The sequence below is a fragment of the Herbaspirillum sp. SJZ099 genome, from assembly GCF_007828355.1.
In the GTDB taxonomy this organism is placed as follows: Bacteria; Pseudomonadota; Gammaproteobacteria; order Burkholderiales; family Burkholderiaceae_D; genus Herbaspirillum.
Genome location: NZ_VIUO01000003.1, coordinates 457,933 through 515,603 on the forward strand (window position 1 = coordinate 457,933; position 57,671 = coordinate 515,603).

The 57,671-nt window shown below is 64.1% G+C and carries 45 protein-coding genes (2 of these 45 only partly in view); 17 read left to right on the plus strand and 28 right to left on the minus strand.

The features are described 5' to 3' along the window. The 3 genes from FB597_RS09970 to FB597_RS09980 all read right to left on the minus strand — a co-directional run. Window positions 1-944, minus strand: the 5' portion of a protein-coding gene (locus tag FB597_RS09970) for an AraC family transcriptional regulator (protein WP_144769444.1). Its footprint begins 61 nt before the window's first position; 944 of the gene's 1,005 nt are visible here — the first part of the coding sequence; the start codon lies at window positions 942-944; its stop codon lies beyond the left edge, outside the window. Between the two features lie 308 nt (window positions 945-1,252). Further along, on the minus strand, window positions 1,253-1,549 hold the full coding sequence (locus FB597_RS09975) for a hypothetical protein (RefSeq protein WP_144769445.1): 297 nt from the start codon (window positions 1,547-1,549) through the stop codon (window positions 1,253-1,255). 27 nt (window positions 1,550-1,576) lie between these two features. Beyond that, window positions 1,577-2,596 carry a LysR family transcriptional regulator gene (locus tag FB597_RS09980; RefSeq protein WP_141914690.1) on the minus strand — a complete coding sequence of 340 codons (1,020 nt, stop codon included), beginning with the start codon at window positions 2,594-2,596 and terminating at the stop codon, window positions 1,577-1,579. A 306-nt stretch (window positions 2,597-2,902) separates the two neighbouring features. Between FB597_RS09980 and FB597_RS09985 the strand changes: the two genes are divergently transcribed. From FB597_RS09985 to FB597_RS10005, 5 genes are all read left to right on the plus strand, one after another. After that, window positions 2,903-3,775 (plus strand): alpha/beta hydrolase fold domain-containing protein, encoded by an 873-nt coding sequence (locus FB597_RS09985; protein ID WP_255464009.1) that lies wholly within the window; start codon window positions 2,903-2,905, stop codon window positions 3,773-3,775. 10 nt (window positions 3,776-3,785) lie between these two features. Continuing rightward, window positions 3,786-4,997, plus strand: coding sequence for an efflux RND transporter periplasmic adaptor subunit (locus FB597_RS09990; RefSeq protein ID WP_144769446.1), 1,212 nt, complete (start codon window positions 3,786-3,788; stop codon window positions 4,995-4,997). An 80-nt stretch (window positions 4,998-5,077) separates the two neighbouring features. Next, entirely contained in the window at window positions 5,078-8,302 is a 3,225-nt protein-coding gene (locus FB597_RS09995) for an efflux RND transporter permease subunit (RefSeq protein ID WP_141914693.1), read from the plus strand. Window positions 8,303-8,320: 18 nt separating this feature from the next. Further along, a complete protein-coding gene (locus tag FB597_RS10000; protein ID WP_370454669.1) occupies window positions 8,321-9,850 on the plus strand; it encodes an efflux transporter outer membrane subunit in 1,530 nt (509 codons plus the stop codon). A gap of 52 nt (window positions 9,851-9,902) precedes the next feature. Continuing rightward, window positions 9,903-10,406, plus strand: a complete 504-nt coding sequence (locus tag FB597_RS10005; protein WP_141914694.1) for a DUF1993 family protein — start codon at window positions 9,903-9,905, stop codon at window positions 10,404-10,406. A gap of 189 nt (window positions 10,407-10,595) precedes the next feature. On the opposite strand, the gene FB597_RS10010 is transcribed toward FB597_RS10005, so the two are convergent. From FB597_RS10010 to FB597_RS10040, 6 genes are all read right to left on the minus strand, one after another. After that, window positions 10,596-11,258, minus strand: a complete 663-nt coding sequence (locus FB597_RS10010; protein WP_144769447.1) for a DUF1120 domain-containing protein — start codon at window positions 11,256-11,258, stop codon at window positions 10,596-10,598. 278 nt (window positions 11,259-11,536) lie between these two features. Continuing rightward, window positions 11,537-12,598 (minus strand): fimbrial protein, encoded by a 1,062-nt coding sequence (locus FB597_RS10015; protein WP_186442762.1) that lies wholly within the window; start codon window positions 12,596-12,598, stop codon window positions 11,537-11,539. A gap of 170 nt (window positions 12,599-12,768) precedes the next feature. Further along, complete coding sequence (locus tag FB597_RS10020) at window positions 12,769-13,749, minus strand: fimbrial protein (RefSeq protein WP_144769449.1); 981 nt, start codon at window positions 13,747-13,749, stop codon at window positions 12,769-12,771. 162 nt (window positions 13,750-13,911) lie between these two features. Beyond that, a complete protein-coding gene (locus tag FB597_RS10025; RefSeq protein WP_141914698.1) occupies window positions 13,912-15,399 on the minus strand; it encodes a SulP family inorganic anion transporter in 1,488 nt (495 codons plus the stop codon). Between the two features lie 931 nt (window positions 15,400-16,330). After that, entirely contained in the window at window positions 16,331-17,911 is a 1,581-nt protein-coding gene (locus tag FB597_RS10035; protein ID WP_144769450.1) for a hypothetical protein, read from the minus strand. A 264-nt stretch (window positions 17,912-18,175) separates the two neighbouring features. After that, window positions 18,176-19,813, minus strand: a complete 1,638-nt coding sequence (locus tag FB597_RS10040) for an HD family phosphohydrolase (RefSeq protein ID WP_144769451.1) — start codon at window positions 19,811-19,813, stop codon at window positions 18,176-18,178. A gap of 428 nt (window positions 19,814-20,241) precedes the next feature. Between FB597_RS10040 and FB597_RS10045 the strand changes: the two genes are divergently transcribed. After that, a complete protein-coding gene (locus FB597_RS10045) occupies window positions 20,242-21,015 on the plus strand; it encodes an MBL fold metallo-hydrolase (RefSeq protein ID WP_144769452.1) in 774 nt (257 codons plus the stop codon). Window positions 21,016-21,017: 2 nt separating this feature from the next. Here FB597_RS10045 and FB597_RS20495 read toward each other — a convergent pair whose 3' ends face one another. From FB597_RS20495 to FB597_RS10065, 4 genes are all read right to left on the minus strand, one after another. Then, on the minus strand, window positions 21,018-21,953 hold the full coding sequence (locus FB597_RS20495; protein ID WP_255517133.1) for a FecR domain-containing protein: 936 nt from the start codon (window positions 21,951-21,953) through the stop codon (window positions 21,018-21,020). A 61-nt stretch (window positions 21,954-22,014) separates the two neighbouring features. Next, the gene (locus FB597_RS10055) at window positions 22,015-25,680 is read right to left on the minus strand and encodes a filamentous hemagglutinin N-terminal domain-containing protein (RefSeq protein ID WP_144769453.1); all 3,666 of its coding nucleotides are present in this window, start codon (window positions 25,678-25,680) and stop codon (window positions 22,015-22,017) included. A 1-nt stretch (window position 25,681) separates the two neighbouring features. After that, on the minus strand, window positions 25,682-27,307 hold the full coding sequence (locus FB597_RS10060; protein ID WP_144769454.1) for a ShlB/FhaC/HecB family hemolysin secretion/activation protein: 1,626 nt from the start codon (window positions 27,305-27,307) through the stop codon (window positions 25,682-25,684). Between the two features lie 482 nt (window positions 27,308-27,789). After that, entirely contained in the window at window positions 27,790-30,063 is a 2,274-nt protein-coding gene (locus FB597_RS10065) for a CHASE2 domain-containing protein (RefSeq protein ID WP_144769455.1), read from the minus strand. A gap of 229 nt (window positions 30,064-30,292) precedes the next feature. Here FB597_RS10065 and FB597_RS10070 point away from each other — a divergent pair, with 229 nt between their 5' ends. Then, window positions 30,293-31,135 carry an aldo/keto reductase gene (locus FB597_RS10070; RefSeq protein ID WP_144769456.1) on the plus strand — a complete coding sequence of 281 codons (843 nt, stop codon included), beginning with the start codon at window positions 30,293-30,295 and terminating at the stop codon, window positions 31,133-31,135. 28 nt (window positions 31,136-31,163) lie between these two features. Here FB597_RS10070 and FB597_RS10075 read toward each other — a convergent pair whose 3' ends face one another. From FB597_RS10075 to FB597_RS10100, 5 genes are all read right to left on the minus strand, one after another. Then, window positions 31,164-31,835: an aspartate/glutamate racemase family protein gene (locus FB597_RS10075; RefSeq protein WP_144769457.1), complete on the minus strand. Its 672-nt coding sequence runs from the start codon at window positions 31,833-31,835 to the stop codon at window positions 31,164-31,166. A 36-nt stretch (window positions 31,836-31,871) separates the two neighbouring features. Then, on the minus strand, window positions 31,872-33,317 hold the full coding sequence (locus tag FB597_RS10080; RefSeq protein WP_144769485.1) for an MFS transporter: 1,446 nt from the start codon (window positions 33,315-33,317) through the stop codon (window positions 31,872-31,874). A 481-nt stretch (window positions 33,318-33,798) separates the two neighbouring features. After that, window positions 33,799-34,644 (minus strand): MurR/RpiR family transcriptional regulator, encoded by an 846-nt coding sequence (locus FB597_RS10085; RefSeq protein WP_141918317.1) that lies wholly within the window; start codon window positions 34,642-34,644, stop codon window positions 33,799-33,801. A 901-nt stretch (window positions 34,645-35,545) separates the two neighbouring features. Next, window positions 35,546-36,802, minus strand: coding sequence for an Hsp70 family protein (locus FB597_RS10095; RefSeq protein ID WP_144769459.1), 1,257 nt, complete (start codon window positions 36,800-36,802; stop codon window positions 35,546-35,548). Between the two features lie 361 nt (window positions 36,803-37,163). Further along, entirely contained in the window at window positions 37,164-37,526 is a 363-nt protein-coding gene (locus FB597_RS10100) for a winged helix-turn-helix domain-containing protein (protein WP_141918308.1), read from the minus strand. 201 nt (window positions 37,527-37,727) lie between these two features. On the opposite strand from FB597_RS10100, the gene FB597_RS10105 reads away from it, so the two are divergent. The 9 genes from FB597_RS10105 (at window position 37,728) to FB597_RS10145 (ending at window position 46,297) form a co-directional block, all read left to right on the plus strand. Further along, window positions 37,728-38,324 carry a hypothetical protein gene (locus FB597_RS10105; protein WP_255517134.1) on the plus strand — a complete coding sequence of 199 codons (597 nt, stop codon included), beginning with the start codon at window positions 37,728-37,730 and terminating at the stop codon, window positions 38,322-38,324. A 141-nt stretch (window positions 38,325-38,465) separates the two neighbouring features. Further along, window positions 38,466-38,870, plus strand: a complete 405-nt coding sequence (locus FB597_RS10110) for a biopolymer transporter ExbD (protein WP_141918306.1) — start codon at window positions 38,466-38,468, stop codon at window positions 38,868-38,870. A 2-nt stretch (window positions 38,871-38,872) separates the two neighbouring features. Further along, window positions 38,873-39,604, plus strand: coding sequence for a TonB family protein (locus tag FB597_RS10115; RefSeq protein WP_144769460.1), 732 nt, complete (start codon window positions 38,873-38,875; stop codon window positions 39,602-39,604). Between the two features lie 69 nt (window positions 39,605-39,673). Beyond that, window positions 39,674-42,076, plus strand: coding sequence for a TonB-dependent receptor (locus tag FB597_RS10120; protein ID WP_144769461.1), 2,403 nt, complete (start codon window positions 39,674-39,676; stop codon window positions 42,074-42,076). Window positions 42,077-42,144: 68 nt separating this feature from the next. Continuing rightward, window positions 42,145-42,789, plus strand: a complete 645-nt coding sequence (locus tag FB597_RS10125) for a MotA/TolQ/ExbB proton channel family protein (protein ID WP_141918298.1) — start codon at window positions 42,145-42,147, stop codon at window positions 42,787-42,789. A gap of 32 nt (window positions 42,790-42,821) precedes the next feature. Then, the gene (locus tag FB597_RS10130; protein ID WP_144769462.1) at window positions 42,822-44,060 is read left to right on the plus strand and encodes a phospholipase D-like domain-containing protein; all 1,239 of its coding nucleotides are present in this window, start codon (window positions 42,822-42,824) and stop codon (window positions 44,058-44,060) included. 137 nt (window positions 44,061-44,197) lie between these two features. Then, a complete protein-coding gene (locus tag FB597_RS10135) occupies window positions 44,198-44,860 on the plus strand; it encodes a transcriptional regulator (RefSeq protein WP_141918294.1) in 663 nt (220 codons plus the stop codon). Between the two features lie 52 nt (window positions 44,861-44,912). Then, a complete protein-coding gene (locus FB597_RS10140; RefSeq protein ID WP_144769463.1) occupies window positions 44,913-45,893 on the plus strand; it encodes a threo-3-hydroxy-L-aspartate ammonia-lyase in 981 nt (326 codons plus the stop codon). A 47-nt stretch (window positions 45,894-45,940) separates the two neighbouring features. Next, window positions 45,941-46,297 carry a 5-carboxymethyl-2-hydroxymuconate Delta-isomerase gene (locus tag FB597_RS10145; protein ID WP_141918289.1) on the plus strand — a complete coding sequence of 119 codons (357 nt, stop codon included), beginning with the start codon at window positions 45,941-45,943 and terminating at the stop codon, window positions 46,295-46,297. 130 nt (window positions 46,298-46,427) lie between these two features. Here the strand turns inward: FB597_RS10145 and FB597_RS10150 are convergent, their stop codons facing one another. Continuing rightward, a complete protein-coding gene (locus FB597_RS10150; RefSeq protein WP_144769464.1) occupies window positions 46,428-46,823 on the minus strand; it encodes a hypothetical protein in 396 nt (131 codons plus the stop codon). 564 nt (window positions 46,824-47,387) lie between these two features. On the opposite strand from FB597_RS10150, the gene FB597_RS10155 reads away from it, so the two are divergent. After that, window positions 47,388-48,461, plus strand: a complete 1,074-nt coding sequence (locus FB597_RS10155) for a sensor domain-containing diguanylate cyclase (protein ID WP_255517135.1) — start codon at window positions 47,388-47,390, stop codon at window positions 48,459-48,461. Window positions 48,462-48,554: 93 nt separating this feature from the next. On the opposite strand, the gene FB597_RS10160 is transcribed toward FB597_RS10155, so the two are convergent. The 9 genes from FB597_RS10160 to FB597_RS10200 form a co-directional block, all read right to left on the minus strand. Continuing rightward, window positions 48,555-49,319: an enoyl-CoA hydratase gene (locus FB597_RS10160; RefSeq protein ID WP_141918284.1), complete on the minus strand. Its 765-nt coding sequence runs from the start codon at window positions 49,317-49,319 to the stop codon at window positions 48,555-48,557. A gap of 96 nt (window positions 49,320-49,415) precedes the next feature. Then, entirely contained in the window at window positions 49,416-50,612 is a 1,197-nt protein-coding gene (locus tag FB597_RS10165) for an acetyl-CoA C-acyltransferase (RefSeq protein WP_141918281.1), read from the minus strand. 27 nt (window positions 50,613-50,639) lie between these two features. Further along, a complete protein-coding gene (locus tag FB597_RS10170) occupies window positions 50,640-51,005 on the minus strand; it encodes an endonuclease domain-containing protein (protein ID WP_141918279.1) in 366 nt (121 codons plus the stop codon). Window positions 51,006-51,156: 151 nt separating this feature from the next. Beyond that, window positions 51,157-53,544 (minus strand): 3-hydroxyacyl-CoA dehydrogenase/enoyl-CoA hydratase family protein, encoded by a 2,388-nt coding sequence (locus tag FB597_RS10175; protein WP_144769465.1) that lies wholly within the window; start codon window positions 53,542-53,544, stop codon window positions 51,157-51,159. Window positions 53,545-53,769: 225 nt separating this feature from the next. Further along, entirely contained in the window at window positions 53,770-55,560 is a 1,791-nt protein-coding gene (locus tag FB597_RS10180) for an acyl-CoA dehydrogenase C-terminal domain-containing protein (protein ID WP_144769466.1), read from the minus strand. A gap of 18 nt (window positions 55,561-55,578) precedes the next feature. After that, the gene (locus FB597_RS10185) at window positions 55,579-56,292 is read right to left on the minus strand and encodes a TetR/AcrR family transcriptional regulator (protein ID WP_144769467.1); all 714 of its coding nucleotides are present in this window, start codon (window positions 56,290-56,292) and stop codon (window positions 55,579-55,581) included. Between the two features lie 199 nt (window positions 56,293-56,491). Next, complete coding sequence (locus tag FB597_RS10190; RefSeq protein WP_141918270.1) at window positions 56,492-56,941, minus strand: hypothetical protein; 450 nt, start codon at window positions 56,939-56,941, stop codon at window positions 56,492-56,494. A 75-nt stretch (window positions 56,942-57,016) separates the two neighbouring features. After that, window positions 57,017-57,391, minus strand: coding sequence for an RNA-binding S4 domain-containing protein (locus FB597_RS10195; protein ID WP_141918268.1), 375 nt, complete (start codon window positions 57,389-57,391; stop codon window positions 57,017-57,019). Between the two features lie 151 nt (window positions 57,392-57,542). Continuing rightward, window positions 57,543-57,671 carry the 3' end of an acetyl-CoA C-acetyltransferase gene (locus FB597_RS10200; RefSeq protein WP_144769468.1) on the minus strand. Its footprint extends 1,047 nt past the window's final position, so 129 of the gene's 1,176 nt are visible here — the last part of the coding sequence; its start codon lies off the right edge, out of view; its stop codon occupies window positions 57,543-57,545.

Sequence of the window (57,671 nt, forward strand, 5' to 3'; positions counted from 1 at the left end):
CCGAACAGGCGGCTGTATTCGCGGCTGAACTGCGAGGAACTCTCGTAACCCACCGTATGCGCGGCCAGCGCCACGCTCATGTCGGCGGTCAGGATCAGCCTGCGCGCCTCCTGCAGCCGCAGGTTCTTCTGGTACTGCAGCGGGCTCATCGCCGTCACCAGCTTGAAGTGGTGGTGCAACGAAGACACGCTCATGTGCACGTCGCGCGCGATGTCTTCCACCCGCAACGGCTGCGCGTAGCCATCCCTCATCAGGCGGATGGCCTTGGCGATGCGGTTCATCTGGCTGTCCTGCAGCACGGTCTGGCGCAGCAGCGCGCCCTGGCCGTTCATCAGCAGGCGGTACAGGATCTCGCGCCGTATCATCGGCGCCAGGATGGGAATGTCGCGCGGGGTCTCATGCAGGCGCAGCAAGCGCAGCACCGCGTCCAGCAGCGCGGCGTCGAGGCGGTTGACGTACATGCCGCGCGCGGCGGTATCGGCAACCACGGCCTGGGGCAGGTCCTCATCGCCGATCAGGGCGCCGATCTCGCGCGTATCCAGCTCCAGCCGCAGGCCGAGATAAGGCGCGTCGGGACTGGCGATCATCACCTTGCCCACCACCGGCAGGTCGACCGAGGCCACCAGGTAATGCATGGGGTCGTATTCATAGACCTCGTCACCGATGAGCACACGCTTGGAGCCCTGCGCGATGACCGCGAACACCGGCTTTTGCACCGCATGCTTGGGGCCGGTCGGACAGGTGATGCGGTGCACGCCCAGGCCCTCGATGGCGGTTTCCAGGGTGCCTTCGATGCCTTCGGTGTAGCGCCCGATCAGTTGCAGCAGTTCGTGCCGCATAGCGTCGAAGCGCGCGCCATCGTCCGGCTGCGCCGGCGCAGCGGCATGCTCCGCCCCCGCCACGCCGGCGGCGGGTTCGAAAACGGCGTGTTCATTCAGGTCCATGGCGGCTCCGGTATCAGATGGGAACCAGCTTAGCGCAATTCGCCGATTTGCCTGATTCTCCGCCACACAGATTGCAGGAATAGGCAAAAAATCAGCAGGATTAGGTATGCTCGCGATCTGCGGCAAGGGAAAACATGCTTGCCCAAGCCTTTATTTGATACAGGGGACATGAGCAGGCTCATTATGCGGTTTTTCCGCAAAACTGCCCAATCATCGCTGACTTTGTAGAATCGGGCAGGAAATCGGCAGCTTTCGGCACGAAAGATTTGCTGCGATCCAGCATAATCCTCCCCAAGCCAAGAACACCTTTATTCACGATGCAGACCGTGCCGGCCCGCCACCGAGGCGAGCACCGCAGCCACGCGATAGCCCGGCCCCAAGGCCGCCAGCAGCACCCGCAAACCCGGCGCAGACCAGCGTGCCGCTTCTTCACCAATCCCGTTTTCCAGAATCCTCACCGACATCGCGCCGGCGGGGATGACGCTTTCCGATCCATGCAGACCGCCTCGCGCAGCCTGCGGGAGCAGTGCCGGCGCGAGCAACCCGCAGGACAGAAAAACAAAGAAAGGCCAGCGATGAACAATCCCAGCCCCAGCGAGATCCACCGCACGCCGCTGGCGTGCGCGCGTGCGTCAGAACACGCTTTCGGCGATGTTGTGCTGCGCGACCACGTTGCGCACGGTGGTCGCCTCGTCCTTGCTGACGAAGCGGCATTCGCCCTCGACCTTTTCCATGCCCATGGTGCAGGCGCGATGCAGCGGGCAGGTGGAGAACAGCTCGGCGACCCAGTCGACGAAGGCGCGCACCTTGGGCGAGAGATGGCGGTTGTGCAGGTAGACCACCGAGATCGGCAGCGGCGCGGGCTTCCATTGCGACAGCACCTCGACCAGGCGGCCTTCCTCGATGTGCGGCATCACCATGTACAGCGGCGCCTGCACCATGCCGAAGCCCTGCAGCGCGCAAGCGACATAGGCGTCGCCGTCATTGACGGACAGCTTGCCGTCCATCTTGACCTCGCGCGTGACGCCGTCGACCACGAAATCCCAGTCGATGGTGCGGCCGGTGCGGCTGGAGAAGTAATGCACCGACTTGTGCTGCTGCAAATCCTCGAGGGTGTGCGGCACGCCATGGCGCTCGAGGTAGTCCGGTGCGGCGCAGGTCACGGTCTGGAAGGTGCCGATGCGGCGCGCCACCATCGACGAATCCTGCAGCTCGCCGATGCGGATGACGCAGTCGACCGCCTCCTGCACCATGTCCACCGGGCGGTCGCCCATGCCCATGACCAGTTCGATGTCCGGGTACTTGGTATAGAAGTCGCACAGGTTGGGCAGCAGCAACAGGCGGCCGACCGAGGCCGGCACGTCGATGCGCAACCGGCCCTGCGGCCCGCGCGTGACGTTGCGGAAGGATTGTTCGGTTTCCTCGACATCGCCCAGGATGCGCACGCAGCGCTCGTAGTAAGCGGCGCCGTCGGGCGTGAGGCTGATGCGGCGCGTGGTGCGGTTCAGCAGGCGCACCTGCAGCAGGCTTTCCAAGCCCTGGATGATGGTGGTGACGGTGGTGCGCGGCAGGTTCAGGTTATCGGCTGCTCGCGTGAAACTGTTGGCATCCACCACGGCGGTAAACACCTGCATGGCCTGGAAACGGTCCATTGCTCTCTCCTTTCGGTCATGCAGCCAAATCGCCGCGGAAACCGACTCAAAAACCAGAAAATTCACCAGAAAACAGATAAGGCGGCAGTCGCCTCCCAAGGCTGGAAGCGGCTTTCACGCCCGCTTGGCAAGCAGCTCGACCTGGCCGCCAGCCTCATCCTGGGCCGAATTATGACGAATATCGACCCCACGATTGTTCGAACTTGGCGAACAGTGTTGTTGGATTATATGAGTTTATTTGAGACCGTGCTGTGGCGCACAATCCGCCTCACTCTCCGACAAAGGGCTTCGGCCCAGGCGCACATCATGGACGGCTCGCATTCCCTCGATATCCGCAATTTTTTCGTTCCCGGTCCGCTCGGGCGCATTCCGGTGCGCCTGTACCAGCCGGTGCAGAAAGCTGGCGCCGGCCAGCGCCCCCCGTTGCCGCTGGTGATGTACTTCCACGGCGGCGGCTTCGTCAGCGGTTCGCTCGACGACGCCGATGCGCCGGCCAGCTTCATCGCCCGCTACAGCGACAGCGTGGTGCTGTCGGTGGGTTATTCGCTGGCGCCGGCCAAGCCGTTCCCGGCCGCGCCGGAAGATGCCTATGCCGCCGCGGTATGGGCTTGCAAGCATGCCGATGAACTCAATGCCGACGTCGACCGCATGGTCGTGGCCGGCGATGACGCCGGCGGCAGCCTGGCGGTCAGCCTGACGCTGATGGTGCGCGACCGCTGCGCCAAGCCGCTGGCCGCACAGGTGCTGATCAGCCCGATGCTCGACCCCAGCATGCGCCTGGTCGGCGACGCCGCGCGGCTGCAGTCGGACCTGACCGTCGAGCGCTGCGCCGCCTCCTATCGCCAGTACCTGCCGCAGACCATGCAGCGCCTGCACCCGTATGCGGCGCCGCTGGAAGTGAGCCGGCTGGCCGGCCTGCCGGCAGCCTTCATCGCCACCGCCGAGCGCGACGTGCTGTGCCCGGAAGCCGAGAAATACGCCTCCGGCCTGATCCGCGCCGGCGTGCATACGCAGGTGTCGCGCTTTTGCGGCATCACGCATGGCGCGCTGCGCACCCATATCCCGCTGCTCAAGGAAATCGTGAATTTCCTGCGCTGCCGCTTTGCCCGCGCGCATCGCGACGATAGCAATGACACCGACTATACGCCGTTCAACCTTCAACCATCTCCCACTCTCTGAGGACAAGAACATGAACACTTCTACTACACTACGCCGCCGTTACGCCCTCACCGCCACCGTGCTGGCCGTCATCGCCCTGACGGTCGGCGGCGCCATTTCCGCCGTCGGCATCTCGGCCAACGCCAGCACCGCCCCGGCCGCGCCGCCGGCTGCCCCGGTCGATGTGGCCGAGGTGGTCAGCAAGCAGATCATCGACTGGCAAGCCTACTCCGGCCGCATCGAGGCGGTCGACCGGGTCGAGGTGCGCCCATTGGTCGGCGGCACGCTGACCCAGGTGCACTTCAAGGATGGCGCCCTGGTCAAGAAGGGCGATGTGCTGTTTACCATCGACCCGCGCCCCTATGCCGCCGAAGTAGCCCGTACCGAAGCGCAGCTGGCCGGCGCCGAGGCGCGCGCCGGCTATACCTCGGCGGACCTGGCGCGCGGCCAGCGCCTGCTGGGCGACAACGCCATCGCCAAGCGCGACTTTGAAGAAAAGCAGAACGCCGCGCGCGAAGCCGCCGCCAGCGTGCAGGCCGCCAAGGCCGCCGTGCGCGCCGCCCGCCTGAACCTGGAATACACGCAGATCACCGCGCCGGTCTCCGGCCGCATCTCGCGCGCCGAGGTCACGGTCGGCAACGTGGTCAACCCCGGTTCGGCCAACGCGCCGCTGACCACGCTGGTCTCGGTGGCCAAGGTCTACGCCTCGTTCGACGTCGATGAGCAAAGCTTCCTCAAGTACGTCAACCCGGCGCGCGCCGCCGGCACCGCGGTGCCGGTCTACCTCGGCCTGGCCAATGAGGACGGCTACTCGCGCCAGGGCAAGGTCGGCTCGGTGGACAACCGCCTCGATCCCGCCTCCGGCACCATCCGCGTGCGCGCCGTGTTCGATAACGGCGACGGCCAACTGATCCCCGGCCTGTACGCCCGCGTGCGCCTGGGCGGCGGCGCCCCGCACGAGGCCGTGCTGATCGATGAAAAGGCGCTCGGCACCGACCAGGACAAGCGTTTCGTCATGGTGGCCGACAAGGACAACCACGCCATCTACCGCCAGGTGCGCGTCGGCGCCAGCCTGGATGGCCTGGTGGTGGTGGAGAACGGCCTCAAGAGCGGCGAGCGCATCGTGGTCAACGGCCTGCAGCGCATCCGCCCGGGCGACGCCATCGCGCCGACCGTGGTGCCGATGCAGCCGCAAGCCAAGACCGCCGACGCGCAGGCCCAGCCGGCCGGCGGCAAGGCCTGAGGCCGCCCCGGATCAACCGTGCCATCGCTTTCAAGAAAAACAACAGCTTTGACATCCAGAAAAGCTGAAGGAACCTGAACATGAATATCTCAAAATTCTTTATCGACCGCCCGATCTTCGCGGGCGTGCTGTCGGTACTGCTATTGCTGGGCGGCGTGCTGGCCATGTTCCAGCTGCCCATTTCGGAATATCCCGAAGTGGTGCCGCCCTCGGTGGTGGTGCGCGCGCAGTACCCCGGCGCCAACCCCAAGGTGATCGCCGAAACCGTGGCCTCGCCGCTGGAAGAGCAGATCAACGGCGTGGAAAACATGCTGTACATGCAGTCGCAGGCCAACAGCGACGGCAACCTGACCATCACCGTCAACTTCCGCCTGGGCGTCGATCCCGACAAGGCCCAGCAGCTGGTGCAGAACCGCGTCGCGCAAGCGCTGCCGCGCCTGCCGGAAGACGTGCAGCGGCTGGGCGTGACGACCATCAAGTCCTCGCCCACGCTGACCATGGTGGTGCACCTGATCTCGCCCGACAATCGTTACGACACCACCTACCTGCGCAACTACGCGGTCCTGAACGTCAAGGATCGCCTGGCGCGCATCCAGGGCGTGGGTGAAGTGGGCCTGTTCGGTTCCGGCAACTACGCCATGCGCGTGTGGCTGGACCCGAACAAGGTGGCCCAGCGCGGCCTGACCGCCTCCGATGTGATCCGCTCCATCCGCGAGCAGAACGTGCAGGTGGCCGCCGGCGTGATCGGCGCCTCGCCCAGTTCGCCCGACGTGCCGGTGCAGCTGTCCGTGAACGCGCAAGGCCGCCTGAAGACCGAAGCCGAGTTCCGCGACATCATCCTCAAGGGCTCGCCCGACGGCGCCGTGACCAAGCTGGGCGACGTCGCCCGGGTGGAACTGGCCGCCTCCGAATACGGCCTGCGCTCGCTGCTGGACAACAAGCCGGCAGTGGCCATCCCGATCTTCCAGGCGCCCGGCGCCAATGCGCTGGACGTGTCCACCCAGGTGCGCGCGGCGATGAAGGAACTCTCGGCCGACTTCCCCAGCTCGGTCCAGTACCGCATCGTGTATGACCCGACCCAGTTCGTGCGCGCTTCCATCGAAGCGGTGGTGCATACGCTGTTGGAAGCGATCCTGCTGGTGGTGATCGTGGTGATCATCTTCCTGCAGACCTGGCGCGCCTCGATCATTCCGCTGCTGGCGGTGCCGGTCTCCATCATCGGCACCTTCTCGCTGATGCTGGGCTTCGGCTACACCATCAACGCGCTGTCGCTGTTCGGCATGGTGCTGGCCATCGGCATCGTGGTCGATGACGCCATCGTGGTGGTGGAAAACGTCGAGCGCAACATCTCCGCCGGCCTTTCGCCGCGCGAAGCGACCTACCGCGCCATGCAGGAAGTCTCGGGCCCGATCATCGCCATCGCCCTGACGCTGGTGGCGGTGTTCGTGCCGCTGGCCTTCATGACCGGCCTGACCGGCCAGTTCTACAAGCAGTTCGCCATGACCATCGCCATCTCGACGGTGATCTCGGCCTTCAACTCGCTGACCCTGTCGCCGGCGCTGGCCGCCATGCTGTTGAAGGGCCACGGCGAGAAGCCGGACTGGCTGACCCGCGTGATGGACCGTTTCCTGGGCGGCTTCTTCGTCCGCTTCAACCGCTTCTTCAACCGCGCCTCGGACAACTACGGCCGCGGCGTGACCGGCGTGATCAAGCGCAAGGGCACGACCATGGGCGTGTACGCGATACTGCTGGCGGCCACCGTGGGCATCGCCTACATCGTGCCGGGCGGTTTCGTGCCGGGCCAGGACAAGCAATACCTGGTGGCCTTCGCGCAATTGCCCAACGGCGCCTCGATCGACCGCAGCGAAGACGTGATGCGCAAGATGAGCGACATCATGTTGAAGGAACCCGGCGTGGACAGCGCCATCGCCTTCCCCGGCCTGTCGATCAACGGCTTCACCAACAGCTCTTCGGCCGGCATCGTGTTCGTGGGCCTGAAGCCCTTCGAGGAACGCAAGTCCAAGGAACTGTCGGGCAACGCCATCGCCGCCTCGCTCAACAAGAAGTTCGGCGGCATCAAAGAAGCCTTCACCGCCGTGTTCCCGCCGCCGCCGGTGATGGGCCTGGGCACGCTGGGCGGTTTCAAGATGCAGATCGAAGACCGCGATGCGCTGGGCTATGCCGAACTGGACAAAGCCGCGCAGGAGTTCATGAAGGCCGCCGCCAAGGAACCGGCGCTGGGCCCGATGTTCTCCAGCTACCAGATCAACGTGCCGCAACTGGACGTCGACCTCGACCGCATCAAGGCCAAGCAACTGGGCATCCCGGTGACCGACGTGTTCAACACCATGCAGATCTACCTCGGCTCGCTGTATGTGAACGACTTCAACCGCTTCGGCCGCGTCTACCAGGTGCGCGCCCAGGCTGACGCTCCGTTCCGCGCCAAGGCCGACGACATCCTGCAGCTGAAGACCCGCAACGAAGCCGGCGAAATGGTGCCGCTGTCGTCGGTGGTCAAGGTCAAGCAGACCTTCGGCCCGGAAATGGTGGTGCGCTACAACGGCTATACCGCCGCCGACATCAACGGCGGCCCGGCGCCGGGCTATTCAAGCGACCAGGCCCAGGCCGCGGCCGAACGCGTGGCGGCGGCGACCCTGCCGCGCGGCATCAAGTTCGAATGGACCGACCTGACTTACCAGAAGATCCTGGCGGGCAATGCCGGCGTATGGGTGTTCCCGATCAGCGTGCTGCTGGTGTTCCTGGTGCTGGCCGCGCTGTATGAGAGCCTGACCCTGCCGCTGGCGGTGATCCTGATCGTGCCCATGAGCATCCTGGCGGCCCTGACCGGCGTCTGGCTGACCCGCGGCGACAACAACATCTTCACCCAGATCGGCCTGATGGTGCTGGTGGGGCTGTCGGCCAAGAACGCGATCCTGATCGTCGAGTTCGCCCGCGAACTGGAAATGCAGGGCCGCACCGCGGTGCAAGCCGCGATCGAAGCCAGCCGCCTGCGCCTGCGTCCGATCCTGATGACCTCGATCGCTTTCATCATGGGCGTGGTGCCGCTGGTGACCTCCACCGGCGCCGGTTCGGAAATGCGCTATGCGATGGGCATCGCGGTGTTCTTCGGGATGCTGGGCGTGACCTTGTTCGGTCTGTTCCTGACCCCGGTGTTCTACGTGCTGCTGCGCACCCTGAACCGCCGCAAGCTGCACTCGGCCTCGCACCATGAGGCGCCGATGACCGCCGGCTCGCACGTGCCGCAGGCCGCGCATGCCGCCCCCGGTTCGCAGGAAGACCGCTGATTTCTCTGGAGTAGAAAAATGAATGCAATCAACATGAACTCCCCCGCCCCGGGCCTCGGCCTGGCCGGCCGCCTGCTGCGCCCGGCGCGGATCGGCTCCGCGCTGCTGGCCGCACTGCTGGTGCTGGCCGGCTGCTCGGTGGCGCCGACCTACGAGCGTCCCTCGGTCGATACCCCGGCCGCCTTCAAGGAAGCCGCCGGCGAAAACGGCAGCCAATGGAAAGCGGCCCAGCCGGCCGAAGACATCGCCCGCGGAGAATGGTGGAAAATCTTCAACGACGACAGCCTGAACACGCTGGAAGAGCGCGCCCAGCAAGCCAACCAGGACCTCAAGGCGGCCGCGGCCCGTTTGGGCCAGGCGCGCGCCCTGACCCGCGATGCGCGCTCGGGCTACTTCCCGCAGGTCGACGCCGGCATCGGCGCCACCCGCCAGCGCCCCTCCCCGGCTTCGCAAGGCTTGCCGGCCGACGCCAACACGCAGCCGTTCACGCTGTACCGCGCCCAGGTCGGCGTGTCGTATGAAGTCGACCTGTTCGGCCGCGTCTCGTCCAACGTCGATGCCGCCACCGCCGACGCCCAGCGCAGCGAAGCGCTGTTCCATTCGGTGCTGCTGGCGCTGCAGGCCGACGTCGCCCAGCAATACTTCCAGGTGCGCGAGCTGGATGCGGCGCTGGAGCTGTACCGCGGCACCGTGGAGCTGCGCGGCCAGTCGCTCAAACTGGTGCAGCGCCGCTTCGACGAGGGCGACATCAGCGAGGTCGACGTCGCGCGCGCCAAATCGGAACTGGCCTCGGCGCAATCGGAAGCGCTCGGCATCATGCGCCAGCGCGCCAGCGCCGAGCACGCGCTGGCGATCCTGTTGGGCAGCACACCGGCCGAGTTCTCGCTGCCGGCCCGTCCGCTCACGCGCATCTCGATCGGCATCCCGGCCGGCCTGCCCTCGGCGCTGCTTGAACGCCGCCCGGACATCGCCGCCGCCGAACGCGCGATGGCCGCCGCCAACGCCCGCGTCGGCGTGGCCAAGTCGGCCTTCTTCCCCAGCCTGAACCTGACCGGCGGCCTCGGCTACGAGTCGGCCCAGCTGGGCGACCTGTTCAACTGGTCCAGCCGCACCTTCCTGCTGGGCCCGCTGGTGGGTACCGCGTTGAGCATGCCGCTGTTCGACGGCGGCCGCCGCCAGGCCGGGGTCGACCGCGCCCGCGCCAGTTACGAGGAACAGGTCGCCAGCTATCGCGGCACGGTCTTGAACGCCTTCCGCGAAGTGGAAGACAACCTGGCCAACCTGCGCATCCTGGGCGACCAGAACCGCGCGCAGGACGAAGCCGTGGCCGCCTCGGCGCGCGCCGCCAAGCTGTCGCACACGCAATACCGGGAAGGCGCGGTCAGCTATTTCGACGTGATCGACGCCGACCGCACCGTGCTGCAGCAGCAACGCGTCTCGGTGCAACTGGATGGCGAACGCGCGCGTTCGACCGTCAACCTGATCCGCGCCCTGGGCGGCGGCTGGGGCGAGTTGCCTGCGGCCACCCAATTGTCATCCGCAAAATGAACGCTGCCGTCCCCGTAAGAACGGAGACGGCAGCACAGAAAGGAAAAACGCCATGCCCATCACCCTGCACCAAGCCAGCATCCCGTTCCTCATCCGCGGCCTGCAAACCCTGTCCACCCTGCTCGACAAGGCCGAGCAGCACGCCGACGAACACAAGCTGGAACCGGCCGAACTGACCGGTGCCCGCCTGTTCGACGACATGTATCCGCTGTCGGCCCAGATCCAGCGCGCCAGCGATACCGCCAAGGCCACCGCCAGCCGCCTGTCCGGCCTGGCCGCGCCCAACTTCCCGGACGACGAAATCACCTTCGACGAACTGCAGGCGCGCATCAACAAGACCATCGTGTTCCTCGAAGGCATCCCGGCCGACGCCATCGACGGCCAGGAAGAACGCAAGGTCAAGATGATGCTGCGCGGCGAGGAACACGCCATGAGCGGCCAGGCTTACCTGACCCAGTTCGGCCTGCCCAACTTCATGTTCCACGTCGTCACCGCCTACGGCATCCTGCGCCACCGGGGCGTCAAGCTGGGCAAGATGGATTATCTCGGCCTGTAGGCCGCGCAAAGGAAACGGCCCGCATCCTGCGATGCGGGCCGTGACGGATTCAACAATTTCCCGTGGTACTTGCCCGCCGTTGGCGGGCTTTTTTTAAGGCGAACGGATGGCGGACGTCATCCGCGCAAGCGGAATGTCCCGATGTTCCTACCTGCCACACCACGCCATGACCGCGCCCGGCCATCGCGCTCAGAGGTAGCGCACCTCCATCGTGACCGAACCGTCAAAGTTGATTTCTTCGCCGGTCGGCAAATTCTGGCCCTGTTCCAACACCGGTGTCACCGTCAGCTCGCCCGTGATGGTTTTCAGGGGGGCTACCGTGGAGCCACCCCAGCCATACCACTCGCCGGTGGCGAGCAGGTTGGTAGAGTTATAACCCCAGTGGGCATCGGCCGCGCTCGACGTCGATATCAACCCATAAGTATTGCCGCGGTCATGCCTGACATTGGCAAGACCCAATTGGAAAGCGCCGATATTCTTGTTGCCAACCGTGCCCAGCCCATACATCGCCTGATCCCCGTACCAGCCGGAATACGCGGCATTGGTGTACCGGAACAGGCCCGGCACCTTACTGCCTGCGCGATTGTCCGTGAAGGACAGCGCGATTCTTATCGGTTGATCGCATGTAATCGAGAAACTTGCACTCTGGGTCGGCAATGTCGTATTGGAGGTTTTGTTGATGCTGGCACTGGCAATCAGCCCATAGACCACATAACCCCTATTGCCAATCTCGAGCGAACAAGCGGCCGGAGTCACCTTACCGCTGACCTTTACTTCGGTACTGGGCGCCGCCGATACAGCGGCGGAACACAGCAGCATGCCGATGCACATAAAGGCGATTGATTTTTTCATGGTTGCCCCTCCAATAGGCAAAGTCCCGCGATATGCGGACTTCGTTTGCTTGATGCAGTGACCTCAGTTTGCCAATTCGTTTCTCGTATTCATATGAGAATAATCTCAAATAATATTTGTCTTTTGTTTCAAAAAGACAATAAAACCCCGGCTTGTATCATCCCGATACAAGCCGGCCATCACTGAGCTCGGTATTGATTGAATAAATGGCGTGATTAATAAAAAGGGGAAATTGACCTCGGCACCGGCATTCACCCTGCCGGCTGTCGCACCCAATGCTACTGATAAGACATGGTCATGGTAACCACGCTATTAGCCGTACCCGGCTCTACCTTCTCCGCAGTCTGCACGTAACGCACCCTGAAAGTCTCGATATGGGTAGGAGTAGCCGCAGTCGCATCGAACAGTTTGAACTGGTTCGGGTTGCCTGCGACTGCGGAATCCGGGCCGAAACTGACCAGCGTATCGGTCGAACCGCGCAATATTTGGACGCCGATGCCCGAGGCGGTCGACGTGCTCGTCAGCGGCAAGGTGCTGCTGCGATTGGCGACATTGCTCGGATCGCTCATGGTCATGTGAACGGCGGTTTGTACGCCGGTGCAGTCAATGCTGATCCTGAAGGAGGTGGTCGGCGTGGTGCTGCCTACGCCAGTGAATGCCGTTCTGCGGTGATTGCCCAGCGACACCGTTGCCGGGGATGTCATCTCGCAGGTCTGCGGCACGATTGTCACGCTGTTGGTAGTTGTCATCGTGGCCGCAACCAGGCGGCCGCCGGCAGCATTGTTAAAATCGACAGCATTGATACGCCGCTTGAGTCCCGCCGAAAATACCGTCCCGGAATGGACGACATCCGAAGTTTTCACCAGTACGATTTCCGCAGCGTATCTTCTGACAAGCGCAGCTGATGACCCCCAAGCCCCTCCATTCGTTGGCCACGCCGAAACGCTGGTCAACTGCATAGGATTGCCGTCGGATTGAAGGACACGATAAGCGACTCCGGCATCGGTCATGGAACCGTCTCCCCTTCTCAGATAGCCGTTGATTCCATCATTACGAGTATCCGTGGCCGCATTAACAGTCTCTCGTACGCGATCTCCCGGTTGACATTGCAAAGCCTGGCCAGTTCTAGTGATACTGCGAATCGGCGCACGCGCAATAACGCTTCCGACCGGTAAATTGCGCGGAATCGAAACACGGCCATTCGGAAATGTATAAATCACTTCCTGGCCTTGGATTTCTTGATCAGCAGGCACTCGCACGAGAGTGCAAGCACCGTAAGCGGAACCGGCGGTCAACAGAAGCAGCATGGCGGCCGGTAAGCGATTAGGTTTGGACAACACGACTCGCTCCTGGGGAAAGCCTAGATTGTCCAAATATCCTGCGCATCCCACCATGAGAATAATCTCAAACCCAATGCGCTCTACCGGCACCCGTAAAAAGAAAACGACCCGCCTCTTCCGAAGCAAGCCGTTCGCCAAAGGGCCAGGAGGCCCGACCGCGCGCTGATCCGCTATTGCATCTGGACCCTCACCACCACACGCCCGCGTACCGGCCCTGGCGCGATGGTCGCGCCGGTCTGGTAGTACTGCACGGTGAAGGGGTACTGGGCGGTGCCATTGACCATTCGGGTACCTCGCTCAAGCTGGCCGAATTCGATCGGCCTTTGCGTCGTTTTGTTGATGATCTGGAAGGCGACGTTGTTGGCGTTGTCGTTCCCGATATCCGTGGCGATCACCCCCGGCGCACCGGAAGGATGCCTATATGCCGGACTGAAGGCAACGCCAATGTCGGATACTTGTCGCTCCCCGGAGCAATTGAGGGTGATATTGAAGTCCTTGGGTTTGGCGGTCGAACCTATTCCCGTCAGCTCCTTGCTCGCCACTGTGGGCAGGGTGACCACGTCGGGCGCCGTCATCTCACAGGTCGTTCGGACCGCATAAAGACCGTTTGTCCTGAAGTACCAACCGGTCGCTCCCCTGCTCGATATGGGGGGCCACGCCGATATGGCCGTAGGGCCGCGACCATAGTAGAACACGGTACCGCTGTTGAGGCCCCTGGAATCCCTCAACGCGTGGACCCGCACCCGCGCCTTGACATTGATCGGCTCTGACAAGTCGCCATCCGGCAGCCTGTACCGCTGCCAACCGGGCTCATAATTGGGTAGGTCCAGGTCGACAGTGATCCCCATGGAGGCATTCTCCGTCATGCATATCTTGCTCGTGCAATCGTTGAATAAAAACAGATAGTTAGGCGTGGGACCGGAGCATTGCAGATGGAGTGGGGCTTGCCCGAAGACAATCTGGAACGGCACGATCCGGTCGTAAAGGACATCACCCGCCTTGGCATTGGACGGTATCGATATGGCCTCTCTTGGAATGTCCACCATCACACTAGCAGTCTCTGCCTGCCGACACTCCGCCCGCGCGGTGAAAGAACACATACACAGCGCCGCCGCGACCAGCAACAGGCGCCCCAAAGATGACATGAACATGGCGAAGTCCCGATCCCGGCGAAAATAAACGACAGGATCGCAGTCTAGGCCAGACGCCCGCGCGGCACGATAGGAATAGTCTCAAATGCGCGGCGGGCACTGACAAAGTTCACACCGGCGAACGACGCAAGGAAGAACGGCCGGCCTTGCCGACGAACCTCCTTATGCCGCGCCGGCCCGCTGCAACAGCGCCTGGCAACGCCTGGACAAGGATTCCAGCCGCAAGCCCTTGCCGGCCCTGGCATAGCGTTCGCTCAGCGTTTGCATCGCCGCGATCGCCGAATGGTCCGCCAGCCGCAGATGGCGGCAATCCAGCACGACCTGCTGCGGATCGCGCTGCGGGTCGAACAGTTCGAGGAAGTGGGCAGTCGAAGCGAAGAACAGCGTGCCGTGCGGCAGGTAGGTGCGCGAGCCATCGGCATTGTCCGTCACGTCGGCGCGGATCTCGCGCGCATGTTCCCAGGCGAAGTTGAGCGCGGCGATCACGATGCCGCACAGCACCGCCACGGCCAGGTCGGTGAAGACGGTGATGACGGTCACGGCGACGATCACGATGGCGTCGTTCCTGGGCACCTTGCCCAGCACCCGCAGCGAGCCCCAGGCGAAGGTTTCCTGCGCCACCACGAACATCACGCCGGCCAGCGCGGCCAGCGGGATGCGTTCGATGGCCGGCGCCAGGAACAGGATGAACATCAGGATCATCACCCCGGCCACCACGCCGGACAGGCGCGAACGGCCGCCCGAGCCGAGGTTGATCATGGTCTGGCCGATCATGGCGCAACCGCCCATGCCGCCGAACAGGCCCGACGCCACATTGGCCGCGCCCAGCGCCAGGCATTCTCGATTAGGCTGGCCGCGGCTGGCGGTGATCTCGTCGGTGAGGTTGAAAGTAAGCAGGGTTTCCAGCAGGCCGACAATGGCCATCAGCACCGCGTACGGGGCGATGATGCGCAAGGTCTCCAGGTTCATCGGCACCTCGGGGAAATGCCACAGCGGCAGGCCGCCGGCGATCCTGGCCATGTCGCCCAGTGTCGGCGTATGCAGTCCCGTCAGTTGCACCAGCAAGCCGACGCCGAGGATCGCCGCCAGCGCCGGCGGCACCGCGCGGGTCACGCGCGGCAACAGCCAGGTGATCAGCATGGTGAGCAGGGTCAGGCCCAGCATGATGGCCAGTGGCGTGCCTTGCAGCCATACCGGGCCGGTCGGGGTGGCATGGCGGAAGTGTTCGAGTTGCGCCAGTGCGATCACAATGGCCAGGCCGTTGACGAAACCCAGCATCACCGGATGCGGCACCATGCGCACCAGCTTGCCCAGGCGCAGCGCACCGAACAGCGCCATCACCAGGCCTGACAGCAGCACCGTGGCCAGGAAGTATTGCGCCCCATGCTGCGCCACCAGCGCCACGATCACCACCGCCATCGAACCGGCGGCGCCGGAAATCATCCCCGGCCGGCCGCCGAACAGCGCGGTGATGGTGCAGATGAAAAAGGCGCCATACAGCCCCATCAGCGGGTTCAACTGCGCCACCAGGGCGAACGCGATGCACTCCGGCACCAGGGCGAAGGCGGTGGTCAGGCCGGCCAGCGTGTTCTGGCGGAAGTCGCGCAGGCGTGAGGGAGTGGGCGAGGATGAGACGGCGGCATCGGTCATGGCGGAGGCGAAGGCCTGCCGCGGATGGCGGGCCGGATGTAGGTCTGGTCAGTGTAGAACATAGCCGACGGTCGTCGGCATGCGATGAAGGCGTCATTTTACTGCAACGCAATAAGAGAACCAGCGGCTTTTATTGTGTATCAACGGCTATGGAAGGTAGACACGTTGCGGGCTTTGAGGGGGTTGGTGTGTGGGGGTTGCATTGTTTTTTGGGTAGTCTGGTCTTGCTTCTGGTCGATGTACTGGCTCTATGCTTCTCTTTCTCCGGTCGGAACGGAGCGCCGGGGGCGGCCCGGCAGCCGCTCACTTTTCTTGTCTCGCCAAGAAAAGTAAGCAAAAGAAGGCGACGCAACTACCCAGCCCCTTCGGGGTTCCCGACGGATCGAACAAAAAAATGGGAAAAGCAGAGTCGCTTCGCTCCGACTGCTTTTCTGATCCATTTTTTTGCCCGCTCCGTCGGCTGGTTAGATGCGACGTCTTGTCCGGCTCGCCTTCGGCATCGCGGTGCTTGCGACTGGCTTGGTTCAGAAAATGGAGCCAACGCGCAACTCCCCTCCCAAGCCCGATGCCGCAGGCGAGGCGTCCAGGTTTTCTCCCCTTGTGGGCCAGCCGTTGGAGTGCCATGAAAAATGGATCAGCGAGGCAGTCGGAGCGTAGCGACTCTGCCTCGCCCATTTTTCATGACGCTCCAACGGGTACCCCGAAGGGGCTGGCACTTAGGGGGCGCCTTTCTTTGCTTACTTTCTTTGGCGAAGCAAAGAAAGTGAGCGGCTGCCGGGCCGCACCCGGCGCTCCGCTCCGACCGGAGAAAGAGAAGCATAGAACCAGTACATCTGCATGAAGCAAGACCAGACTACCCAACAACACCAAACCAGTACATCGACCAGCAGCAAGAGCAAACTACCCCAAAAAAAACATCAAACCAATACAACTAATCCACCCGCGAATACAACACCCGCAACGCAATCTTGCGCTCCTCAACCGGCAGTTCATTGACCGCCCGCAGATAAGAGATCGAAGCATCGCAAGTCGCATCCGGATCAGCCTGGCGGCGCTCCGGCGAAGACAGCAGCCGCAGCTGTTCCTGCGACAGCGGCGCCAGCGCGCGGCGGATCACGCGGGTGCGTTCGCCCAGCGTGAAGCGAACGGCGTTGGCCGGATCGGCGTCGCGCAACAGGCGTTGCGTCATCGCCATCTCGCGGTTGGCGAATTCCTGCGGCAACACCGCTTGCGGCGTCTCGCGGCCGGCCGCGGCGTCGGCACGTGAACGCGGATAGATCAGTTCGGTGCATGCCGCCGCGCTGATGCCGCGCAGCGCCACCGCCTGGTCCAGCACCAGTTGCTGGAATTGCTGCAACGACTCGTCCGAGGCGATCGGCAACAGTTTGCGGCTGAGGATGCCGACCTGCTCGCGCCCCACCGCCAGGATCTCGGCATCGGAAGCATGCGCCTGCGCCAGCGTCCAGGCCAGGTCGACCATGTGCGCGAAATCCTTGGGGTGGTAGCGCGCCATGATGTCGAACAACGCGCCTTTCTTGAACTCCTCTTCCAGGACATCGCGCGAGGTGGCCATGGTGGCCAGTTGCGCAGTCTCGCCGCCGGGCGCCAGGCGGGTCAGCACGCCGGCCTGCAGCATCTGGCCCTGCTCGGGATACCAGCTCTTGTTGGACGGCGTGTCGGCGATGCGTGCGATGAAGTCGCGCGGCAGGCCCAGCTTGCCGTAGGTGTCGAAGGTCAGGTTGCGGTCGAACGTCTTGTTGATGCGGTCGTCGCCGCCCACCGTGTAAAGCGTATGGAAACCGATATGCGCGCGCGGATCCATGGCGCGGTCGCGCCCGGCCATGAAGGCCAGCGTGCACGAAGACGAGCACTCCTGCTCGACATAGGTATTGAGGCCGCGGCGACGGATCACATCGCCCACCAGCCGGCCCTCGCGCACCCAGCCGCCGGCCGAATACAGCACCACGGTGGTGACCGACGGATGCGCCTGCAACAGGCGCTCCAGGCCGTCGGCGGCGCCGTCGTTCATGCCCCCTTGCAGCAGGACCGACTTGCCGTCGACCCGCAACTGGTAGACCACCGGCGGCCCCAGCTGCTTGCCGCGGGCGATGTCGAACTGTTCGCGGAAGGAATGGGAAGCGCGCCAGGTGCTGGAGACCAGGCTGATGGCGCCGAACACGATCAGCACCTTGACCGCGACTTCGGCCCAGCGCCGCCCGCCGCGCGCCACATGCCGGCTGGCCGACATCCAGCAGCCGCGCACGCCCCAGATCCATGCCAGGTAGCTGAAGGCGGCGATGGCCAAGACCCCGGCCACGCCGTAGCGCGCCGGCATGTCATTGGTCAGCCGCGCCAGCAGCGAGATCGAGAACGCCGGCAGCAGCGACGACAACAGCACCGTATGCAGCCAGTAGGAACGAGCGAGGGAATAGTCGCCGCGCCAATGGCGGCCGATGAAGTTACCGGATTTGCCACCGGCGGGTTGGGTTGTTCGGATTACTGCTTCAGACACGTATGACGGTTCCTCGATGCGCTGTCATGCAATGGGCGATGGGGGGGGGACTCCTGCAGCCGCCAGCATACCCCACCGGCGGCCAGAATGCCGTTCAGTCGACACGAAAACCCTCTCCCGTCGCCCTGACGAAAGTCAGGGCCCAGTGGCTTTCGTTGCATACCGATGGCCGTTGAACGACATTGGATCCTGACTTTCGTCAGGACGACAGCAATTATTTTCGTCATGGCTAAACCACATTACCGGCCCCCCCCGGATTTCTTCTCAGCCGCCGTACCCTGGAATCTTCGACAGGTCGACCTCGTCGATCTGGCTGGCATGCATGAACTTGTCGGCGTACTGCTGGTAGACCTTGTTGCGGATGAAGATGTCGAACAGGTCCGGGTCGATGTGGTTGCGCGCGCGAAAGCCGGCCAGGATCTCGACCGCCTCGCTGAGCGTGTTGCCGCGCTTGTAGGGACGGTCGGCGGCGGTGACGGCCTCGAAGATGTCGGCCACCGCCATGATGCGCGCCGGTATCGACATCTGCTCGCGCGTGAGGCCCTTGGGATAGCCCTTGCCGTCCATGCGCTCGTGGTGGCCGCCGGCGTATTCGGTGACGTTGCGCAATTGCTTGGGCCAGGGCAGCGACTCCAGCATCTTGATCGTGATCACGATGTGGTTGTTGATGATCTGGCGCTCGGCGTCGTTCAGGGTGCCGGCGCGGATGCGCAGGTTGCCGGCTTCCTCCTCGTCCAGAAATTTGCGCATCCGGCCATCCGGGCCGCGCCATTGGCGTTCGGCGATGTCGAGCACGCGCTGCTGGTCTTCCGGCTTCATGCCTTCGGTGCCGATGTTGCTCTTGTGGAGGAATGCGCGCTCGTCGTCCATCAGGGCGATCTCGGCTTGCAGGCGCGCATCCAGCTCGGCGCTTTTTTCCGGCGTGAGCGCCGCGCCCAGCGCCAGTTTCTCCTGCAGCACGCCGATCTCGGCGTCGCGCTTCAAGACCTCGAAACGGGTGTCGATCAGGTGGATGCGGTCGAAGATGGTTTCCATCTTGGTCGACTTTTCCACGATGTGCGTGGGCGAGCTGATCTTGCCGCAGTCGTGCAGCAGGCCGGCCACCCACAGCTCGCGGCGGTCGGCCTCGGTCATGCGGAAATCGGCCAGCGGGCCTTCGGTGGCGGCATGCGCCGCCTCGGCGATCATCATCGCCAGTTCCGGCACATGCTCGCAGTGGCGGCCGGTGTGCGGCGACTTTTCGCCGATGCCGATGTTGATCAGCTTGATGAAACTCTCGAACAGGTTTTCCAGGCGGTGGATCAGTTGCTGGTTGGTCATCGCAATGGAGGCCTGCGAGGCCAGCGCTTCGATGAAGTGCTGGTCGGTCTCGGAGAACGCGATCGTCTTGCCGGCCGAGCGGTCGGTGGCGTTGATCAGTTGCAGCACGCCCAGCAGCTCGCCGCTGTGATCTTGCATGGGCACGGTCAGGATCGACTGCGAGCGGTAGCCGTACTTCTCGTCGAACATGCGCATGCCGTTGAAATTGAAGCCGGTGCTCTCCTGCGCCTGGTACACGTCGGGGATGTTGACCGACTTGCGCGTGTTGGCCGCATAGGCGGCCACCGCCGACAGGTTGGGCGCGCCGTCGGGCAGCCTGAGCGCGATGTTGGGAATCGAGATCGCCGTCCCGCTGCTGCCGCCCTGGTGCATCTTCAGGCTGCCGTTGACCGAGATGTAGAACTGCAGGCTGTTGTCGCTTTCGTCGATGCGGTACAGGGTGCCGCCGTCGGCTTGCGTGATGTCCATGGCGGTCAGCAGGATGCGTTCGAGCAGCAACGGCAGGTCGCGGTTGTTGCTGAGCGCCATGCTCAGTTCGGTCAGTTGGTCCAGCCGGTAGGAAATGTCTCGGTGCTTGTCCATGGCGGTTGCCGATGCTGCGGTGGATGGGTGGCCAGGGCCTGCCGTTACGGTTTTCCGCGTGTGCCGGCCAGAGTGCAAAATCCGGTGTTTTCCCCGGACACTCTACTCGCATTCCGGGGATTTTAAAGCCCGCCCGCGCCGCAGATTGCGGCAAGCCCGGGCCTAAATCGCCTGCAATTCCTTAGCTTACCTTACTGAAACATTTCCGGGTAGATCATACCGGCTACGAATGGAAGAGTCCGCCCTGTTTGCCCGGTTTCTTTTCGTTGATTTAGGGGCGCGGATCACTTAACATCGACCACTGTTGCATAGTTTGCCACATTGTTCGCAAACCCAGTCCGGACGGGGGTTTCCGGGTTGCAACCAACGATCGGCAGCCGCACTGGGGCGGCCTTCCAGCCTATAACTATATCGGACGGCAAGTCACAATGCGCGTAGAAATTCTCGGTTGCAGCGGCGGCATCGGCGGAAACGGCATGCGCACCACTTCCCTGCTGGTGGATCACGATATCCTGATCGACGCCGGCACCGGCGTGGGCGACCTGCCGCTGGAACGCCTGGCCGCGATCGACCATGTCTTCATCACGCATGCCCACCTGGACCATATCGCCTGCCTGCCGCTGATGGTCGACAGCGTGGGCGAACTGCGCGAGCGCCCGGTCACCATGTACGCCACGCGCGAGACGCTGGACATCATCCGCCGGCACATCTTCAATTGGCAGATCTGGCCCGACTTCAGCCAGATCCCGACGCCGGACAATCCCTTCCTGCGCTTTGCCGCCATCGAGGTCGGCCAGGCCGTGATCTTGGGCATGCGCAGCATCACCCCGCTGCCGGCCACGCATACCGTGCCGGCGGTGGGTTATCACTTGCACAACCAGGCCAGCGGCGCCTCGCTCGCCTTCAGCGGCGACACCTGCATCTGCGACCCGCTGTGGGAAGCCCTCAATGCCGTCGGCGACCTGCGCTACCTGATCATCGAGGCCGCTTTCGCCGACCGCGAGCGCGAGCTGGCCCTATTGTCCAAACACCTGTGCCCCAGCCTGCTGCTGGCCGAACTGGCAAAGCTGCGCGCGCGGCCGGAGGTGCTGGTGACCCATGCCAAGCCCAGCCAGCAGGAGCAGATCGCCCGCGAAATCGCCGCCGGCAACAGCCCGCACCAGCCACGCATGCTGGCGCCGGGCGTCATCCTGGCGTTCTAGACTCAACGCACCACGCAATCGACCGCTTTACCCGCGCCAGTCTGCTGACCGACCGGCGGAGTGCTGTTGAAACTCGGAGGGGGCAAGAACTTCAAGCCGGGGTTCTGCGGCAGAATGACCGGCGGGGTCGTGAGGTTAGGCGTATAGCCGAACTGGCCCGCACTAAAATTCTGCGCGCCTCCCCGATTTGACACGTTAATCAGGCCATCTAATACCTGCACATACAAGCCCGGCGGCAATCCCGGCGCTGCTGCTGGTATTGCCGCGGCTGCAGCTTTTGCTGCGGTTTGTGCTGCGGTTTGTGCTGCGGCTTGTGCCGCGCCTGCTGATGCTGTTTCTGCTGTCATTGCCCCTGTTGCTGCTGGTGCTGGCATCTGGATTGGCGCCGCTTGCGGCAAAGGCAACGGCGCCGGCAACGACCCTGCTCCCGACACCGGCGATGCCGCACCGCAGTTATTCGAGCAGAACTGGGCGATGAAAGTCGTGCCGCGAATACCGATCGTCGCCGTCGGCGTGTCGAAGCTGACCGCATCATGGTTGCGCTTGCCGACCAGGCCGGTCACGGCGCGCAAGCCGCCCTTGACCAGGTTGATCGCCACCGAATCGTTTTCCGGTTTCTTTTCGTCGTAGACATACTTGGCCACCACCACCTCGCTGCCGGGGCGCAGCACGATCTCGGCATTGTCCAGGAATTGCACCCTGGTATACGTCTCGCGTTCGGTAATGAGCGTATCGCCCTGGAGAATGGCCGACTTCACCGCCAGCACGGTGCGCGTGCCGTCGGCATGCCTGGCCGTGAGCAGACCCGACAGGTGCGTCACCTTCCCCACCGCCTGCGCCTGCACCGCACCGGCGGCGGCCAGCAATGCCAATGCCATCCACCACCCGGCCAGCCGCCGCGCCATGACTGCCCAACGAGAATAATTCAACGGTTTCATACTGAGTCCTGAAAACCGGGGCCGCAAGCCGGCGCCCGGGAAAACCATACGATCCGGCGCATCAATTGCAATACAGCTTGGCTACCTTGGGCGCTGCCCTCTCTTCTGCAATGGCGCCCTTTGCGTCTTCCTTGCCCGTACCGCTACGGTCGCCGCTCGTCATGCTGACCTGCCCGGCCGAACCGGAAGTCTGCGCCATGGTCTGCGTCACGAGCGCAATCAGGGTGTTGATGCTATCCACCAGCGCCGTCGACGGTCCAGCCGGCGTCACCACAGGAATCGGGTCGACCGGAGGCGGAAGCGGTACCGGTATGCGCACCCCATTGGCATCCGTGATGCTCACCCCCGGTGCGTAGCTCAACGCCGGGGCCGACAACGTCGCCAGGCCCGGCGCCGAGGTCGTCACATTGGCGTTGAGGGCGATGCTGTTGCCGGCGGCGAGCGTAACGTTGCCGCCCTGCGAAGACAGGGGGCCATTGATGATCAGGTTGTCGGCGCCGCTGTTGGCCGAACTGCCCGCCGTCAGCACGATGTCGCCGCTGGCGTCCACGCCGCCCGCACCGATGGTCAACGGGCTGTGCGTCGACATGTTCACCGAAGCGCCGGCGCCGCGGGTCTTGACCAGGCCGGCGCCATTAATGCCCAGCATGGCCAGCTTGGTGGCGGCACTGGTGGGCGTGCCGTCGACCGCCGCGGGCAAGCTGCCCAGGAAGTCGGCATTCGAACCGATCGCCGCCGTGCGCATGGCGCCATAGTTCTCGATGTTGACGCTGCCGTTGGCGGCATTGACGCCATTGACGGTCACCACGCTGGCGTCATCGGTATTGAGATGGTTGAGCAGCCTGATGTTGCCCTGGCCGCTGCTGCTGGCGGCAAAAGCGGCAATCTGGTTGTTGCTGGTGGCGCCATCCAGGCTGATATTGCCGGTGGCCGAGGCGATCAGTTGCCTGGTCACGTGCAGCGAGGTGGCAATGCTCATACAACTGCTGCCGTACTGGGAAATATCGCCGTTCCGCGCTTCCAGCACCAGGTTGTTGGCCGTGATATTGCCCACCGTCAGCGTGCCGGAAGCCGAACTCAGCGCGGCATCGGCAAGGCTCATGTTGCCGCCGCTCTGGTAGAAATCGTCCGACACCATCAGGCGCGATCCGGAATTGCCGGTGACGTTGCCGCCACGCACCTCCATGCCGTAGAAGCGCGTATCGCCGCCGAGCACCAGGTTGCCGCTATTGACGTAGACATTGGCATCGGTAGCGGCATTGTTGAGCGTGAGCGTGGTCGCATCGGCATTCATCGGCGAAGTCACGGAAATGCTGCCGCTGCCCGAGGTCGAGGTGGCTACGGTCAGGCTGCCGCCATACATATCCAGGCTGCCGCCGTTGAGCACCAGCTTGTCGATGGTGTCGGCGCCCATGCCGTGGTGCGCGGTCATGCAGCTATCGATGACGACGGTATCGATCTGGGTCGGAATGTAGCCGGCTCCGCCCCAGGTCGCGAGGCTGCCCCAGTCGGAATCGCTACCGTTGGCGGCCAGCGTGGCCGAGCCGGCCATGGCCAGCGTCAGGCCATTTTCCGTGGTGGCCTTGATCATCTGCTTGTTGCCGCCAATGGTCAGCACGTCGCCGGTCACGTTGCGGAAATAAGAACCGGGAGCGAACTGCGCGCCGGCGCTGATATTGAACATCTGATAGACGGTGCCCACCGATGCCGTGTAGCCGTTGAGCAAGCGCGTCTGGAACGTGCCGCCCAGGCTTACCGTGCCGCAGCTCAGGAAGTTGATCCGGTCGTAACCCGCATTGGAGACATCCATCAACAGCTTGCTGCCGCTGCCCAGCGTCAGGTTGCCATCGATGTTCAGGGTGCCGACATTGCCATCGCCGCCCGGCGCCAATGTGCCGTTGTTGAAGAAACCCTGCGCGGTCTTGATCGTGCCGCTGCCGGTGACGGCGCCGTCGCTGGCCAGGCTCGTCACGTTGACCGTCGCCGTGCCGCCAAGGCTGAGCAGGCCGCTGCTGCCCATGGTGACATTGCCCGCATTGAGCGTGTCGCCCGTGCCCATCACGATGCTGCCGTTGCCGAGCAACAGGTTGCCGTTGCCCTGCTTGCCGCCGCCATCGGAGACGGTCATCGTGCCGCCGTTGAGGATCACGCGCGCGCCGTTGCCGATGGAGATGTCGCGGCTGACGCCCTCGACATTGCTGTAATCGTTATGCCGGGTGTTCAATGCCAGGTCCAGCCCATTCGAGGTGCTGGTGATGTTGGCATTGATGTTGATATTGTTGTCGGCGTTGAGCGTCAGGTTTGCCGCGGCTCCCGCGCTCTTGACGATATCCGCGCTGATCGTGATATTGCCGTCGCCCGAATTGCCTCCGTTGCCGGTGGTCAGCGTGACATTGACGCCCAGGTTGAGCTGGGCGTTGATGGTGCTGTTGAGAATCTCGGTGCCGCCATCGCTCGACCCCACCGCATACACCGTGCCGCACATCCCGCCCTGGATCGGGGCGCTGCTGGAAGACACCACCGTCAGGTCGTACGGATCGATCAGCCAGGTGCCGCCCGAACCCACGGTCGGCACCTTGACCACGTCCAGCTGCTTGAGGCCGGAAGTCTCGACGAAACCGCCGCGGCCCGGCGCGCCGATGGCCGATACGTCGCCGTCGATGAAGGCCTTGTTATCCGAATACAGCGTCACGTTGCCGCCGGCCGTGCCGTCGGCGCTGATGCGTGAGCTGGCCGTGGTGGCCAGGTTTTGCGAGGCGCGCAGGAAAACGCGGCCGCCTTCGCGCACCACACTGGAGGCGCTGATGGTGCCGCTGTTGCTGATCAGGCCGGCGGCAATGCCGATGCGGCCGGCTTCGGCGGTGATGGCGCCCAGGTTGGTGACATTGCCGGTGTTGCCGGTGACGTTCACCGTCACCCCCGGCGTGGCGGTGTCGGCCAGGGTCACGGTTTCGCCAGCGGCCAGGATCACCTCGCCCTGCGGGCTCTGGATGATGCCGCCGTTGGTCACGCTGCTGCCGATCAGGTAGACGCTGCCGCCGGTGGCGGACTTGATGGTGCCCTGGTTCTCCACCGAGCCGACCGCGCCCTGCCTGGAAAAGGTCAGCTTGCCGGCCAGGAAATCGCTGTCGTTGATGTTGAGCGTGGAGGCGATGAAGCGGCCGACATCGACCGTGCCGCCGGGGCCGATCAAAATGCCGTTCGGGTTGTACAGCGCCACCAGGCCCGGCGCGGTGAGCTTGCCGTAGATCTGCGAAATATCGCCGCCGGTCACCTTGGCCAGGAAGGCTGCCGCCGCACCGGGCTGGCTGATGTTGACGACGGCGTCCGAGCCGATCGAAAAGGACTGGAAAGTGGCGATCGCCTGCGGCGTGAGCTGGTTGATGTTGAGCGTGGCGCCGTTCTGCGTGAACACCACGTTGCCGTTGACCACGCTCCAGCCGGCGGGCAGCGTGCCCGGCGCCGGCGCGGCGGCCAACGCGCCGGTCTGCCAGGCGCCGCACACTGCGGCTGCGGACACCGACACCCGCAGCACCGGCGCCAGCACCTGGCGCCAGGAGCGCAGCAGGAGGCGGCCCAACAGCGACGGCAGGGGCTTGCGTGCGCGCCAGCTCAGGGTCAGGCGGCGTTTGCCCAGGCGCACCGTCAGCGACGGCGGCAACAATTCGATGGCAGGCGGCGCGCCGCAGGCGCCCTGGCTTTCGGAGGTGGGTACGGTATTTTTCATGTCAGAACCCCAGGGTCGCGCTCAGGTGCGCATTCAGGTCGCCGCGTTTTTCTGTTGGCGAGGTGCCGGCGATGGACACGCGCGCGACATCCAGGCGCAGGTTGAAATCGCGCCCCACGTTGTAGCGCGCGCCGAAACCGAGGCTGGCCACCGTCATGCTGGATGCCAGCGCGCTGCCGGCGGTCTTGTTGTTGTAGCCGCGCCCGATGTCGTAGAACGCCAGCAGCCGCAGGTTGCCCTTGAGCTCGCTCTTGGCCAGCAGTTCCGGCGTATAGGCTTCGGCATTGACGATCATGCCGCTGTCGGCCGCGACCGCGCGTTCGGAAAAGCCGCGCACGGCGGTCGAACCGGCCAGGCCGAACTGTTCGGCCGGCGCCAGCGGATCGGGCGCGTACTGGGCCGTACCGGCCAGGCGCATCTGCCAGTCGCTGGCGAACGCCTTGAGCAGCGACACGCCGCCGCGCGCAATGACGAAGTTGTCGGTCGTGTCGCGGTTGCCGGCGATGAAGGAATAGCGGTCGGTGCGGCCGCTGGTGCTGGTGTAGCTGGGGCCGACCGCCCAGTTGCGCGCGATGCCGATGTTGTAGTCGAGGATCTGGCCCACGCCCTGGCGCTGTGCGCTATAGGTGGCCGACAGCGGCAGCGTGGAATACGGCTGGCAGGTGGAAAGCTCGATGCCGGCGAAGCTGCAGGTCGAGCCCAGTTTCTTGTAGTCGGCGCCCAACACCAGCTTGCTGGTCCATTCGCCGCTGCGGGCGAAGAAATGGTTCCAGCGCAGCGCGTAGACATCGCCCTTGCCGGTGAAGCCGAACAGCGAGCCCAGCGTGGGCGAGGTGCCGCTGGTCACGTTGGATTTACCGTAGATGAAATCCACGCTGTCGCCGATGCCGTACAGCGGCAGGCGGTAACCCAGCGAATACAGGTCGACCTTGGAGCCCGACGGGCTGTCGGGCGAGGTGGTGTAGGCCAGCGTGCCGACCTGGTCGCGGTTGAACAGGTTGGAATGCTGCAGGGCGACGCCGGTGCGCCATTGGCCGGTTTCCGGGGAGCCGGTATTGTCCAGCGTGAGAATCACCCGGAACGGGTCATTGTCGGTCACCGTCACCTTGGCGTCGATCTTGCCTTCGGCTTCGGAGTTGGAGAGCTCGACGCTGGCCTGCTTGGCCGGGTTGTCGTTGGCCAGTTGCAGCGATTCCGAAATCTTGCGCATGTTGGGCGCCATGCCCGGCTGCAATGCCGGAATGCTGGCGCGGATGTTGGCTTCGCTGAAGTGCTTGTTGTCGACCACGGTGACCTTGCCGATCGCGGCCTCCGTCACCTGGAGGCGCACCACGCCGGAGGTCAGCTCCTGTTCCGGCACATGGACCAGGACGGTGCTGTAGCCGTCCTGGCGGTAGGCGTTTTCCAGCGCCTCCAAAGCCTGCTGTATGTCGCCGTAGACGCGGCCGGCGCCGGTGAACGGCCCGACAGCCTGTTCGATCTGCTGCGCCGTGAGCAGGGTGTTGCCATCGATCTGGAAACGCTTGATCTCGAAGCGCTCGTCGGCTGGCTCGGCAGCGGCCACGGCCGCCTGCGGCGCAGCTTGCGCCATCGCCCCCAGCGCTGTGGTCGCCAGCGCCATCCCCATCAAACAATGCTGAAAGCCGCGTTTCATCATATGTGCGAGCGGTTGCCTGTATGGCCCGCCTCCCCTTTTTTTTCTTGAATGCATGTACGCAAGTACGCAACGCTGGCGCGGCGGATCGTGCCGTCTCGGCTGTCTCCCTGGATCCCCGCCGCCGGAATATCCTCGCTCCGATGCGCAAAAACGCGCGCGCCATCCGCTGCGTTGCGGCGCATGGCAAATTGAAAGCGGTGGAATCCCCTCGAAGCAGAATCGTCAGTAACGGCCCAACCCTTGCGCGGCATGAGCCTTTCTTGACGTATGTAAAGTATAGGGATTCGGTTCTTCAGCGTCGACAAGATTCGATCAAAAAACACACCCGCTCTGCCGCGACGGCATTTTCACGCGTCGGATTTTTGTCTGCCTGGAAACTATTCTGATGATTTCGCGCAAAGATGCATCAAGTCATTGCCGGCTTGAACGCTTGTCACGCCTTTATCGTCGTTTTATTTCGTGTCGAACGTGGTGACGCCATCCCAATCGGCGGGAGGCGGCTCGCTGCGATAACGGGCGATGCGCCCGAGATACAACGCATACAGGCCATGCGCCGATTTTTCCTGCAGCGCGAGAATCGCACGCTCGGCCTCATCCCAGCGCTGCGCGCGCAAGGCCCCCAGCGCCGCATGCCATTGCCCGACCTCGGCGCGCAGGCCGGCATCGAGTTCGCCGTCCGGCGCCAGCGGCTCGAAGATCGGCACCGGTTCGTTCTTGCCCTTGACGCGCACGCGGTCCAGCTCGCGGTAGGCGAATCCCGGCGCGGCATCGCGCGTGGCTTGCCCGACCAGCACGCCTACGCCGTAGACCTTGGTGATCGACTCCAGCCGCGAAGACAGGTTGACCGTGTCGCCCATGACCGTGTACGCCTTGCGGATCCTGGAACCCATGTCGCCCACGCGCATCGAGCCGGTATTGACGCCGATGCCGATCTTCAGCGGCGGCCAGTTGCGCTTGGCGAACTCCCGGTTCAGCGCGATGACGGTCTGCTGCATCTTCAGCGCGGTGGCGACCGCGCGCACGGCGTGGTCGGGCAGCGCCAGCGGCGCGCCCCAGAAGGCCATGACGGCGTCGCCGATGTACTTGTCCAGGGTGCCGCGGTTGCCGCGGATGTCTTCCGACATGGCGGTCAGGTAGAGATTGATGTATTCGCGCAGCTCGTTGGGTTGCAGGCTTTCGGAGATGGTGGTGAAGCCGCGCACGTCGGAGAACATCACGGTCAGCTCGCGGATCTCGCCTTCCATGTTGTAGCTCTCGGGATTGGCCGCCATCTCGGCCACCAGTTCGGGCGCCACGTATTCGCCGAACAGGTTGACGATGGCTTTGCGGTTGCGGTATTCGAACAGGTAGCCCCAGCCCAGGTTGCAGACGAACAGCGCGGCGATCAGCAGCAAGGCGGTGGCCAGCGGCAGCACCAGGCCGCCGGCGTTGTACAGCCAGAAATTGAAAGCGCCGATGCCGGCGCCGGCGGCCGCCGTCAGCAGGATCGACATGAGCGGCCCCAGCATCGGCAACAGGATGCCCAGCGCCAGTCCAATCACCAGGATCTGCACCAGGTCGTAGCCGACCGCGAATTCCGGGCGCTGCTTGAACTCGCCGTCGATAATGGAGGCGATCAGGTTGGCGTGCACTTCCACGCCGGGATAGACCGGGCTGACCGGCGTGGCCCGCAAGTCGTTGAGGCCCGGCACGGTAGTGCCGACCAGCATGATGCGGCCGTCCAGCTGGTCGTGCGGCACGCGTCCGCGGAGCACGTCCACCGCCGGCACATAGCGGAAGGCGCCGCCGGCCGGTCCGCCATGGCCGCGGTAGGTGACCAGCGTGGTCAGGTGGCGTTCGACCGGGATGAACAGCGGCTCGGGCTTGACATCGACCGCGATGGAATCGAGCGCGCCATAGTCGCGCAACTGTTCGTCCGACAGCACCGCGTCGTTCTGCAGGAACACCGGCTTGATGCGCTTGCCGTTCAGGGCCACGCGCGCGGTGGCCAGTGCCAGCGATTCGTAGAAATTGTCCCCGACCTGGGCCACCAGCGGCACCGCGCGGATCAGGCCGTCCTCGTCGGGCAGCGGGTTGAAGAAGCCGCCCGAGCGCGCCGCCTGCTGCAACTGCGGCAGGTTGGCGCCGTAGGCGCGCCAGTGCGTCACGTCCAGCCGGCGCCCGCCGAGATCGGCCACAGTGAAGGCCGGCGCCGGCAGTTGCCCCTTGGCGATGGCGCCGGCTTCGTTGGACAGGTTGTAGCCCATCACCACCGGCTGCCCCTTGAGGGCTTCGGCCAGGCGCGCGTCGTAGTCCATCTGCGGCTTGAGGCTTTGCAACTGGCGGGTGAATTGCGGCACATCCTTCAATTCGCCCTGGGCCAATTCTTCCAGGCGGGCATAGCCGGAACTGGTGTCCGGTTCGGCGAACACCACGTCGAAACCGACCGACTGCGCCTGGTAGGTCTGCGTCATCTGCCGGACCAGCTCGGCCACCACGTCGCGGCTCCAGGGCCAGCGGCCGATGTCGGCGATGCTTTTTTCATCGATGTCGACGATGACGATGCGCGGGTCCAGCTCGGCCTTGGCCACGCGCATGCGCAAGTCGTAGAAGAACAGGTCCAGCCGCCCCACCCACTCGCCCGGCAGCATGCCGACCACCTGTGCAGCCGCCACACCGGTCAGCACCAATGCCAGCAACCAGCGCGCCCAATATTTGGCGCAGGCCTGACGCAAACGACGCAACATGATTTCCCCTGGATTTTTTCTTGGTGCGATCATGCCAGCAGTTGCTCGCGGCCACAATCGCGGCGCCGGCATGGCGCCACAAAACCATCGAAAAGTTGCCGCCATGCATTGGCGCCATGCGATGTGCGGTGCGGGATGAAGCCGGAGCCAAAATGGGGTCTAATGCATTTTCGTCGCCGGATCGGGTGAAGGCATCGCCGGCGGCGCATTCCTATCAAGAGGAGGACGCATGAAGCAAATCCCGCTGGTCAAGCTGCGCAATGGCGACCAGGTGCCGGCCCTGGGCCAGGGCACATGGAACATGGGAGAGTCGGCCGCGCATGCGGCGGCCGAGGTGAAGGCGCTGCAAGCCGGACTGGAGCTGGGCATGACGCTGATCGACACCGCCGAGATGTACGCCGACGGCGGCGCCGAAAAGATCGTCGGCCGCGCCATCGCCGGCCGCCGCGACCAGGTCTACCTGGTCAGCAAGGTGCTGCCGCAAAACGCCTCCAGGCGCGGCACCATCGCCGCCTGCGAAGCCAGCCTGAAACGCCTGGGCACCGACCGCATCGACTTGTACCTGCTGCACTGGCGCGGCTCGCACCCGTTGTCGGCCACGGTGGAGGCGATGCAGGCGCTGGCGGCGCAGGGCAAGATCGGCGGCTGGGGCGTGAGCAACCTCGATACCGACGACATCGATGAATTGCTGGAAGAAGAAAACGGCAACCAGTGCCTGACCAACCAGGTGCTGTACAACCTGTCGCGACGCGGCATCGAATATGACCTGCTGCCGCAATCGCTGGAACGCGGCGTGCCCGTCATGGCCTACTCGCCGATCGAACAGGGGCGCATCCTGAAGAATGCCGCGCTGGCCACCGTCGCCCAGCGGCATGGCGTGACGCCGGCGCAGGTCGCATTGGTGTGGGTGCTGCGCCGCCCCGGCGTGATCGCCATCCCCAAGGCGGCCAGCCAGGAGCACGTGCGGCAAAACCGCGCCAGCCTCGACATTGCCCTGGCCGACGCCGACCTCAGGGAACTCGACGCCGCCTTCCCACCGCCGCGCCGCAAGCTGCCTTTGGCGATGCTCTAGGGCCTGTCAACAAGCCCCCCCTGGACACTCAGGCCGCGGCCGCCGCATCGACGAGGTCCAGCTGGCGCAGCAGGTCGCGCACGGCGGCCGGAATCGGCGCAATCACCGGCACCGTGAAGCGCCGGGCCAATGCGATCGCCGCCTGGCCCAGCGGTCCGCCGCCGATCACCACCGCCTGCGCGCCATCCAGTTCCACACATTCCCGCACCGCCTGCGCCAGCGCTTGTTCCAGCGCCTGCGGGTCGGCCGCCAGTGCGCGCGGATCGCCCGCGGTCAGGCGGATGCCGGTGTACAGGCCGCCCAACCCCAGTTGCTGCGCCTTGGCGGCGATGGCGTCGGCCAGTTCCGGCGTCACCGTCGCCACGCCGAAGCGCCGGCCGCCCTGCGCCGCCTCCAGCATCGACGCTTCGCAAATGCCGGCCACCGGCGTCTTGCCGGCGGCGCGCACACGCTCGATGCCGGGGTCGCCGAAGGCGCTGACGATCACGCCGGCGCTTTGGCGGCCGAACTCCTGCCAGTTGCGCTCCACCTCGGGCGCTGCCGCCTCCAGCTCGGCGCTGTTGACGATCATGCCCGGCCCGCTGCGCGCGCTCACTCCGCTGACCGAAAAGCCCGGCGGCAGTTCGGCGGCGGCGATGGCCACCATCATCTCGGTGGTGGCAGCAGAAGAGTTCGGATTGATCAGCAGGATATGGCGCATGCTCGGCTCGGGTTAAGTAGATTCAATGCGGCGGCATCAACCGCGGCCAACGAGCGCGGCGGCTTCGGCCGGGGCCTGCACCGGCCCATCCGCCAGCGGCGCGTCGGGCGACTTGCCGTAGGTTTCCGGCACGGTACGCACCGCGATGGTGAAGATGCCGTACATCGCCGCGATCATGCCGAACACGCCGGCCAAGCCGAAGGCGTCGAACAGGCGCCCCGCCGCCAGCGGCATGAAGGCGCCGGCGGCCGTGCCGGTCGCCAGGATGAAGGCGGTGCCGAAGGCGCGCACGCGGGTCGGATACAGCTCTGGAGCGAAGATCCAGATGGTAGTGTTCAACAGCAGCACGAAGAACTGGAACACCGCGCCGGCCACCAGGATCATGGCGATGTTCTTGGCCACGAAACCGATCGCCAGCGCCGCCGCACAGGCGCAGACCGCGCCCACGGTCAGCACGCGCTTGCGCGGCATATGGAAGCCGAAGGCCGAGGCGGCGATCGCGCCCAGCAGGCTGCCGCTTTGCATCACCATCGTAAACAGCAGGCTCTTGGACATGCTGTAGCCCAGGCTGACCAGGATGGTCGGCATCAGCGTGAGCACCGAGATCTGCGCGCCATAGGTCATCCAGATGGCGATGCACAGCGGCACGGTGCGGCGCGCCAGCGGGCCCTGGAAGATCTCCATCGAGCGCACCTTCACGCGCGCGGCCTGCTCGCGGCGGCCATCGTCGGCGATCCACGCCGTCGCTTCAGGCGCGGGGCCGGACAGCTTGCCGCTGGCCAGGCGCGACAACACCCGGTTGGTTTCGGCGATCTTGTGCCGCGACAGCAAGAAGCGCGGCGTTTCCGGGATATAGCGGCGGTAGAACGCGCCCAGCAGGGCCGGCACCATCAGGCAGAAGAACAGCCAGCGCCAGCTGTTCTCGCCTGGGAACAGGGTAAACACCAGCAGGCCGAAGGCCGGCGCCAGGAAGTTGCCCAGGCCGCCGGCGCCCACGTTGACCAGCCCCACCGCGGTGCCGCGGAACTTGCTGGAACAGAACTCGGCCAGCATGGTGACGGCGATGGCGATCTCGCCGCCCAGGCCGAAGCCGACGATGGCGCGGCCGATGGCCATGACCGTCAGGTCCGGCGCCAGCGCGCAGATGCCGGCGCCCAGCGTAAACAGCAACAGGTCCAGGCTCAGCATCACGCGGCGGCCGTAGCGGTCGGCCACCAGGCCTGAGACGATGCGGCCGATGGCGGCGCTGGCGAAGGTGACGGTATTCAGCAAACCGATGTCGGCGGTGGTGAGCCCCCATTGCTGCTTGAGCATGGGGCCGACCAGACCGATGGCGTTCTGCTCGAAACTGTCGAACAGGCAACCGATCAGGATCAGGAAAATGATGGTGTGGTGCGAACGGGTGACGCCGATCTTGTCCAGCGCGCCGTCCAGCTCGGCGATGCGCGGAGTATCCGGCGATGAAAGTGTAGGTCCGGCCATGGTCAGCTCCTCGTGCGTGGGATGGCAAACGAAAGTCATGCTTCGATTCTTGCTACTGCGTCATGGCTGTGGAACCCGGCGACCGATATGGCCGCCGCTGCGTAACTTACTTTAGTCCACCGCGTCGACAAATGGAATAACAATTTCAGAATTAATTTTTTACTGAAATTTAAATTTCATTCCTGAGAGGCATAAAGCAATCGCCGTGCCAGCATCGGGGCTGGTATGCCATTGTCGCAATGGCGCTGATGCGGATGGCGCAAAACCCACGCCGGAGGCGCAATCGCGCCGAATCCGCAGGATGGGAGACGGGAGAGTCCTTTGCCCGGGCGCAAGTCTTCCCGACGCTGGCCGCCTTCAATTGGTGAAGCCGGCCGCGCCGCCGCACCGGCAGCGTGCGGCGCCTGGAAGAAAATGGGGATTCAATCTGCCCGGCATGCTGAAATCCCAATTCCAGGCAGGAAACTGGAGGGAGAAACGTTCAGCCGAAGTCGTCCAGCTCGTCATGCCCCTGCTCCACGGCCGCCAGGCGCTTGCGCCCGGCCGCGCCGCTGGCGTCGATGACCATGGTGGCCAGCAGGTCGCACAGGGCCATCACGGCCACGTGGTTATCCAGCGAACCGGGGCCGCGGCACTGGCATTGCAGCGACCAGGTGGCGCCGGCGTAATCGGGCGAGGCCTGGTCGCTGATATAGAGGATGCGGGCGCCGGCGCGGCTGGCGGCATCCAGCACGCGTTCCATCTGGCGCGTCTGGCGGCGCGTGCCGAACACGATCACGCAATCGCGCTCGCTCAGGCCGGCAGTATGTTCGGCCAGCGTCTCGCCGGGGCCGGGGATGGCGGTCACGCGCGGCAGCACCTGGATGATCTGCCAGCGCAGGTAGACCGCGAAGGCATGGCTGCTGCGGCTGCCGAACACCAGCACCTGCGGCGCGCCGGCGATGGCCTTGGCGATCTCGGCCATGGTGGCGTCGGACAGGCGTTCGAAGGTGCCGGCCAGGTTGGCCTGCGATTGCTGGAAATGCGCCGCCACCGACCTGACATGGCGCGCCGCGCCCGAGGATGGCTGGAACAGCGGCGAACCGACTTCCTGCTCCTCGCGCACGTGGCGGCGCGCCTCTTCATAACTGTCGTAGCCGATGTGGCGGATGAAGCGGCTCACCGTCGACGGCGACACGCCGGCCAACTGCGCCAGCTCGTTGCCGGCATAACTGGCCAGCTCGCCGGGAAACTCCAGCAGGAAATCCGCCAGCTGGCGCTCGGTAGCCGACAGTTCATCAAGCTTGCTGCGCACGCGGCGCACGAAGGATTCGGAAGAAGGTCTCATGAAGTGCGGGCGGGCCATCCTGGAGTCACGATCGGCGCATTGTATATGGATAGCCGTGCTGCCGGTTTCATGATTTTATGAAATGCTTAATCGTTGAATGGCATTGGGCTATGTTGGTGTACGAGCTTTGGGTAGTTTGGTCTTGCTGCGTGTTGATGTGTTGAATTGAGGTTTTGTTGGGTAGTCTGCTCTTGCTACGTGCAGATGTACTGGCTCCATGCTTATCTTTCTCCGGTCGCAGCGGAGCGCCGGGGGCGGCCCGGCAGCCGCTCACTTTTCTTGTCTCGCCAAGAAAAGTAAGCAAAAGAAGGCGACGCAACTACCCAGCCCCTTCGGGGTTCCCGACGGAACGGGCAAAAAAATGGGAAAAGCAGAGTCGCTTCGCTCCGACTGCTTTTCTGATCCATTTTTTTGCCCGCTCCGCCGGCTGGTTAGATGCGACGTCTTGTCCGGCTCGCCTTCGGCATCGCGGTACTTGCGAAAAATCGAGGGAATCGGTCATTGTTCAGGAGACGCCAGCGCTTCTCTGTACCAATCCCCGATGCCGCAGGCGAGGCGTCCAGGTTTTCTCCCCTTGTGGGCCAGCCGTTGGAGTGCCATGAAAAATGGATCAGCGAGGCAGTCGGAGCGTAGCGACTCTGCCTCGCCCATTTTTCATGGCACTCCAACGGGTACCCCGAAGGGGCTGGCACTTAGGGGGCGCCTTTCTTTGCTTACTTTCTTTGGCGAAGCAAAGAAAGTGAGCGGCTGCCGGGCCGCACCCGGCGCTCCGTTCCGACCGAAGAAAGATAAGCATAAAGTCAGTACATCTGCATGAAGCAAGACCAGACTACTCAACAACATCAAACCAGTACATCGACCAGCAGCAAAAGCAGACTACGCCCACAAAAAACAATAGCCCCTAGCCAAACTTACGCGCAGCATCAATTGCCAAACCACTCCCGATACTGCCAAACAAATCCCCCTCAACATGTTTGGCATCCGGCACCAGCGCCCCGATGCGCTGGCGCAGCAGGTTCACGCCGGAAGAGCCGCCGGTGAAGAACACGCTGTCGATATCGGATGCGCGCAGGCCGGCCTGGCGCAGCAGGCCCGAGACCGTCTGCTCGACCGATTGCACCAGGTGCTCGACGGCGGTATCGAAATCGGCGCGGTTCAGTTCCAGCGTTTGCGCCGGACGCAGGCGCTGCAGGTCCAGCGTGGCCGACTCTTGCGAAGACAGGGCGATCTTGCCGCCTTCCACCTGCAACGCCAGCCAGTGGCCGCAGCGCTGTTCCACCACGTCGAGCAGGCGCGCGAAGCGCTCGCGGTCAACCGCTTCGCGCGCCACATCCTGCAATTGCTGCCAGGTCTTGCGCGTGTAAAGCTGGTTGATGGTGTGCCAGGTGGCGAGGTTGAAGTAATAGCTGGAGGGCACCTCGGCGTTGCCAGCCAGGCGACCGCCCAGGCCCAGCAACGGCATTACGCAGGACAGGCTGAAATATTTGTCGAAGTCGGTGCCGCCGATGTGCACGCCGCCGTTGGCCAGGATATCGTCGCGCCGCTCCTGGCGCGCCGCGCGCTGCGGCGACAGGCGCACCAGCGAAAAGTCCGAGGTGCCGCCGCCGATGTCGGCGATCAGCACCAGCTCTTCGCCTCCGATGCGCGACTCGTAATCGAAGGCGGCGGCGATCGGTTCGAACTGGAATTCGATATCGGTGAAGCCGACGCTGCGCGCGATTTCTTCCAGCGTATCCTGCGCCAGTTGGTCGGCGGCCAGGTCGTCGTCGACGAAATGCACCGGACGCCCCATCACCACGCGCGAGAAGGATGTGCCGGCGGCGCGTTCGGCGCGCTTCTTCAGTTCGCCGATGAATTGCGCCAGCAGGCCGCGGTAAGGCAAGGCCCGGCCGCCGACCTCGGTCTGGCCGTCGATGGCGCCGGAGCCGAGCAGGCTCTTCAGCGAACGCATCAGGCGGCCTTCATAACCGGACAGGTATTCGTTCAGGCCGCTGCGGCCGTAGCTGAATTCGTTTTCGTCGGCGTTGAAGAACACCACCGATGGCAGCGTCGCCCGGCCGTCTTCCAGCGGCAGCAGCAGGGACTGGCCCGCATCGGGACGCAGCCAGCCGACGGTGGAATTGGAGGTGCCGAAATCCACCCCGCATGCGTTGGCCATCGATTACTCCTTCATTTTGGGCCGGCAATCATATAGAAAAGGGGCATGCTTGTCTGCACGGCATTGCCGCCGTGTTCAAAGCAAGCAACATGCCGCCGGGCCATGTTTCCTTGTCGGCAACACGATACGCGCCCGCCAAATGACAATGCCGGAGCGACGCGCTTGCCGCTCCGGCATCATTGGCGAAAACCCGCTGCCGCTTTCCTGCAGGTCGAAGTTGACCGGCATGTTGACCAGGAAAAAACCGTGGGGAGGCGGCAAAGGCGTCGCGCGCGGCGGCCGGATGCGTCGCCCGTGTGACGATGCGGGAGGTGATGCGGGGATGGCAAGAAAATGCGCGCAGGCGATGGCGCGCGGGAATTCAGTCGTCGGCGTTGCGGGTTGCCTGCACCAGGCATTTGGAGAGCTTGTCGAAATGCAGCCAGGCGGCCTGGCTCAGTTCGACCTGCTTGCGGCGTGGGTCTTCGGTGTCGGCCAGCACGATCCAGCCTTTTTCCCGCATCGACTTGAGGCGGGTATGCAGCATCGCCGGCGAGCCGAATTCGCTCTGCGCCATCAGGTCGCGCACCGACAGGCGCTGCTGCTCCTGGCCGGCACGGGCGATGAACGCCAGGATCCGGTCTTCCAGCGGATCCAGCGATGCCAAGGAAGGCAATCCCCGTAATGCATCGGCCAATTGCAGGAAACGCAGATAGATATCCGCAGGCCTCTTGTCTTTACCCATAGCCACGCTGTTGATGTCGCGTTGTCAGTTTCGCGTTGTTAGTTTCGCTATATCGCTGCTGGCAGCCGATCTGGCCCAGATTGTTCCAGATTCGATAGCGGATCATACGCGCGCCGCCGCCATCGCGCAACATTGCCCGCTTTTCCGCCGCGCCGTGCGGGCGATTTCACCACAGCGCGGGATTGCCTGCTGCAGGGCAGCATGGAAATCGGTAACATACGCGCCGTCATGGATGCCTCGCCCAATCCCCAGTCGACCTTGCGCGCCCACCTTGCCGCCGTGGCAGGCACCGCCATTTGCTATTTCCTGTTCTACAGCCTCAATGAATGGCTGTTCCGCCAGACCGAATTCACCGAAGGCATCGCCTGGATCTACCTGCCGGCCGGCGTGCGGCTGATCTGCACGCTGCTGTTTGCCGAAGCCGGCTGCGCCGGGTTGCTGCTGGGTTCGCTGGCCACCGCCGCCACTTACCGGCTGTTCCCGCATGACCCCATCACGGCGGCCGGCTACTGCCTGATCTCGGCGGCGGCGCCTTATCTCGCCTACCGCTTCACCCTTTCGGGCATGGACTTGCGGCGCTCGCTGGCGAACCTGACCACCACCCGGCTGATGACCTGCATCCTGCTGTATGCGCTGACCAACCCGCTGTTCCAGCTGATCTGGTTCGTCATGCGCGGCGTCTCCCCGCATTTCTGGAGCGGGCTGATCGTGATGTCGATCGGCGACCTGTCCGGCTCCATCATCGTTGCCTATCTGTTCAAATTCCTGCTGTCCTTCATCCGCTTGCCGCGCAGGTAAGTCCGCGCCTTCCTCGCCAACAGATCCTTACACCAACCCGGTTGATGTAATACGCACGACATAATTTCTCGGTACGCTGCGCATCGCTATAAAACTTATATCGTTATGGATCGTATAACAATGCTTCCGAGGAGTTGCAGCATGCGTAGCTGGGATGAACCCAAGAAACGAAAAGCCCGCGTCGAGATCATTCCGATGATCGACGTGATGATGTTCCTGCTGGTGTTTTTCGTGCTCATCAGCATGAATGTGATCCCCGCGCTCGGCCTGAAGACCCAGCTCCCCGGCTCCAGCACCGCGCAAGACCTCAAGCCCCAGGCCAAGGCCATCATCACCATCACCAGGGATGCGCTGCAGGTCGACGGCCAGGATACGCCTGTCGACGGCCTGGTGGCACGCCTCAAGCAGATCCCCAAGGAAGGCGAGAAGCTGAACCTGATCATCAACAGCGACCGCGGCGTGGAAGTGCAAAAGCTGGTCGACGTGATGGACCAGCTCAAGCACGGCGGCTTCGATTCGATCTCGATCGCCACCCGCAAGCAGTGACCATGCGCACGCCTTTCCTTTTCCGCTTCCGCGAATCGCTGGCAAGCCTGCCGTCGCTGCTGGTGCTGCTGGCGCTGGTGCTGGCCGGCGTGCAGCAAAGCACGCGCCTCAAGCGCCACGAAGACCCGACGCCGATGCAGATCGCGCTGTTCGAAGAAGCCCTGCCGGCGCCCAAGATTGAAACTCCGCCGCCGCCCGAACCGCCGAAAAAGGTCGAACCGCCCAAGCCGCAGGCCAAACCCGTGCCGGCATCCAAACCCACGCCTGCCCCGCCAACCCAGGAGCGCCCGCTGACCCAGGCGCCCGCGCCATTGGCGGCGCTCCCCCCAGCGGTTGCCAGCACCGCGCCGGCATCGGCGCCCGCACCTGCCGCGACCCCGCAACCGGCGGCCCCACAGCCGGCGCCTGCGCCGCAACCCAATACCGCCAACGCCGAATCGCAATACGTGGCCAAACTGCGCGCCCATCTCAACAGCATCAAGCGCTATCCGACCGGGCGCGAAGCCAGCCAGCTCAGGCCGCAAGGCAAGGTGCGCGTCTGGTTCGTGTTGAAGCGCGACGGCTCGGTGGTCGATCTGGGCATCGATGAATCGTCCAATTCCATGCTGCTCGACGACGCCGCGCGCAAGACCATCAACCGCGCCGCCTTCGCCGCCTTCCCGGAAGGCAGCTGGAGCGGAGAGAACACGCATCGCTTCACCGCCGACCTGGAATTCATTCCTGTTTCCGGATAGTTCCAACGCCGCCGGGCCCGGCGGCGGTATTCCTACAAATGCATCACCATCACTCTCAGGGGAAATAATATGCACTGCAAACTTACCCGGCTATCGCTGCTGATCTCCGGGCTCTTCATGGCGGCCGGCACGGCCGCCTACGCCCAAACCGCCGGCACCACCGACGTCGGCACCGTGACCGTGCAAGGTAATGGCGGCACCGCCCAGGCCACCGGCCTGATCCAGCAGGAAGAGTCGCCCAAGGCGCGCAGCTCGGTCAATCGCGACTACATGGAAAAGCAAAGCCCGACCGGCAACCCGTACCAGATGATCAGCCTGCTGCCGGGCGTGAACACCTACGACCAGGACGGCAGCGGCCTGTTCGGCGGCAACATCCGCGTGCGCGGCTTCAACAGCGACCAGTTGGGTTTCACCATCAACGGCGCCCCGGTCAACGACTCCGGCAGCTTCGCGGTCTACCCGCAGGAATACACCGACGCCGAAAACCTGTGCGACATCTTCGTCACCCAGGGCTCGACCGATACCGAAGCGCCGCACGTAGGCGCCTCCGGCGGCAACATCGGCATGACCATATGCGCGCCGGAAGACCAGCAGCGCGTGCGCGTCTCCACCTCGGTCGGCTCCAACAGCCTGTGGAAGCGTTATGTGCGTTTCGACTCGGGCAAGCTGTTCAATGACCGCTTCAAGTTCTTCCTGTCGTATTCGAAGACCACGGCCGACAAGTTCAAGGGCGCCGGCGGCGCCGACAAGCAGCACATCGACTTCAACAGCAAGCTCGATCTCGGCCAGGGCAGCTTCATCGATGCCGGCTTCATGTACAACAACGCGATCAACAACAACTACCGTTCGCTGACCAAGGCCCAGATCGCCCAGTTCGGCCCCAACTACGACTTCGGCACCAAGGTGCCGGTGCACCAGCCGGGCGTGAACGGCACGGCCCAGAACGACAGCACCTACGCGCCCAACGCCGGCATCAACACCGGCAACAAGGACCTGTACTACGCGTACAACCTGAACCCGTTCAAGAACTGGCTGGCAACCGTCAACGGCCACTTCCAGTTGAGCCCGACGGCCAGCGTCGATGTCAGCCCCTATTTCTGGTACGGCTTCGGCACCGGCGGCAACCAGTTGCAGACCATCACCGAAGGCAATGCCGGCAACCTGCTGGGCGGCGGCGTGCGCGACGTCAACGGCGACGGCGACACCAGGGACACCGTGTTCGCCTACGAAGGCAGCCGCACCCGCACCTATCGCCCCGGCGTGACGCTCAAGTACAACCAGCAGATCGACAACCACAAGCTGATGTTCGGCTACTGGTACGAGCGCGCGCGCCACCAGCAAACCGGCCAGTACACCACCATCGACAACAACGGCAACATCGCCGACATGTGGCAGAACAATCCCGACCTGTGGCTGCGCAACCAGGACGGCAGCGTCGTGCAATATCGCGACACGCTCACCATCAGCACCGGCAAGTCGGCGTTCTTCCAGGACAGCATCAGCCTGATGAACGACAAGCTCAACGTCCAGCTCGGCGCGCGCTATTCCAGCATCGACCGCGATTTCACCAACAACCCGAGCCAGAGCGCCGGCGGCTTCTACACGGTGAAGAAGTCCTACTCCGACCTGCTGCCCAGCGTGGGCGTGCGCTTCCAGCTCGACCAGGCGCAGTCGGTGTTCTTCAACGCCGCCAAGAACTTCAAGGCGCCTGGCAACTTCTCCTACTTCGGCCTGATCTCGGGCGGCAGCTTCGTCAACGGCGCCTATACCGGCGGCACCGTGCGCAACGTCCCGGTGGACAAGGAGACCTCCTGGAACTACGACCTCGGCTACCGCTACAACACCGACAAGTGGACCTTCTCCAGCTCGGTGTTCTACATCGACTACCGCAACCGCATCGCCACCGCCTACAACCCGGAGACCGCGACCAAGACCGACTACAACGTCGGCGACTCGACCTCCAAGGGCCTGGAACTGGAATCCGGTTATGCGCTGACCAGGAACCTGTCGCTGTACGGTTCGCTGTCCTACATCAAGAGCAAGATGAAGGACAACATGAAGGTTGACGCCAGCAACTCGCTGCCCACCAGCGGCAAGGAGTATCCGGATACGCCGAACTGGCTGTCCGGCCTCGCGCTGCAATACCAGCAGGACGGCTGGTATGTGTTCGGCCAGGCCAAGTACACCGGCAACCGCTACACCACGCTGGTCAACGATGACGCCATCGGCGGCTACACCGTGTTCAATGCCGGCGCCGGCGCCACCTTTGCGTCGACCTCCTGGCTCAAGAAACCGACCCTGCGCTTCAATCTCTACAACCTGTTCGACAAGCAATACCTGAACCTGAGCTCGGGCAGCGGCAGCCAGTTCACCACCAACGCCAACGCGGTGGGCAGCATCGCCGGCACCGCGCCATCGTTCTATATCGGCGCCCCGCGCACCTTCACCGTCACGCTGACCGCGGATTTCTGATCGCGGCCAACCCCAGGGGCGGCGGCGCGCAAGGGCCGCCGCCCTGAATACCTGCAAAAGAGGCAATCATGAACATGCAATTACTCCACGAACTGGCTTTCTACCTGATGTATGCCTGCGCTGCGCTGGCGATCTTCGTCATCGTCGAACGCGGACTGTTTTTCGGCTACACCATGCGCTGCGCCACCGGCCTGGAAAAGGCGATGACCCACGCCGTGCAGCATGTGCAGGAATTGCCTGCCGCGCTGACCGCCCGCCCCAGCCTGCCGCTGGCGCTGGTCACCGACATCCTGTCGGAAAAACACAACCTCCACAGCGAGAAGGACCTGGAAGATTTCAGCGAATCGGTCTACATCGCCAAGCGCGGCGAAGTGCAGCAGCGCCTGTGGATCCTCGACACCATCGTCACCGCCGCGCCGCTGCTGGGCCTGCTGGGCACCATCCTCGGCATCATCGACACCTTCAAGGCGCTGGCCGTCTCGGGCGTGTCCGATCCCGGCCAGGTGTCGCAGGGCATCGGCACCGCACTGTATGCCACGGCGCTGGGCATCGGCATCGCGGTGGTCGGCATGTTCTTCTTCAACCTGTTCCAGGAACGCATCGAACGCATCAACGACCACCTCAAAGTGTTGATGCTGCGCGCCTGCGTCGGCCGTACCGCCGAACAGCAAGCCAGCGTCCAGCAAGCGCACGGAAAACTGCATATCGCCTGACCGCCCGACCACGCCAGCAACCGGGAGACCCCATGCATCACCCCTTACGCCTGTTATCCAGGCTGGCCACGGCAATTGGCCTGGCCTTGTCGCTGCAAGGCCAGGCCCACGCCGAATTCGCCATTCCCGGTTTCGAGCTGGTGCATACCATGCCGCGCGAAACCACATTGAGCACCCCCGACCTGCGCGATGCCGCGCTGGTGTGGAAAGAGATGTTCGACAGCGCAAAACGCGAGATCGACTTCGGCCAGTTCTACGTGGCCGGCCAGGACGGCGAGGCGCTAGGCGACATCATCGCCCACCTCGACGCGGCCGGACGGCGCGGCGTGAAGATCCGCTTCCTGATGGAAAAGAAGGGCGAGTTCGCCTCGGTGGCGGCGACCATCGAGCAGCTCAAGCGCATTCCCAACCTGGAATTCCGCCAACTGGATTATTCCAGGATGACCGGCAACGGCATCATCCACGCCAAGTACTTCGTGGTCGATGGCGCCAGCGCCTATGTCGGCAGCCAGAACTTCGACTGGCGCTCGTTCTCGCACATCCATGAGACCGGCCTGAAGATCACCGATGCCGCCATCGCCGCGCAGGTGCAGCAGATCTTCGAGATCGACTGGCAAGCGCAAGCCGCGATCGCGGCCGGCCAGGCGCCGGCAATACAAAACCATGCCACCGTGCTGGCCGACGAAAGCCGCGGCAACTACCTGGTGGCCAGCCCCAACGCCTTCAATCCTCCCGGCGTGGGCGACTCGGAAAGCGAACTGGTGCGGCTGGTGGCCGGCGCCAGACAAGAAGTGCGCGTGCAGTTGCTGGACTACGCCCCGCTGTCCTACGGCCCCAACCGCACCCGCCCTTACTACGCGGTGATCGACAATGCCATCCGCGCCGCAGCCGCGCGCGGCGTCAAGATCAAGCTGATGGTGTCGAACTGGAATACCGAACAGCCGGCGATCCGCTACCTGCAAAGCCTGGCCGTGCTGCCCAACGTGGAAATCCGCATCGTCACGCTGCCGCGCGCCTCCACCGGCTTCATCCCGTTCGCCCGGGTGATCCACACCAAGGCCATGAGCATCGACGGGCGCGTCGCCTGGATCGGCACCAGCAACTGGGCCGGCGGCTACCTCGACAAGTCGCGCAACCTGGAAGTGGTGCTGCACGACGAAAAGATGGCGCACCGCATCGCCGAGCTGCACGAGCAGACCTGGAGCTCGCCCTATGCCGAGGCGATCGATGTGCTGCGGCAGTATCCGAAACCGGTCAAAGGCAAGGAATAGCCGACGGCATCCAGGCAAGAAAAACGACAAGGCGACATCGGCGGCAAGCCTGCGGGCTGCCGCTTTTTTATTTCCGCGAGGATCGGGTAAAACGGCATCTATACATAAAATCTAATTTTAGATAATATGTATGCATCATGAAAACCGACGCCCGCAAGAAAAAGGCCGCCCCGCCACCCCGCCCCGACCACGAACTGCTGATGTCGCAGCTCAGGCAGGTCGCCCAGGGCCTGGGCGAGACCTTCGCCCCCTTTTGCGAAGTGGTGCTGCACGACTTGCGCGATGCCGACCATTCCATTGTCGCCATCCATAACAACCTGTCCGGCCGCGAGGTGGGCGACGCCACCACCGAACTGGGGCTGGCGCGCATCGCCGACGAATCCTATCCGCAAGTGCTGGCCAATTACGCCAACCGCCTGCCCGACGGCCGCCAGGCCAAGAGCACGTCGGTCGGCATCAAGGATGCCGACGGCAAGTACGTGGCGGCGCTGTGCATGAACATCGACCTGACCCTGTTCGGCGCGCTGCAAGGCATGCTGCGCCAGTTCGGCGGCATCGACGGCAACGCGCGCGTGGCGGAAACGCTGGAGCCGACCGGCGCCCAGGCGATCCGCCACAAGATCGACGCCTTCGCGGCGCGCCTGTCGGCCACGCCGCGCAGCCTCAAGGCCGACGAGCGGCGCGCGCTGATGCGCGAACTGCGCGAGTCCGGCTGCATGGAGGTGCGGCGCGCGGCCGAGGTGGTCGCCGCCCACCTGGGCGTATCGCGTGCCACTGTCTACAACGACGAGCGGGATTGAAGCTTTCCCCTCCGACATCCCTAATGACATCTCCGATCGAAAGGAAGCTGCCGTGATCCCCGTTTCAAGCGCCACCGAATTGCCTACCTTCGCCGACGTCCTGCTGGCGGCCGAGCGCATCAAACCCTGGGCGCACCGGACGCCGGTGCTGACCTCGCGCACCGCCGACGCCGAGCTCGGCGCCAGCCTGTTCTTCAAGTGCGAAAACTTCCAGCGCATGGGCGCCTTCAAGTTCCGCGGCGCGATGAATGCGCTGGCGCAATTCGATGAGGCGCAGCGCCGCGCCGGCGTGATCACCTTTTCCTCCGGCAACCACGCGCAAGGCACGGCGCTGGCGGCGCAACTGCTGGGCATTCCCGCCACCATCGTGATGCCGCTGGACGCGCCCGCCGCCAAGGTGGCGGCCACCCGCGGCTATGGCGCCAACGTCGTCACCTACGACCGCTACACGGAAGACCGCGAACAGATCTGCGCGCGCCTGGCCGAAGAAAAGAAATTGACCGTGGTCCCGCCCTACGACCATCCGCATGTGATGGCCGGCCAGGGCACCGCTACCAAGGAATTGCTGGAAGAAACCGGCCCGCTGGATGCGTTGTTCGTCTGCGTGGGCGGCGGCGGCCTGCTCTCGGGCGCGGCGCTGGCGGCACGCGCCCTGGCACCGGGCTGCAAGATTTATGGCGTGGAGCCGGAAGCCGGCAACGATGGCCAGCAATCCCTGCGCAGCGGCAGCCTGGTCAGCATCGCCACGCCCAAGACCATTGCCGACGGCGCCCAGACCCAGAGCCTGGGCAAATACACCTTTGCCGTCATCAAGCGCGATGTCGACGACATCCTGACCGTCCCCGACGAGGAACTGGTGGCTTGCATGCGCTTCTTCGCCGAGCGCATGAAGATGGTGGTGGAACCCACCGGCTGCCTGGCCTTCGCGGCGGCGCGCAAGCACCGCGCGCAATTGCAGGGAAAACGCGTGGGCGTGATCGTCAGCGGCGGCAATATCGACCTCGGCAAACTGTCCGCCTACCTGGCGCACTGAACCGCGCCTGCATTCTTCACTCCAGATTTTTAACGACGGGAACCGCCATGCCCCATCTCTTTCTTGAATATACCGACAACCTCAACATCGACACCCAAGCCACCCTGCTGCGCCTCAATGAGGCGCTGGTCGGCAGCGGCCACTTCGACGAGAACTCCATCAAGGCGCGCGCCATCCGGCTGGACGATTATGTCGTCGGCACCCAGCCGCAAGCCAGGCGCGCCTTCCTGCACCTGCGCCTGACCATCCTTTCCGGACGGACGCTGGAAGTGAAGAAAGAGATCACCGACCTGCTGGTGGCGACCGTGCAAAAAGAGCAGGAATGGCCGGACGGAATGCAGGTGCAGATCACGGCGGACGTGAGCGACATGCAGCGCGAGATTTACGGAAAGCTGAAGCTGTAACAACCTGTCCGTCCCCTTCCGTCCTGGAGCGGAAGGGGACGGACAAGGCGTACCGACAAGCAGCCGTGCCGACGCCAGTCGCCACGGCTGCTTTCATGCGGAAACCGACGCGGAGTTCAGCGTTCCAGTGTCAGTGCGTCAGCGCTTCGCGGAACTGCACCACGTTGCCTTCGGGATCGAAGCCGTCGCAGGCGCGGAAATCCGCCGCACTCCATTCGGCCTCGACCGGCTTGACGCCGCCGCCCTGGGCCTGCGCGCCGATGCGCGCCTGCGCCAGCGAACGCACCGGCAGGAACAGCTTGACGGGGACCGCTTCACGCAATACCGGCGGCGTAGCGATCTGCACCTTGGCGGCGACGGCCGGCGGCATGGCGTGGATCACCAGCAGGAAATCCTGCGCTTCGATCACCACCTTCTCGGACTCGGCATGCTTGGGCACCACCGCCAGCACCTGCGCATAGAATGCGGCAAGGCGGGCTACATCTTTGGCAAACAGGACTGCGCCTGCTTTGGGCTGGGTCGACATCTCTGCTTTCAAAAACGAAGAACGAAACGGCAGAGTTTATTTTTGTCGGCGGCGGTTGGCAAGCCTGTCCGTCCACATTCCCATGCCGGGGGAAACCCGGGTTCAACATGCGAGCTTGTCGCCTACGGGCGACATTGTTTTCGATGCCATGCTGCTTCGCAATATCAGACTTTTCCGACACGCGTTAGCGCCGTCATCCTACCCACAACAACAGCGCAAAAGCGTACTGTCGGTTCTTGAAGATACATTGCCGGGTTGATGGCAAAGCGCCAATTGTCACGATGATCACGCCAATGTCGGCCAATATGATTGAAAATACATCGTTTCTGCTACAAGCCGGTTTAAATTGTAAGAGGATGTTCCAGCATGTTTACTTCGCAATCCCATCTGCTAATTTGATGTTGCAAGGCAATAAGGCGCGTTCGCAAACAGTCGAAAAACAAAAGGCGAACGTGGAACCGTCCCGTGTCTTGCCGCAACGGATAAAACATCCGCCCCTGGGACTTCGCCTCAGTACATGGCTTGTCAATCACATTCCGGCAGATTAACCATCTGACTCGCACCATGACCAGAAACCTGCGCTCCTTTTTCACACCCGACAGCGCCTTCAAGCGCACCGTCTCCGGCTCGCGCATCCCACTGGCCAATAACGGCGGCCAAGCCGACGCCTGGCTGGAGCCGATGCTGGCCGACTTCATCTCGCTGGCCTGCAACCTGTGCGATGCCCCGTTCGGCATGATGACGCAACTGCATGCCGACATCGGCTTGCAGGAGCCCTTCGTGTCGGTGGCCAACGGCCGCAGCGACATCCGCAACCAATGGTGGCGCTTCCCCGGCCAGACCGGCGTGTCGCGCACCGCGGTGGATTTCTCGGTATGCGAAGCCGCCGGCCGCCGCCCGCGCGAACTGGCCGAGATTGCCGACCTGCGCGCCGACAGCCGCTTCGCTGAATCGGCCCTGGCCAACAATCCGCCCCAGGTGCGCTTTTACGCCGCGGTGCCGCTGGTGGCCGCCAACGGCGACGTGCTGGGCACGCTGTGCGTGATGGATCGCCAGGCGCGCACGCTGTCGCCCTCCCAGCGCGACGCCTTCCTGAAGCTGGGCCGCCAGCTGGAAAGCCAGCTCGACAGCCGCCGCACCATGCAAAAGCTGGAGCAGCAGACGCTGACCGATGCCCTGACCGGCATCGGCAACCGTCGCAGCTTCGACCTGCGCCTGCGCGAGGAATGGACGCGCCACCTGCGCAATGCGCGTCCGCTGTCGATGCTGATGGTGGATGTGGATTACTTCAAGCAATACAACGACACCTACGGCCATCCGGCCGGCGATGCGCTGCTGGCGCAACTGGCGCGCGTGCTGCGCTCGCCCCTGCGCGCCAGCGACTTCCTGTCGCGCTACGGCGGCGATGAGTTCGCGCTGATCCTGCCCGACACCGAAGAGATCGGCGCCCACCAGGTGGCAGAGCGCATCAAGCGCGCGGTATCGATGGTGAAATGGCCGCACACCGAGATCGAGATCAGCCTGGGCGCGGCTACCGTCACGCCGTCCGAGATGTGCGATTTCCACGCGCTGCTGCAAGCGGCCGACAAGGCAATGTACCTGCGCAAGCATGGGCGCAATCCGGGCGGGCATGCTTGAGCGTCTCTCTCCGGATGCCGGATGTTCCAAAGAAAATGCCGCTGACGCCAGCGGCATTTTTACTTTCCGGATGACCTTTCCCCAGGTTTTTTCTCAGACGAACTTGCTGAAGTCCGGCTTGCGCTTTTCCAGGAAAGCGGTAAACGCTTCCTTGGCCTCCGGCCCGGTCAACATCCTGGCGAAGTGCTCGATCTCGGCCGTCATCTGCTGCTCGGTGGCGGCCACGCGGTTTTTCTTCATCAGTTGCTTGGTGACGCGGATCGAGCCGGCCGGCAGCGCGGCCAGCTTGGCGGCCTGCTGTTGGGCATAGGGCAGCAGCTCTTCCAGCGGCAGCACGCGGTTGACGATGCCCATCTCCTGCGCTTCGGCGGCGAGGAAGGCTTCGCCCAGCAACAGCTTCTCGGCGGCGCGCTGGTAGCCGACCAGGTGCGGCAGCAACAGCGACGAGGCCGCCTCCGGGCACAACCCCAATTGCGTGAACGGCAGCGAGAACCGGGCATTGTCGGCAGCATAGACCAGGTCGCAATGCAACAGCAATGTGGTGCCGATGCCCACCGCCACGCCCGACACCGCGGCCACGATGGGCTTGGCGGCATGGCTGATCTGCCACAGGAACTGGAACACCGGCGCGTCCTTGCTGTTGGGCGGGTTCTTCAGGAAATCTTCCAGGTCGTTGCCGGCCGAGAAGGCTTGCGGTTTCCCGGTGAACAGGATGGCGCGCACCGCGCTGTCGGCCTCGGCCTCCTTCAGGGCATCGGCCAGTTGCTGGTACATGGCGGCGGTGAGGGCATTCTTCTTGGCTTCGCGATCGAAGTGGATCGTGAGGATGCCGTTTTCCTTGCTCAGTTGGATATCCATGGGTCTCCTGCTGTGTCTTTGTTATTCAGTAACGACGATGAAAAAGCCGCACGGCGCGAGCAGTGCGGCTTGGGGATGGTCGGCTTCGGACGTCGCTTACACGCGTTCGAAAATGCCGGCCGCGCCCATGCCGGTGCCCACGCACATGGTCACCATGCCGTACTTCAGGTTCTTGCGGCGCAGGGCGTGGATGGTGGTGGCCGCGCGGATGGCGCCGGTGGCGCCCAGCGGGTGGCCCAGGGCGATGGCGCCGCCCATCGGGTTGACCTTGGACGGATCGAGGCCCAGGTCGCCGATCACCGCCAGCGCCTGGGCGGCGAAGGCTTCGTTCAGCTCGATCCAGTCGATCTGGTCCTGGGTCAGGCCGCCGGCCTTCAGTGCCGCAGGAATCGCTTCCTTGGGGCCAATGCCCATGATTTCCGGCGGCACGCCGCGCACCGCGAAGGAGACGAAACGCGCCAGCGGGGTCAGGTTGAATTGCTTGAGGATCTTTTCCGAGACGATGATCAGCGCGCCGGCGCCGTCCGAGGTCTGCGAACTGTTGCCGGCGGTGACGCTGCCCTTGGCGGCGAACACCGGTTTCAGCTTGGCCAGCGCGGCGATGTTGGAGTCGGCGCGCGGGCCTTCGTCCAGGTTCACCGTGCGGGTCTTGATGTCGATCTGGCCGCTGGCCAGGTTGGGGAAGCGCTCGACGATCTCGACCGGGGTCATCTCGTCGTTGAACTCGCCGGCCTGCTGGGCGGCGATCGCCTTCTGGTGCGAAGCCAGCGAGAACTCGTCCTGCGCTTCGCGCGACACCTTCCACTGCTGCGCCACCTTCTCGGCGGTCAGGCCCATGCCGTAGGCCATGCCGACGTTCTCATCCTTGAAGGCGTTGATGTTGATGGACGGGTGGAAGCCCATCATCGGCACCATCGACATCGACTCGGCGCCGGCGGCGATCATGACATCGGCCTCACCGACGCGGATGCGGTCGGCCGCCATGGCAATCGCGGTGATGCCGGAGGCGCAGTAGCGGTTGATGGTGACGCCGCCGATGGTATTGGGCAGGCCGGCCAGCAGCACGGCGTTGCGCGCCATGTTCAGGCCTTGCGCGCCTTCGGGGAAGGAGCAGCCGACGATGGCGTCCTCGATCAGTTTCGGATCCAGGCCGGGCACTTGCGCCACGGCGGACTGGATGGCGCGCACCAGCAGGTCATCCGGGCGCGTGTTCTTGAACATGCCGCGCGGCGCCTTGCCGATCGGGGTACGGGTGGCGGCGACGATGTAGGCGTCTTGCAGTTGTTTACTCATTACAAATCTCCTTGGGCTCCCGCCCCTTCAAGGGGAGGGCTGGGGTGGGGATGGGTTCAAGGCATTCCAGATTTCCTGAACGACCACATCCGTCTCATTCAATACTTCGTTATTCCAAAAACGCAGAACCGTGAAGCCAGCCTGATTCAATCTCTGGGTTCGTTGCTCGTCATGCTGATTGTTGACGTGCTGCGAACCGTCCACTTCGATTACCAGGCGCCGTTCCAGGCAGACAAAATCGAATACATAATTTTCAAAGGGGTGTTGACGGCGAAACTTCACATCCATTTGCTGGCCGCGCAGGCGATGCCACAGACGCTGTTCGGCTTCGGTCATCGTCTTGCGCAACGCCTTTGCTGCTTGTTTCGTGAACGCGTTGGTTTGGCCTTGCATTGGAACTGCTCCTGCGTAACCCATCCCCACCCTAGCCCTCCCCTTGAAGGGGAGGGAGTTTCGATCTCAATTCACCACCTCCACGTCCCCTCCCCTTCAAGGGGAGGGCTAGGGTGGGGATGGGTGCAACGCGTTCCAGTCACCAGACTCTTTAATTACGCACTGGTTTGCCGGTTTGCATCATTCCCATGATCCGCTCTTGCGTCTTGGGATTGTTGAGCAACTCCATGAAGAACTTGCGCTCGATGTCGAGCAACCATTGTTCGTTGACGATGCTGCCTTCTTCCACTTCGCCGCCGGCGACCGTCTCGGCAATCATCTTGCCCAGCTTGTAGTCGTGCGCCGAGATGAAGCCGCCGTCGCGCATGTTGACCAGTTGCGCCATGATGGTGGCCAGGCCGTTGCGGCCGATGACCGGCACCTGCGGCGGCAGTTGCGGGCGGTAGCCGGCGTCGAACAGCGCGCGCGCCTCGACCTTGGCCACGTGCAGCAGCTCGTAGGGATTGAACACGATCACGTCGTCTTCGCGCAGGTAGCCCAGCTTGCGCGCTTCCAGCGCCGATTTCGACACATTGGCGGTGGCCGCGGCCAGCATGTATTCCTTGAGGAATTGCAGGATGTCGTTACCCTTGGCTTCCTTCGCCGCGCGCACCGCCGCTTCCTTCAGGCCGCCGCCGGCCGGGATCAGGCCCACGCCCACTTCCACCAGGCCGATGTAGGACTCGATCGAGGCCACGCGCTTGGCGGTGTGCAGCAGCAGCTCGCAGCCGCCGCCCAGGGCCAGGCCGGCCACCGCGGCGATCACCGGCACGCTGGCGTACTTCAGGCGCTGGTGCGCCTGCTGCAGATGGTGCACCACCGGCTCGATAGCCTTGACGCCGCCCGACATAAACAGCGGCAGCATCGACTGCAGGTCGGCGCCGGCCGAGAAGGCGCCGCCTTCGGCCGCATCCGGATGCCAGATCACCAGGCCCTTGAAGTTTTTCTCCGCTTCGTCGACGGCCTTGTTCATGCCGTCGATCACGCCCTGGCCGATCACGTGCATCTTGGTCTTGAACGACAGGATCAGGACTTCGTCGTTCTGGTGCCAGATGCGCACCGAGTCGTCTTCGAAGAAGGTGGTGCCGGCGGTCTTGCCGTCGGCTGCGCCTTCGCCCACCAGCGGCGCGCGGAAAGGCTGGCGCTGGTAGACCGGCAGTTCGGAACGCGCCACATCGGCCTTCCTGGAGGGCGAGTACGAACCCTTGGCGCTGTGCACGCCATCACGGCCGTCGAATACCCAATCCGGCAGCGGCGCGCTCGACAGCGCCTTGCCGGCGTCGATGTCTTCCTTGACCCACTGCGCGACCTGCTTCCAGCCGGAGGCCTGCCAGGTCTCGAACGGGCCGACGCTCCAGCCGAAGCCCCAGCGCATGGCGAAGTCGAGGTCGCGCGCGTTATCGGCGACCGACTCCAGGTGCACCGCGATGTAATGGAAGGCGTCGCGGAAGATGGCCCACAGGAACTGGCCTTGCGGGTTGGTCGAATCGTGCAGCGCCTTCATGCGCTTGACCGGGTCCTTTTCTTTCAGGATGCGGGCGATGATGTCGTCGGCCTTGGCGCCGCCGGGGACGTAGTCGCCCTTGGCCGGGTCGATGCGCAGAATATCCTTGCCCACCTTCTTGTAGAAGCCGGCGCCGCTCTTCTGGCCCAGCGCGCCCTGCTCGACCAGCTTGGCCAACAGCGGCGGCGTGGCATAGGCAGCATAGAACGGGTCGTCCTTCAGGTTGTCCTGCATGGTCTTGATGACGTGGCCCATGGTGTCCAGGCCCACCACGTCGGCGGTGCGGAAAGTGCCGGACTTGGCGCGGCCCAGCTTGGAACCGGTGAGGTCGTCGACCACGTCCACGGAAAGGCCATATTTCTCGGCTTCGATCACGGTGGCCAGGATGCCGAACACGCCGATGCGGTTGGCCACGAAGTTCGGCGTATCGAAGGCGCGCACCACGCCCTTGCCCAGGGTGGTGGTGAGGAAGGCTTCCAGCTTGTCCAGGATCTGCGGCTGGGTGGAGGTGGTCGGGATCAGCTCGACCAGGTGCATGTAGCGCGGCGGGTTGAAGAAGTGCACGCCGCAAAAGCGCGCCTTCAGCTCGGCGTCGAAGCCTTCGGCCAGCGCGTTGATCGACAGGCCCGAGGTGTTGGAGGCGAAGATGGTGTTGGGGCCGATGTGCGGCGCGACCTTCTTGTACAGGTCGTGCTTCCAGTCCATGCGCTCGGCGATGGCTTCGATGATCAGGTCGCAGCCGGCCAGCTGCGCCAGGTCGTCCTCGTAGTTGGCGACCTGGATCAGGGCCGCGTCATCCTTGTTGCCCAGCGGCGCCGGGCTGAGCTTCTTCAGGTTCTCGATGGCGCGCAGCACGATGCCGTTCTTCGGGCCTTCCTTGGCCGGCAGGTCGAACAGCACGACCGGCACGCGCGCGTTGATGCAGTGCGCGGCAATCTGGGCGCCCATGACGCCGGCGCCGAGCACGGCCACTTTTTTGACGATGAAATTGGACACGCAAGTCTCCTTTTTTGCTGATGCTTCAAACATGAATTCGGGGCAGGGCAATGCAAAACGTGGCGCAAGGCGTGCCGTTACTGTACGCCTTCCGACCGCTTTCTACAGCATGCCGTGCCGGGGTGACATGGCCATGACGCCATGCCACGGCCTTGTCTTATCTTATTGCGGCAGATCAATGTCGCAAGGCGCCAAACTGGCCGCCCCGCGTCCTTACTCGACAACTCAGAACAAATCCGCGTCCAGCGCCATCAGGTTGGCCGCGCCGGAGCGCGCCTGGCGGATCAGCATCGCGGTTTCCGGCAGCAGGCGCGCGAAGTAGAAGCGCGCGGTGGCCAGCTTGGCGATGTAGAAGGTATCGCCGGAGCCCTGCTTTTCCAGCGCGATCTTGGCCATTTGGGCAAACAGGTAGGAGAACACCAGATGGCCGACCACGCGCAGGTAAGGCACGGCGGCAGCGCCGGCCTCATCCTGGTTGGCGAAGGACTTCATGCCGATTTCCATGGTCAGCTTGGTGACCTTGTCGCCGATGTCGGCCAGCGGCGTGATGAATTCGGACATGGCTTCGTCGGTACCGTTCTCTTCGACGAAGGCCTGGATCTGCGCGCCGAACTTCTTGAGCTTGGCGCCGTTGTCCATCAGGATCTTGCGGCCCAGCAGGTCCAGCGACTGGATGGTGTTGGTGCCTTCGTAGATCATGTTGATGCGGGCGTCGCGCACGTATTGCTCCATGCCCCATTCGGCGATGTAGCCGTGGCCGCCGTAGACCTGCAGGCATTCGGAAGTGGCGATCCAGGCGTTGTCGGTCAGGAAGGCCTTGATCACCGGGGTCAGCAGCGCGACGATGTCGGCCGAATCCTTGCGCACCTGCTCGTCCGGGTGGGACAGTTCCTTGTCCAGCTCCAGCGCGACGTAGGAGGTGAAGGCGCGGCCGCCTTCGGCAAAGGCCTTGGCGGTCAGCAGCATGCGGCGCACGTCGGGGTGCACGATGATCGGGTCGGCCGGCTTGTCGGCGGCCTTGATGCCGGTCAGGCTGCGCATCTGCAGGCGATCCTTGGCGTACACCAGGGCGTTCTGGTACGCCACTTCGGTCAGGCCCAGGCCTTGCATGCCCACGCCCAGGCGGGCCGCGTTCATGAACACGAACATCGCCTGCAGGCCCTTGTGCGGCTGGCCGATCAGCCAGCCGGTGGCGCCGTCCAGGTTCATCTGGCAAGTGGCGTTGCCATGGATGCCCATCTTCTCTTCGATGGCGCCGCAGAAAATCGGGTTGCGCGCGCCCAGCGAGCCGTCGGCATTGGGCAGGAACTTGGGCACGATGAACAGCGAGATGCCCTTGGAGCCTTGCGGCGCATCCGGCAGGCGCGCCAGCACCAGGTGGACGATGTTGTCGGAGACGTCGTTTTCGCCGGCCGAGATGAAGATCTTGTTGCCGGTGATCTTGTAGGAGCCGTCGGCCTGCGGCTCGGCCTTGCTGCGCAACAGGCCCAGGTCGGTGCCGCAATGCGCTTCGGTCAGGCACATGGTGCCGGTCCATTCGCCCGAGACCAGCTTGGGCAGGTACAGCGCCTTCTGCTCGTCGGAGCCGTGCGCGTGCAGGCACTCGTAGGCGCCGTGCGACAGGCCGGGATACATGGTCCAGGCCTGGTTGCTTGAATTGAGCATTTCGTAGAACGAATTGTTCAGCGTCAGCGGCAGGCCCTGGCCGCCATATTCGGTGTCGCAGGACAGCGCCGCCCAGCCGGCTTCGACGTACTGCTTGTAGGCTTCCTTGAAACCCTTGGGGGTGGTGACGGCCTTGGTCTCGCGGTCGAAATGGCAGCCTTCGCGGTCGCCCGAATGGTTCAGCGGGAACAGCACCTGCGAGGTGAACTTGCCGCCCTCTTCCAGCACCTGGTCGATCAGCTCGCGGTTGGTCTCGGCGTGCGGCGGCAACTCTTTGAATACCTCTTCGACCTTGAGCAGCTCGTGCAGGACGAATTGCATGTCGCGCAGGGGGGCGTTGTATTGGGGCATGTATGTCTCCGGAACAGGTTAGGCGGCTTTTTTGGCAGCCGATTTGGAATTCTTGGCGGGTGCGGCGGCAGTCTTGGCGCTGCTGTCCAGCGGGCGGTAACTGTCGATCAGGCGGTCGAAGCTGGCCTGGGCGCGTTCGACGCTGCCGGGAATATTGAGGAAGCGGGCGTCGTGGTGCAGCGCCAGGATCAGGCCGTACATTTCATAGACCATCTGGCCGACGTCGATATCGGCGCGGATGTGGCCGGCTTCCATGGCCTGCTTGATGCAGCGCTCCAGCGCATCGCGCCAGGCCTGGACCATTGCCACCAGGTGGTCGCGGATGGCGCCCGGACGGTCGTCGTACTCGACCGCGCCGCTGATGTAGATGCAGCCCAGCGCGATTTCGACCGTGACCTGCTTGACCCAGCGCGCGAACATTGCTTCCAGGCGCGGCAGGCCGCGCACTTCCTTGATGGACGGGTAGAACACGTCCTGCTCGAAGCGGTTGTGGTACAGGCGCACGACTTCGATCTGCAAGTCTTCGCGCGAGCCGAAATGGGCGAATACGCCGGACTTGCTCATCTTCATCTTCTCGGCCAACAGGCCGATGGTGAGCCCTTCCAGGCCGTCGCGGCTGGCCAGCTCCAGCGCCACGTCGAGGATGGCGGCGCGGGTCTGCTCGCCCTTGCGCAGGAATTTCGGCCGGGTGGTCGCAGGAGTGGCGGTCGTCGCCTTGCTTGTCTCTGTCATCATTGTCTCTTTGGTATCCGCCGCGTGGAAGGCGGCGGGAACGGTTCGGATAGGCAGGTCTGCCCTTTGCGGCACGATGCTTCCGGAATTTATTCGAACGATCGTACTATTATTCATCGCGCCGTAAATGTCAAACAAAAAATCGGCGTGAACCGGACAAGCCGGCGTGCAACGGCGCCGGGCTTGCCGCCGGGAAAACTCAGGGCCCGTCCGCCCCTTCTTGCGGGGCGGATGCGGAGCCGCCCAGCAGGTCATGGGCGTCCAGGATGGCGTAGACGATGGCGGGATTGTTTTCCAGGCATTTGCGGATGGCGGCCGGGACGGTTTCGCGGGTCTTGCGGCACAGGCCGGGCTGTTCGGCCAGCCGGATCTGCAGGCCGCGCACGCTGCGCACCTCCAGCGCGGCAGGGGCGATCTGCAGGACGATGCCCAAGTTCTTCCGCATCAGCCGGCCGATATGCAGCAGGTCTTCGTAGGAACCGATGCGCATGATGCGCTCAATCAGCCGCTTTTCTTCCTCGCGGGTCAGCAGCAGCACCCGCGCCGCCTCCGAATGCAACCGGTCCATCAACTGCTCGCGCTCGCACACGCACGCGCCTGGCGGGCACTCTTTGCGGATGGTCGGTTGGAACAGGACTGCCTGGGACATCTGCGCCTACTCTGAACAGGTTCTAAGATTGGCCGGGAAAATCTTCTCCATCTTACAACGGGCGGCGGCGACCGGTCAGGATGAGGAGCGGTCGAGCAGGCGGCGGTCGCGCTTGGTCGGCCGCCCCTTGATCTCGGCGGCGGGTTCGCGGAACAGGCGATGCCGCTCCGCCTCTGTTGCGCGGCGGCGCAGGCTGTCTTCGGTCTCGCTGTAGAGCGTGGCGGCGATGGCGGCCGAGCCGCGCTTGTCGGCTACGCCGGTCACCACCACTTCCCATTCGGTGGCGCCGTTATCGATGGCCAGCCTGTCGCCGGCCTTGACGCTATGCGCGGGCTTGGTGCGCTCGCCATTGAGCCTGACGCGGCCGCGCTCGATGGCCTCGGTGGCGAGCGAGCGCGTCTTGAAAAAGCGTGCGGCCCAGCACCATTTGTCGATGCGGATGGTGTCCATGGTTATCCTGCGGGTAATGATGCGATGTCGCGTGATGTGGATTGTACGGCGCATGCGCCGGCCTGCGCCGGGATGGCGGCGATTGCGGCCGGGCAAGAAAAACGCCGGCGAATCGCCGGCGCTTTCCATTCATGCCAGACCCGGGCCGGGATCAGCGCTCAACCGCCAGCGCCACGCCCATGCCGCCGCCGATACACAGGCTGGCCAGGCCGCGCTTGGCGTCGCGACGCACCATCTCGTGCAGCAGGGTCACCAGCACGCGGCAGCCGGAGGCGCCGAT

Coding starts and splice junctions, on each gene's coding strand:
- FB597_RS10120 (WP_144769461.1), top strand. CDS start 39,674: ATGCACTGCAAACTTACCCGGCTATCGCTGCTGATCTCCGGGCTCTTC.
- FB597_RS10115 (WP_144769460.1), top strand. CDS start 38,873: ATGCGCACGCCTTTCCTTTTCCGCTTCCGCGAATCGCTGGCAAGCCTG.
- FB597_RS10130 (WP_144769462.1), top strand. CDS start 42,822: ATGCATCACCCCTTACGCCTGTTATCCAGGCTGGCCACGGCAATTGGC.
- FB597_RS10100 (WP_141918308.1), bottom strand. CDS start 37,526: ATGGGTAAAGACAAGAGGCCTGCGGATATCTATCTGCGTTTCCTGCAA.
- FB597_RS10155 (WP_255517135.1), top strand. CDS start 47,388: ATGACCAGAAACCTGCGCTCCTTTTTCACACCCGACAGCGCCTTCAAG.
- FB597_RS09995 (WP_141914693.1), top strand. CDS start 5,078: ATGAATATCTCAAAATTCTTTATCGACCGCCCGATCTTCGCGGGCGTG.
- FB597_RS10005 (WP_141914694.1), top strand. CDS start 9,903: ATGCCCATCACCCTGCACCAAGCCAGCATCCCGTTCCTCATCCGCGGC.
- FB597_RS10020 (WP_144769449.1), bottom strand. CDS start 13,749: ATGTTCATGTCATCTTTGGGGCGCCTGTTGCTGGTCGCGGCGGCGCTG.
- FB597_RS10070 (WP_144769456.1), top strand. CDS start 30,293: ATGAAGCAAATCCCGCTGGTCAAGCTGCGCAATGGCGACCAGGTGCCG.
- FB597_RS10135 (WP_141918294.1), top strand. CDS start 44,198: ATGAAAACCGACGCCCGCAAGAAAAAGGCCGCCCCGCCACCCCGCCCC.
- FB597_RS10065 (WP_144769455.1), bottom strand. CDS start 30,063: ATGTTGCGTCGTTTGCGTCAGGCCTGCGCCAAATATTGGGCGCGCTGG.
- FB597_RS10055 (WP_144769453.1), bottom strand. CDS start 25,680: ATGAAAAATACCGTACCCACCTCCGAAAGCCAGGGCGCCTGCGGCGCG.
- FB597_RS10010 (WP_144769447.1), bottom strand. CDS start 11,258: ATGAAAAAATCAATCGCCTTTATGTGCATCGGCATGCTGCTGTGTTCC.
- FB597_RS10040 (WP_144769451.1), bottom strand. CDS start 19,813: ATGGACAAGCACCGAGACATTTCCTACCGGCTGGACCAACTGACCGAA.
- FB597_RS09980 (WP_141914690.1), bottom strand. CDS start 2,596: ATGGACCGTTTCCAGGCCATGCAGGTGTTTACCGCCGTGGTGGATGCC.
- FB597_RS10000 (WP_370454669.1), top strand. CDS start 8,321: ATGAATGCAATCAACATGAACTCCCCCGCCCCGGGCCTCGGCCTGGCC.
- FB597_RS10105 (WP_255517134.1), top strand. CDS start 37,728: ATGGAAATCGGTAACATACGCGCCGTCATGGATGCCTCGCCCAATCCC.
- FB597_RS10185 (WP_144769467.1), bottom strand. CDS start 56,292: ATGACAGAGACAAGCAAGGCGACGACCGCCACTCCTGCGACCACCCGG.
- FB597_RS10080 (WP_144769485.1), bottom strand. CDS start 33,317: ATGGCCGGACCTACACTTTCATCGCCGGATACTCCGCGCATCGCCGAG.
- FB597_RS10160 (WP_141918284.1), bottom strand. CDS start 49,319: ATGGATATCCAACTGAGCAAGGAAAACGGCATCCTCACGATCCACTTC.
- FB597_RS09990 (WP_144769446.1), top strand. CDS start 3,786: ATGAACACTTCTACTACACTACGCCGCCGTTACGCCCTCACCGCCACC.
- FB597_RS10045 (WP_144769452.1), top strand. CDS start 20,242: ATGCGCGTAGAAATTCTCGGTTGCAGCGGCGGCATCGGCGGAAACGGC.
- FB597_RS10075 (WP_144769457.1), bottom strand. CDS start 31,835: ATGCGCCATATCCTGCTGATCAATCCGAACTCTTCTGCTGCCACCACC.
- FB597_RS10095 (WP_144769459.1), bottom strand. CDS start 36,802: ATGGCCAACGCATGCGGGGTGGATTTCGGCACCTCCAATTCCACCGTC.
- FB597_RS10170 (WP_141918279.1), bottom strand. CDS start 51,005: ATGCAAGGCCAAACCAACGCGTTCACGAAACAAGCAGCAAAGGCGTTG.
- FB597_RS10165 (WP_141918281.1), bottom strand. CDS start 50,612: ATGAGTAAACAACTGCAAGACGCCTACATCGTCGCCGCCACCCGTACC.
- FB597_RS10145 (WP_141918289.1), top strand. CDS start 45,941: ATGCCCCATCTCTTTCTTGAATATACCGACAACCTCAACATCGACACC.
- FB597_RS10025 (WP_141914698.1), bottom strand. CDS start 15,399: ATGACCGATGCCGCCGTCTCATCCTCGCCCACTCCCTCACGCCTGCGC.
- FB597_RS20495 (WP_255517133.1), bottom strand. CDS start 21,953: ATGAAACCGTTGAATTATTCTCGTTGGGCAGTCATGGCGCGGCGGCTG.
- FB597_RS10190 (WP_141918270.1), bottom strand. CDS start 56,941: ATGTCCCAGGCAGTCCTGTTCCAACCGACCATCCGCAAAGAGTGCCCG.
- FB597_RS10060 (WP_144769454.1), bottom strand. CDS start 27,307: ATGGGGATGGCGCTGGCGACCACAGCGCTGGGGGCGATGGCGCAAGCT.
- FB597_RS09985 (WP_255464009.1), top strand. CDS start 2,903: ATGGACGGCTCGCATTCCCTCGATATCCGCAATTTTTTCGTTCCCGGT.
- FB597_RS10125 (WP_141918298.1), top strand. CDS start 42,145: ATGAACATGCAATTACTCCACGAACTGGCTTTCTACCTGATGTATGCC.
- FB597_RS10085 (WP_141918317.1), bottom strand. CDS start 34,644: ATGAGACCTTCTTCCGAATCCTTCGTGCGCCGCGTGCGCAGCAAGCTT.
- FB597_RS10150 (WP_144769464.1), bottom strand. CDS start 46,823: ATGTCGACCCAGCCCAAAGCAGGCGCAGTCCTGTTTGCCAAAGATGTA.
- FB597_RS10180 (WP_144769466.1), bottom strand. CDS start 55,560: ATGCCCCAATACAACGCCCCCCTGCGCGACATGCAATTCGTCCTGCAC.
- FB597_RS10110 (WP_141918306.1), top strand. CDS start 38,466: ATGCGTAGCTGGGATGAACCCAAGAAACGAAAAGCCCGCGTCGAGATC.
- FB597_RS10195 (WP_141918268.1), bottom strand. CDS start 57,391: ATGGACACCATCCGCATCGACAAATGGTGCTGGGCCGCACGCTTTTTC.